This is a genomic window from Pseudomonas serboccidentalis, assembly GCF_028830055.1.
Taxonomy (GTDB): domain Bacteria; phylum Pseudomonadota; class Gammaproteobacteria; order Pseudomonadales; family Pseudomonadaceae; genus Aquipseudomonas; species Aquipseudomonas serboccidentalis.
The window spans coordinates 4,491,780-4,549,450 of sequence record NZ_CP101655.1; the positions used below are offsets into that span (position 1 = coordinate 4,491,780).

At 60.5% G+C, this 57,671-nt stretch carries 42 protein-coding genes and 2 pseudogenes (1 of these 44 only partly in view); 22 read left to right on the top strand and 22 right to left on the bottom strand.

The features are described from left to right. The first annotated feature begins 165 nt into the window (after positions 1 to 165). The 3 genes from NN484_RS20475 to NN484_RS20485 all read left to right on the top strand — a co-directional run bounded on the left by NN484_RS20475 (position 166) and on the right by NN484_RS20485 (position 6,281). A complete protein-coding gene (locus tag NN484_RS20475; RefSeq protein ID WP_215500952.1) occupies positions 166 to 816 on the top strand; it encodes a GNAT family N-acetyltransferase in 651 nt (216 codons plus the stop codon). Between the two features lie 66 nt (positions 817 to 882). After that, the gene (locus NN484_RS20480; RefSeq protein WP_274657740.1) at positions 883 to 2,610 is read left to right on the top strand and encodes an autotransporter assembly complex protein TamA; all 1,728 of its coding nucleotides are present in this window, start codon (positions 883 to 885) and stop codon (positions 2,608 to 2,610) included. Further along, positions 2,607 to 6,281, top strand: coding sequence for a translocation/assembly module TamB domain-containing protein (locus tag NN484_RS20485; protein ID WP_215500950.1), 3,675 nt, complete (start codon positions 2,607 to 2,609; stop codon positions 6,279 to 6,281). Before NN484_RS20480 ends, NN484_RS20485 begins: the two co-directional genes overlap by 4 nt. Positions 6,282 to 6,472: 191 nt before the next feature. Here the strand turns inward: NN484_RS20485 and NN484_RS20490 are convergent, their stop codons facing one another. From NN484_RS20490 to NN484_RS20525, 8 genes are all read right to left on the bottom strand, one after another. Next, a complete protein-coding gene (locus NN484_RS20490) occupies positions 6,473 to 8,971 on the bottom strand; it encodes a fimbria/pilus outer membrane usher protein (protein WP_215500949.1) in 2,499 nt (832 codons plus the stop codon). An 85-nt stretch (positions 8,972 to 9,056) separates the two neighbouring features. Continuing rightward, positions 9,057 to 9,806: a fimbrial biogenesis chaperone gene (locus NN484_RS20495; RefSeq protein WP_127652065.1), complete on the bottom strand. Its 750-nt coding sequence runs from the start codon at positions 9,804 to 9,806 to the stop codon at positions 9,057 to 9,059. Between the two features lie 72 nt (positions 9,807 to 9,878). Next, a complete protein-coding gene (locus NN484_RS20500; protein WP_099756666.1) occupies positions 9,879 to 10,475 on the bottom strand; it encodes a fimbrial protein in 597 nt (198 codons plus the stop codon). 110 nt (positions 10,476 to 10,585) lie between these two features. Then, on the bottom strand, positions 10,586 to 11,233 hold the full coding sequence (locus NN484_RS20505) for a response regulator (protein WP_127652064.1): 648 nt from the start codon (positions 11,231 to 11,233) through the stop codon (positions 10,586 to 10,588). Positions 11,234 to 11,255: 22 nt separating this feature from the next. Further along, positions 11,256 to 14,417, bottom strand: a complete 3,162-nt coding sequence (locus NN484_RS20510; RefSeq protein ID WP_274657741.1) for a hybrid sensor histidine kinase/response regulator — start codon at positions 14,415 to 14,417, stop codon at positions 11,256 to 11,258. A gap of 84 nt (positions 14,418 to 14,501) precedes the next feature. Continuing rightward, entirely contained in the window at positions 14,502 to 15,689 is a 1,188-nt protein-coding gene (gene pvrR / locus NN484_RS20515) for a response regulator cyclic di-GMP phosphodiesterase PvrR (RefSeq protein ID WP_127652062.1), read from the bottom strand. Then, the gene (locus tag NN484_RS20520; RefSeq protein ID WP_274657742.1) at positions 15,676 to 18,489 is read right to left on the bottom strand and encodes an ATP-binding protein; all 2,814 of its coding nucleotides are present in this window, start codon (positions 18,487 to 18,489) and stop codon (positions 15,676 to 15,678) included. Before NN484_RS20520 ends, pvrR begins: the two co-directional genes overlap by 14 nt. Before the next feature lie 94 nt (positions 18,490 to 18,583). After that, entirely contained in the window at positions 18,584 to 19,588 is a 1,005-nt protein-coding gene (locus tag NN484_RS20525) for a fimbrial protein (protein ID WP_215500945.1), read from the bottom strand. A 317-nt stretch (positions 19,589 to 19,905) separates the two neighbouring features. On the opposite strand from NN484_RS20525, the gene NN484_RS20530 reads away from it, so the two are divergent. The 4 genes from NN484_RS20530 to NN484_RS20545 all read left to right on the top strand — a co-directional run bounded on the left by NN484_RS20530 (position 19,906) and on the right by NN484_RS20545 (position 24,757). Then, a complete protein-coding gene (locus tag NN484_RS20530) occupies positions 19,906 to 20,388 on the top strand; it encodes a MarR family winged helix-turn-helix transcriptional regulator (RefSeq protein WP_127651056.1) in 483 nt (160 codons plus the stop codon). Next, positions 20,378 to 21,847, top strand: a complete 1,470-nt coding sequence (locus tag NN484_RS20535) for an efflux transporter outer membrane subunit (RefSeq protein WP_127651055.1) — start codon at positions 20,378 to 20,380, stop codon at positions 21,845 to 21,847. Before NN484_RS20530 ends, NN484_RS20535 begins: the two co-directional genes overlap by 11 nt. Positions 21,848 to 21,861: 14 nt before the next feature. Further along, a complete protein-coding gene (locus NN484_RS20540) occupies positions 21,862 to 23,064 on the top strand; it encodes an HlyD/EmrA/EmrK family protein (RefSeq protein ID WP_215500943.1) in 1,203 nt (400 codons plus the stop codon). A 163-nt stretch (positions 23,065 to 23,227) separates the two neighbouring features. After that, a complete protein-coding gene (locus NN484_RS20545) occupies positions 23,228 to 24,757 on the top strand; it encodes a DHA2 family efflux MFS transporter permease subunit (protein ID WP_127651053.1) in 1,530 nt (509 codons plus the stop codon). Positions 24,758 to 24,946: 189 nt separating this feature from the next. On the opposite strand, the gene lpxH is transcribed toward NN484_RS20545, so the two are convergent. Further along, entirely contained in the window at positions 24,947 to 25,699 is a 753-nt protein-coding gene (lpxH, locus tag NN484_RS20550) for a UDP-2,3-diacylglucosamine diphosphatase (protein WP_215500942.1), read from the bottom strand. Beyond that, positions 25,696 to 26,202, bottom strand: a complete 507-nt coding sequence (locus NN484_RS20555) for a peptidylprolyl isomerase (protein ID WP_127651051.1) — start codon at positions 26,200 to 26,202, stop codon at positions 25,696 to 25,698. Before NN484_RS20555 ends, lpxH begins: the two co-directional genes overlap by 4 nt. A gap of 250 nt (positions 26,203 to 26,452) precedes the next feature. On the opposite strand from NN484_RS20555, the gene NN484_RS20560 reads away from it, so the two are divergent. Both NN484_RS20560 and cysS read left to right on the top strand, forming a co-directional pair. After that, entirely contained in the window at positions 26,453 to 28,150 is a 1,698-nt protein-coding gene (locus tag NN484_RS20560; protein ID WP_274657744.1) for a glutamine--tRNA ligase/YqeY domain fusion protein, read from the top strand. A gap of 22 nt (positions 28,151 to 28,172) precedes the next feature. Beyond that, positions 28,173 to 29,555 carry a cysteine--tRNA ligase gene (gene cysS / locus NN484_RS20565; protein ID WP_047291685.1) on the top strand — a complete coding sequence of 461 codons (1,383 nt, stop codon included), beginning with the start codon at positions 28,173 to 28,175 and terminating at the stop codon, positions 29,553 to 29,555. A gap of 203 nt (positions 29,556 to 29,758) precedes the next feature. On the opposite strand, the gene NN484_RS20570 is transcribed toward cysS, so the two are convergent. Further along, the gene (locus tag NN484_RS20570; RefSeq protein ID WP_274657745.1) at positions 29,759 to 31,606 is read right to left on the bottom strand and encodes a sigma-54-dependent Fis family transcriptional regulator; all 1,848 of its coding nucleotides are present in this window, start codon (positions 31,604 to 31,606) and stop codon (positions 29,759 to 29,761) included. Positions 31,607 to 31,944: 338 nt separating this feature from the next. Here NN484_RS20570 and NN484_RS20575 point away from each other — a divergent pair, with 338 nt between their 5' ends. From NN484_RS20575 to NN484_RS20600, 6 genes are read left to right on the top strand one after another with little or no spacing between them, the layout of a single operon-like run. Continuing rightward, positions 31,945 to 33,039 carry an ABC transporter ATP-binding protein gene (locus NN484_RS20575; protein ID WP_127651048.1) on the top strand — a complete coding sequence of 365 codons (1,095 nt, stop codon included), beginning with the start codon at positions 31,945 to 31,947 and terminating at the stop codon, positions 33,037 to 33,039. Next, positions 33,039 to 34,154, top strand: a complete 1,116-nt coding sequence (locus tag NN484_RS20580; protein ID WP_127651047.1) for an ABC transporter ATP-binding protein — start codon at positions 33,039 to 33,041, stop codon at positions 34,152 to 34,154. The genes NN484_RS20575 and NN484_RS20580 overlap by 1 nt, the downstream gene beginning before the upstream one ends. Next, positions 34,151 to 35,017 carry a carbohydrate ABC transporter permease gene (locus NN484_RS20585; RefSeq protein WP_102357787.1) on the top strand — a complete coding sequence of 289 codons (867 nt, stop codon included), beginning with the start codon at positions 34,151 to 34,153 and terminating at the stop codon, positions 35,015 to 35,017. The genes NN484_RS20580 and NN484_RS20585 overlap by 4 nt, the downstream gene beginning before the upstream one ends. Before the next feature lie 10 nt (positions 35,018 to 35,027). Beyond that, entirely contained in the window at positions 35,028 to 35,828 is an 801-nt protein-coding gene (locus NN484_RS20590; protein ID WP_127651046.1) for a carbohydrate ABC transporter permease, read from the top strand. Positions 35,829 to 35,838: 10 nt separating this feature from the next. Next, entirely contained in the window at positions 35,839 to 36,111 is a 273-nt protein-coding gene (locus NN484_RS20595) for a DUF2160 domain-containing protein (protein WP_027614647.1), read from the top strand. A 47-nt stretch (positions 36,112 to 36,158) separates the two neighbouring features. Next, positions 36,159 to 37,901 carry an ABC transporter substrate-binding protein gene (locus NN484_RS20600; RefSeq protein ID WP_127651045.1) on the top strand — a complete coding sequence of 581 codons (1,743 nt, stop codon included), beginning with the start codon at positions 36,159 to 36,161 and terminating at the stop codon, positions 37,899 to 37,901. A gap of 212 nt (positions 37,902 to 38,113) precedes the next feature. On the opposite strand, the gene NN484_RS20605 is transcribed toward NN484_RS20600, so the two are convergent. Together NN484_RS20605 and NN484_RS20610 are read right to left on the bottom strand one after the other, a co-directional pair. Then, on the bottom strand, positions 38,114 to 39,571 hold the full coding sequence (locus NN484_RS20605) for a heavy metal sensor histidine kinase (protein ID WP_274657746.1): 1,458 nt from the start codon (positions 39,569 to 39,571) through the stop codon (positions 38,114 to 38,116). Next, a complete protein-coding gene (locus NN484_RS20610; RefSeq protein WP_127651043.1) occupies positions 39,568 to 40,242 on the bottom strand; it encodes a heavy metal response regulator transcription factor in 675 nt (224 codons plus the stop codon). Before NN484_RS20610 ends, NN484_RS20605 begins: the two co-directional genes overlap by 4 nt. 410 nt (positions 40,243 to 40,652) lie before the next feature. Here NN484_RS20610 and NN484_RS20615 point away from each other — a divergent pair, with 410 nt between their 5' ends. The 6 genes and pseudogenes from NN484_RS20615 to NN484_RS20640 form a co-directional block, all read left to right on the top strand. Beyond that, positions 40,653 to 41,900 carry a TolC family protein gene (locus tag NN484_RS20615; RefSeq protein WP_274657747.1) on the top strand — a complete coding sequence of 416 codons (1,248 nt, stop codon included), beginning with the start codon at positions 40,653 to 40,655 and terminating at the stop codon, positions 41,898 to 41,900. A gap of 49 nt (positions 41,901 to 41,949) precedes the next feature. Then, positions 41,950 to 43,143 (top strand): efflux RND transporter periplasmic adaptor subunit, encoded by a 1,194-nt coding sequence (locus tag NN484_RS20620; RefSeq protein WP_274657748.1) that lies wholly within the window; start codon positions 41,950 to 41,952, stop codon positions 43,141 to 43,143. 15 nt (positions 43,144 to 43,158) lie between these two features. Then, entirely contained in the window at positions 43,159 to 46,314 is a 3,156-nt protein-coding gene (locus NN484_RS20625) for a CusA/CzcA family heavy metal efflux RND transporter (RefSeq protein ID WP_274657749.1), read from the top strand. 198 nt (positions 46,315 to 46,512) lie between these two features. Continuing rightward, entirely contained in the window at positions 46,513 to 46,713 is a 201-nt protein-coding gene (locus NN484_RS20630; RefSeq protein WP_127651039.1) for a co-regulatory protein PtrA N-terminal domain-containing protein, read from the top strand. A gap of 66 nt (positions 46,714 to 46,779) precedes the next feature. Further along, on the top strand, positions 46,780 to 47,112 hold the full coding sequence (locus tag NN484_RS20635) for a DUF2790 domain-containing protein (protein WP_274657750.1): 333 nt from the start codon (positions 46,780 to 46,782) through the stop codon (positions 47,110 to 47,112). 481 nt (positions 47,113 to 47,593) lie between these two features. Beyond that, a pseudogene (locus NN484_RS20640) lies at positions 47,594 to 47,854 on the top strand (DUF6124 family protein); the annotation flags it as partial. A 119-nt stretch (positions 47,855 to 47,973) separates the two neighbouring features. Here the strand turns inward: NN484_RS20640 and NN484_RS20645 are convergent. Beyond that, positions 47,974 to 49,299 carry an OprD family porin gene (locus NN484_RS20645; RefSeq protein WP_274657751.1) on the bottom strand — a complete coding sequence of 442 codons (1,326 nt, stop codon included), beginning with the start codon at positions 49,297 to 49,299 and terminating at the stop codon, positions 47,974 to 47,976. Between the two features lie 213 nt (positions 49,300 to 49,512). Continuing rightward, positions 49,513 to 49,617, bottom strand: a pseudogene (locus NN484_RS20650) (transcriptional regulator); the annotation flags it as partial. 325 nt (positions 49,618 to 49,942) lie between these two features. Here NN484_RS20650 and NN484_RS20655 point away from each other — a divergent pair. Further along, positions 49,943 to 50,407, top strand: coding sequence for a GNAT family N-acetyltransferase (locus NN484_RS20655; protein ID WP_127651036.1), 465 nt, complete (start codon positions 49,943 to 49,945; stop codon positions 50,405 to 50,407). A gap of 193 nt (positions 50,408 to 50,600) precedes the next feature. Here NN484_RS20655 and nuoN read toward each other — a convergent pair whose 3' ends face one another. The 7 genes in view from nuoN to nuoH are tightly spaced (at most 39 nt apart) and all read right to left on the bottom strand, a layout consistent with a single transcriptional unit that may run on beyond the window. After that, positions 50,601 to 52,064, bottom strand: coding sequence for an NADH-quinone oxidoreductase subunit NuoN (gene nuoN / locus NN484_RS20660; RefSeq protein WP_127651035.1), 1,464 nt, complete (start codon positions 52,062 to 52,064; stop codon positions 50,601 to 50,603). A 7-nt stretch (positions 52,065 to 52,071) separates the two neighbouring features. Further along, positions 52,072 to 53,604: an NADH-quinone oxidoreductase subunit M gene (gene nuoM, locus NN484_RS20665; RefSeq protein ID WP_274657752.1), complete on the bottom strand. Its 1,533-nt coding sequence runs from the start codon at positions 53,602 to 53,604 to the stop codon at positions 52,072 to 52,074. Positions 53,605 to 53,643: 39 nt separating this feature from the next. After that, positions 53,644 to 55,497, bottom strand: a complete 1,854-nt coding sequence (gene nuoL / locus NN484_RS20670; protein WP_127651034.1) for an NADH-quinone oxidoreductase subunit L — start codon at positions 55,495 to 55,497, stop codon at positions 53,644 to 53,646. Continuing rightward, a complete protein-coding gene (gene nuoK / locus NN484_RS20675; RefSeq protein ID WP_003180046.1) occupies positions 55,494 to 55,802 on the bottom strand; it encodes an NADH-quinone oxidoreductase subunit NuoK in 309 nt (102 codons plus the stop codon). Before nuoK ends, nuoL begins: the two co-directional genes overlap by 4 nt. A 3-nt stretch (positions 55,803 to 55,805) precedes the next feature. Beyond that, a complete protein-coding gene (gene nuoJ / locus NN484_RS20680; RefSeq protein ID WP_003223793.1) occupies positions 55,806 to 56,306 on the bottom strand; it encodes an NADH-quinone oxidoreductase subunit J in 501 nt (166 codons plus the stop codon). Between the two features lie 9 nt (positions 56,307 to 56,315). Beyond that, positions 56,316 to 56,864 (bottom strand): NADH-quinone oxidoreductase subunit NuoI, encoded by a 549-nt coding sequence (nuoI, locus tag NN484_RS20685; RefSeq protein ID WP_003223795.1) that lies wholly within the window; start codon positions 56,862 to 56,864, stop codon positions 56,316 to 56,318. Between the two features lie 11 nt (positions 56,865 to 56,875). Continuing rightward, positions 56,876 to 57,671: the 3' portion of an NADH-quinone oxidoreductase subunit NuoH gene (nuoH, locus tag NN484_RS20690; RefSeq protein ID WP_007964859.1), read on the bottom strand. The gene runs 212 nt beyond the window's last position; only the last 796 of its 1,008 coding nucleotides appear in the window; its start codon lies off the right edge, out of view — the gene reads right to left on this strand; it ends in the stop codon at positions 56,876 to 56,878.

Here is a 57,671-nt window from a genome sequence, read left to right on the forward strand (position 1 = left end):
GGTGAGCGCATTCCAAATGTGTGAGCGAGCTTGCTCGCGAAGAGGCCGGCAAAATCGATGAAGCTCCAGCCTTGGTCTATACCTGTGGGGAACTGCGCCACCATCAAAAGGTTCGTACCAACAAGAGCGCCGCCCTTTGCACGCGCCCCGGGGAGCATCATCGTCATGCCTGAAACCCAGACTGCCATTGCCGACATCCACATGCTCGACCGCGGTTACTCGCGTGAAGCCCGATCACTGCTGTATCAGGCCTACCGGCACGAGCCGACCTTCGGTTACCTGTTCGAGGCCGAGCGGCCGGGCTATGAGCAGCGTGTGCGGGCCACCGTGCGCGAACTGGTCAAACAGCATTTTCTGCAGGATCTGCCGGCCATCGGCCTGTTGGTCAACGATCGGTTGATCGGCATCGCCCTGATCGCGCCGCCGCAGCGCCGGTTGGGCATCACCGAGAGTTGGGCGTGGCGCCTGCGCATGGTGCTCAGCACCGGTTTTCGCTGCACCCGGCGCTATCTGGAATATCACGATGCGGTGGCCGCGTGCGTGCCCAGCGATTCGGTGCACATGTTGCCGCTGTTGGGCGTTCATCCGCAGTTTCAGGGCAAACACTTCGGCGAGCAGTTGCTGACGGCGGTGCACAACTGGTGCGCGGTGGACGAAAGTTCGCAAGGCGTGGTGCTCGACACCGGTAATCCGCGCTACCTGGAATTCTATAAACGCCAAGGCTACGAAGAGATCGGTGAAGTGGCTGTCGGCCCGGTGCGCGAGCACGTGTTTTTCCACGCCAATCCGCAGGTGTTACAAACTGCAACGGCTTAGTCGTCGAACTTTTTCGGACATTTCCTGTTCTATCACGCTCCCAAGCCCGTGATAGCATCCGCGCCTATGAAGTTTCCAGGAAGATTTACCAGTGGCGTGCTCATGCTGTTAACCAGCTGTGCGGCGCTGGCGCAAAGTGAATTGGACGTGCGGATCAAACCGTCCAACGATGAACTGAAGGCCAATATAGAAGGCTATATCGGCAGCCTCGGCGATCGTGATGAAGAAGCCTTGCTGCGCTTCAGTCGCGGGGCCGAGGAGCAGGCGCGCAAAGCCGCGCAGGCCTTGGGTTATTACCAGCCGCAGATCGACAGTGATGTGAAGGGCGGCGAAAAGCCGCGCCTGGTACTGAACATCGATCCCGGCGAACCGATTCGTCTGCGCAACGTCACCATCCGCGTCGGCGGGCCTGCCGCCGCCCTCAAATCCTTTCGTGTGCCGAGCAGCGACATGCTCAAGTCCGGCGCCGTGCTCAATCATGGGCGTTATGAAGACGCCAAACGCCTGATCCAGAACCAGGCCTCGCGCTTCGGTTTTTTCAGCGGCCATTTCACCAGCCAGAAACTCATGGTCGATCCTCGCGCCGGGGTGGCCGATGTCGAACTGATCTACGAAAGCGGCCCGCGTTATGCGCTGGGCAACGTCAGTTTCGAGGGCGACACACCGTTCGACGAAGACCTGTTGCAGCGCATGGTGCCGTTCAAGGCGGGCGATCCGTACGACTCCGAGCTGATCGCCGAACTCAACCGCGACCTGCAATCGAGTGGCTATTTCGAAGGCGTACGCGTCGATGCCGCGCCGACGGCAGCCAAGAACGACGTGATTCCGGTGGACGTCAAACTCGACACGCGCAAGCCGCGCACCATGGGCCTGGGCCTCGGTTATTCCACCGACGTCGGCCCACGGATCAAGGCCAACTGGACCCGCCACTGGGTCAACCCGCAGGGCGACAGCTATGGCTGGGAGGCCGAATTGTCGGCGCCGCGGCAGAACGTCGGGCTGTTCTATGACATCCCGCTCGACCCGCCGCTGACCGACAAACTGCGTTGGGCTGGCGGCTATCAATATGAAGACATCGACGGCTCCGACACCCTGAGCAAGCTGCTGACGTTCGGCCCGGAATGGCACAGCAAGCTGCCCAGCGGCTGGCAGCGGGTCATCTCGTTGAAATGGCAGCGCGAGGAATACCAGCTCGGCGACGACTCGGGCCTCAGTACCTTGTTGATGCCCGGCATCAGCTATTCGTACCTCAAAAGCGACAATCGCATCGACCCGCACCACGGCTATCGCCTGACCTTTGAAAGCAAAGTGGCGAAGGAAGGCCTCGGCTCGGACAACAACCTGCTCTATGGCACGGCGTTGATCAAAGGCCTGACCACCGTATTCGACAACCACCGCTTCCTCGGGCGGGTGCAGGTCGGCGGCAGCGCCACCAACGGCTACAACTCGGTACCGCCATCGCTGCGCTTCTTTGCCGGTGGTGATCAGAGCGTGCGTGGTTACGACTACCAGAGCTTGTCCCCGGAGAACTCCAAGGGCGACCGCATCGGCGGGCGCTACATGGTGGCCGGCAGCGTCGAGTATCAATATTCGATTGCCGAGAAGTGGCGTATCGCGACCTTCGTCGACCAGGGCAACTCTTTCAACAAACTCGAACTGCCGAACCTCAAGACCGGGGTCGGTATCGGTGTGCGCTGGGTCTCGCCGGTGGGGCCGATCCGCCTCGACCTGGCCCACGCGCTGGACGACGATGGCGGCATCCGGCTGCACTTTTCCATGGGGCCTGAGCTGTGAAGCGTGGTTTGAAAATAGCGGCACTGACGCTGCTGGCGTTGCTGTTGTTGATTGTATTGAGCATCAGCGCGGTACTCGGAACGCAGGCGGGCAGTCGTTGGGCGCTGGGCCTGGTGCCCGGCCTGAGCGTGGAGAATTTCCAGGGTCGCCTCGGCGGGCAGTGGAGCGCCGATCATCTGCTGTGGCAGCAGGACAGCAGCCGGGTCGAGCTGAACAAGCCGATCTTCGCCTGGTCACCGCTGTGCCTGACCCGCATGACCCTGTGCATCGAACAGCTCAAGGCGGATCAGGTCATTCTGCAATTCCCGCCGAGTGAAGAAACCACCGACAGCGGCCCGATCAAACTGCCGGATCTGCAATTGCCGGTGGCCATCGAACTGGGTGACGTGCAGGTCGGCAGCCTGTTGTTCAATGGCAGCGAGCAGCTCAAGGGCCTGCAATTGGCGGCGCACTGGACTGCCCAGGGCCTGCAGATCGACAGCGTCAAACTGCAACGCGACGATCTGAGCCTGAACCTCTCCGGCCTGCTGCAACCGACCGGCAACTGGCCGCTGAACATTGCCGGCGACCTGACCCTGCCGTCGCCGGGCACCGGCCCCTGGACACTGGCGCTGAAGGTTGACGGCGATCTGCTGAAAACCCTCAACCTGCACGCCGACAGCCACGGTTACCTCGACGGCCAGTTGAGCGGCGAGCTACAACCGCTGGCGGAAAACCTGCCGGCCAAGGTGCGCATCACCTCGGAGGCCTTCAAACCGAGCGCCGATCTGCCGGACACGTTGCAACTCAATCAATTGGTGTTGACCGGCGAAGGCGATCTGAAAAACGGTTATCAGTTAAGCGGCAATGCCACGCTGCCCGCCGACAAAGGCCCGGTGGCGCTGCTGCTCAACGGCAAGGTGGACGCCAGCGGCGCGCAGATCGCCGGCCTCGACCTGACGGCCAACGACAAGCAGAGTCTCAAACTTACTGGCAGTGTCGACTGGAGCAAAGGCCTTACCGCGCAAGCCAACATCAACTGGCAGGATTTCCCGTGGCATCGGCTCTATAACGAAATCGACGAGCCGCAAGTCGCGTTGCGCACCTTCACCGGCGAAGTCTCCTACACCGACGGTCAGTACATCGGTAACTTTGCCGCCGCACTGGACGGTCCGGCGGGGGCGTTCAGCCTGAGCAGTCCGTTCAGCGGCAGCCTGAAACAGATCGCCTTGCCGCAACTGAAAATGGAAGCCGGGCAGGGCAAGGCCGAAGGTCATGTGAACGTGCAGTTCGCCGACGGCATCGCCTGGGACACCGCGCTGGAGCTGTCGGCGCTGAACCCGGCGTACTGGGTCGCGGAGTTGCCGGGCACCTTGGCCGGGCTGCTGAAAAGCCAGGGCGAGATGAAGAACGAGCGCCTGAGCCTCAGCGCCGACCTCGACCTCAAGGGCAAGTTGCGTGGTCAACCGGCGATCCTGCAAGCCAAGGCTGATGGTTCCGGCGAACAGTGGAACCTCAACGCCCTGCAAATCCGCTTAGGCGACAACAGCATCAACGGCAAGGGCAGCCTGCAACAGAAACTCACCGGGCAGATCGACATCAAGCTGGCGCGGCTGGCTCAACTCTGGCCGCAACTGCGCGGACAGGTCACTGGGCAGGTCAACGTCGCCGGTACGCTGAAGGCGCCGCAAGGCAAGCTCGATTTGCAAGGTTCGCAACTGGCGTTCCAGGACAATCGCCTGCAAAGCCTCAACCTCGATGCCAGCCTCGACAGTGCGCAGCGGGCGAAGATCGATCTGAAGGGCAGCGGGATTCAGGCCGGCGACACCAATCTCGGCGTGTTGACCGCCAGCGCCCAAGGCGACATCAAGAGCCAGAAACTCAACCTCGACCTGCTCGGGCCGAAACTGAAACTGGCCCTCGGCCTCGACGGTAAGCTGGACCAGGGTAATTGGCGCGGACGTCTGGCCAGTGGTGACATTCAGGCTGGTGGTCAGGACTGGAAACTGCAGAATCCGGCCAGGCTCGAACGCCTCGCCGACGGCAAAATCAACTTCGGCGCGCATTGCTGGATGTCCGGCAATGCCAGCCTGTGCGGCGAAGACCAGCGGCTGATGCCTGAGCCGAAACTGCGCTACCACCTCAAGCAGTTCCCGATCGAAAGCCTGGCGCAATGGCTGCCGAAAGACTTCGCCTGGCAAGGCAAGCTCAACGCCGATCTGCAATTGGACCTGCCGGCCAGCGGCCCGAACGGCGTGGTCAGCATCGACGCCAGCGGCGGCACCTTGCGCATGAAGGAAAAGGATCAGTGGCTGGACTTCCCGTACCAGACCCTGAAACTCACCAGCAAACTCACACCGAAGCGCATCGACACCGACCTCAACTTCGTGGGCGGCAAACTCGGTGAACTGATGGTGCAGGCGCAACTCAATCCGCTGCCGAAAAACAAACCGTTGAGCGGCTCGTTCCGCCTCAGCGGGCTGGATTTGTCGGTGGCGCGGCCGTTTGTGCCGATGGTCGAGAAACTCACCGGACACCTGAACGGCAGCGGCACGATTTCCGGCGGGCTGCTGGCGCCGCTGGTCAACGGCACGGTCAAGCTCAGCGACGGCGAAGTGTCCGGCGCCGAGTTGCCGATGGAACTCAAGGACTTGCAACTGCAAGCGGTGATTGCCGGCGAATCGATACGTCTGGACGGCGGCTGGAAAAGCGGCAAGACCGGCCAGGGCAGCCTCAACGGCAACGTCGCCTGGGGGCAGGCGCTGATGGTCGACGTGGCGCTCAAGGGCACGCAACTGCCGGTCACTGTCGAGCCGTACGCCAAACTCGAAGTGGCGCCGGACCTGAAGATCTCCATGGCCGGCGATGAGCTGAAGATTGCCGGCAAGGTGCAGGTGCCCAGAGGTGAAATCACCGTGCGTGAACTGCCGCCCTCGACGGTAAAAGTTTCCGACGACACGATCATCGTCGGCGCGCAGACCGAAGAGGGCAAACCACCGATGGCCATGAAGATGGACATCGACGTGGTGGTCGGCGAAGACAAACTCGCCTTCGCCGGTTTTGGTTTGACCGCCAACGTGCAAGGTCATGTGCACATCGGCGACAACATGGACACCCGTGGTGAGCTGTGGCTCAACGACGGCCGCTACAGTGCCTACGGCCAGCGTCTGACCGTGCGTCGTGCGCGTCTGTTGTTCGCCGGCCCTCTCGATCAGCCTTATCTGGACATCGAAGCGATTCGCAAGACTGACGACGTGATCGCCGGTATTCGCCTGAGCGGCAGTGCCGAGCAGCCGACCACGCAGATCTTCTCCGAGCCGGCCATGAGCCAGGAGCAGGCGTTGTCGTATCTGGTGCTGGGGCGTCCGCTGAGCACCAACGGCGAAGACAACAACATGCTTGCGCAAGCGGCGTTGGGTCTGGGCCTGATGGGCAGTTCCGGGGTCACCAGCAGCCTGGCCAAGGACCTGGGGATTCAGGACTTCCAGCTCGACACCCAAGGCAGCGGCAACACCACCAGCGTGGTCGCCAGCGGCAACATTTCCGAGAAGCTCAGTCTGCGCTATGGCGTCGGCGTGTTTGAACCGGCCAACACCATCGCGCTGCGTTACAAGCTGAGCAAGAAGGTTTATCTGGAAGCGGCCAGCGGTGTCGCCAGTTCGCTGGATATCTTCTACAAGCGCGATTTCTAGATCGCGCTTTCTCCTGAACCGAGTCGCTTCAATCGCGAGCAGGCGAAGGCCTACATTTGGAATGCGTTCCCCTTGTAGGCCTTCGCCTGCTCGCGATGGCGTTTTTTCAGCCGATATCAATGGTGCGGCTGATGGCCTGATCGCGAGCAGGCTCGCTCCTACACTGATCTGTGGTGGGCAAGGATTTTTTCTTACGGCAGATTAACGGTGGGCGGGCGGCACACCAGCGAGGCCCGCTCGTAGTTCAGCGCCTTGTCCCGCTCGGGCAGTGCATACGACGCCTCACACCGCTGGCCCTGCCAGTTGATGGTCAGGGTGCCGGCGTCGGCTTCCACCAGCGCCAGTGCCTTGCCGCCCGGATCGGAAATCGCCAGTTGCTTGCCGGCGCTGTCTTCGAGCGATGCGCCAAACGGGATCGGTTGATGCTGCGCGTCGAACAAGGCGAACTGCACGCGCCGTCCGGTCTTGCTGGCGTAACGTGCCAACACCACGGCACCGCGTCGTGGCACCACTTGCCGGGTGGCGTTCTCGATCTCGACATCGCCGCCCAGGTCACGGGTGTCGAGGTTGATCCAGTTCACCCGATAAGGCTGCGCGTTGGGCACCACGGCGAAGCCGTTACTGCCGGTTTTGGCCCCGGAGAAGCTGCCGATTTTCACCCCTTCCACGCCTTCGACCTGCGCCAGTGCGAACGTCTCGCCCACAGTTTGTCCCAGGTTGACGCCGCCGGCATGGCCGACGATCGAACCCGCCAGGTTAAGGTTCTGCGAGTTGTAGCCGCGTCCCTGACTGTAGCCGGCACTGATATCCATCACCGAGGTGCGGGTGTTGAGGTTGACCGACCCAGAGCTGCCGCCGGTGCTGCTGTTGCCGGCTTGTACCGAGTAATAGGTGTCGCTGTCTTCCGACAGATAGCCGTTGATGCCCATCTGCGTGGTATCGCTGGATTTCTGCGTGCTGGCCGAGACAAAGGCCCGCGGTGCACGGGGCTTGGAACCCAGCGGGAACGACACAGACAGGTTGACCAGCGTGTCGTTGTTCGCCGGCCCGTAATTGCCGACATCTTTGGAGTAGGTGGCGCCGATGTTGTAACTCACATCCCCCCAATAGTTGCTGTACCCGGCCGACAGGCTTTGCGAACCGCCGCGCCCCCAGTAACGCTGGTCGCTGGCGTTCACGTAGACGCTGCCATATTCCTGGTTGCGCCCCAGGCTCTGGTTGACGGTCAGGTCGGTGCGGGTTTTCGAGTTGCCGGTGCGTTGCTGGCCATCGCGGCTCAACTCCTCGACGTGCTCGGTGAGGGTGCGATAGCCCTCTGTCGAGTAACGGTAGGCGGCGAGGGTGAAGTTGGTGTCGGTGCCGGTGAACGTTTTCGCATACAGCGCGCGCAGGCTGTTACCGGTGACCGTTTCGCCGAAGGTGTTGCTCATCGAGTGGGTCAAGTCCAGGGAGATCGCACCGATGGCGGTATTGCGACCGGCTCCGACAGACAACGCCTTGAAATTGTCCGTCGCCTGCACACCGACGATCCCGGACAAGTTGCTGCTGATGCCATACGCCAGTGTGCTGCTGACAAACTGCGGGGTCTTCTGATCCTCGCTGTTGCTGTTGTACTGGCCGGCCGAGACGCTGTACTTCAACTGGCCCTGACGGACCATGATCGGCAGGCTGGAAAATGCTTGCACCGTCACCCGGCGTCGACCATCGGCTTCGATAATCGTCACTTCCAGGTCGCCATTGGAACCGCTGGGGTAGATGTCGCTGATCTCGAACGGCCCCGGCGGCACGTTGGCGGTGTAGAGGATGTAGTTGTTCTGGCGAATCTCCACGGTCGCGCTGGATTGCGCAATGCCGCGAATCACGGGTGCATAACCGCGCTCGCTGTCGGCACGCATGCCGTCGTCGGACGCCAGTTTCAGGCCACGATAGCGCACGCTGTCGAACAGGTCGGCGTCGGAGAAAATATCCCCGGCACTGAACTGGCCTTTGAGCGCGGTCACGTCATGTTGCAGATAGCTGCGGTTGCTCTTGAACGTGCTGGGCTGGCCGGTGCTGCTGTTGAAGTTCGATTCGTTACGCAAACGCCAGGCGCCGAGGTTGATGCCATTGCGCAAGCCAACGTTATTGCTCAGCGTGTTTACACCCTGAGTGCTGTTGCGGCTGCTGCTCAACTGATAGTTGATGAACGCGGCGGGCACGCCTGCGTCCCACAAGGCCGGGTCGACATAGCCACGCCGGCCACGCTCCATGGCGTTTTGCGGCACGCTGACCATCAGGCGCAGGCGCGGCACGTCGTAGCGCACGGTGGCGTGGTCGATCAACGCGGGCAGGTCGAGGCAGGCGTCGGGGTCATCGCCGACGAGTTTGCCAGCGGCTTGCAGTTTGCCGATGTCGACCCCCAATTGCTGCACCATCTCCAGGGTCAGGCAGGCCTGGACCTTGCCCGTGCCGGGGTGGCGACGGAAGTCGATATCGCGACGGCCGACCAGGGTCTCGTTGCCGTAGAGATCCACCCGGTAAATACCGGGCAGTACGCGACTGGTGGCGAGCAGTGATTGCAGGTCAACAGAGGAGGGGGCGCCTTGCAGAAACGATGTATTGAATTGTTCTTCGTCATCGGCCAGGCAGGTGCAACTGAACACCAGGGCCATTGAAAAAGGCGCCAATCCGTCGCGCTTGAGTAAAAACATGCAGGAACCCTATATCACCTCCGATACGAACTAACGGAGCGAAGAGAAATACAGTGAAAGTGCGGCTGTGACAGCGACACGTAAGTTATGGCGCTTCTTTATTCAAGCTGGCTCGAATATCGGCACTGTTGGAAAGTTGCGCGCTGTAACGGTCTTGTGCGCCATAGTCATTAATGCTGCTGAATAACAGGCGTGCGGTATTGGTGTGATGAAGTTGTTTGAGGCTGAACTCTTTTTGTTCGCCGGGGGCAATCATCATCGAATCAAAGGGATGTTCGCTGAGTGTGCCCGATTGCAGTGTTATGTCGGCAATCGACACGTGATACTGGCCCGGGTTGTTCACCAGCAGTACTTGTTTGCCGGCGCGTTCGGCCAGGCGCCAGGTCAGTTCGCTCGGTGCCAGGTAGGCATTGTTTTTCAGTCCCGAGGGGCGGAAGAACACCTTGATGCGCTGGCGCACGGCCAGTTGCAAAGTGTTGGCCGATTTCGCCGACTGGGGAATTTCCTGCACATTGAGCCAGACCACCGACTCGCGGTCGGTCGGCATGCCCGCGCCTTCGTAGATCACCCGCAAGATCTGCTGTTCGTCGCCGCTGACGCGCACCAGTGGCGGAGTGACGGCAAACGGTACCGCGGCAGTTTCACTGGAGTCGGTGTCGATCCACGACTGAATCAGTACATCTGCACCGCTGTTACGCACGGTGATCCCGGCTTCCTTGTGTTGGCCGTCGAAGACCAGACGGGTACTGCTCAAGGAAATGCCGGCCATGGCCTGATTGGCCACGAGCAGACCCAAAAGGCCCGCACAAAAGGACAATGAGTGACGATAAAACATGATGGTTACCGCGCAAGTGATTGAAAGCGCGGGGCCGTGTGGCCCCGCACCGGGCTCGAGTATTCGCGCGGGTTATTCGTATTGCAGCGTGAACGGCAGGGTGGCATCGCCGCGACCGGCAACGGCAGTTGCCACGTCGGCGGTGGTGACGTAGGCAGCCGAGAATTTCAGCGTGGTGTTGCTGTCTTGCAGGGTGTTTTCGATCTTCGCGGTGGACGGCGAGCTCAGGTCGATCAACGCGCCGTTGGAGTCGAGCAAGGCGATACCGATGTTCTTCGCAGCGCCCAGGCCGTCGATCAGCTTCAGCACTTTGGTCCCGGCAACGATGCCCGAGCCTGCGCCCTTGGTCGGTTCGAAAATCATCGCCACTTTTGTGCCGGCGTTGCAGTTGATCTTCATGTCGAAGTTTTCGGCGCTCAGGGTGCCGTTGCCTTTAGGTGCAGTGGCGGTGCCCATGTCCTTGATCGACACTTCGCCCATGTTGACCGAAATGGTTTTGTTGCTTCCGGCGCCTTCAACCGAGCAGGCATCGTTGTTGATGGTGCCGGTGAAGTTGATGGTGCCGCTACCAGCCTTGGTCGGGGTTGGGGCCGGTGGATCTTCTGCCAGAGCGTTGCCGGCAGCGGCAATGATCGAAAGGGCGAGAAGTGCGCGAGTCAGCTTTTTCATGTTGCTTTTCCATTGGTTGGGGTTAAAGCAACACAATAAAACCTGGGTTCCCGGTGGAACATCAGACGATTCCTAGATGCGGGGGATGTTACGTCGAAGTACAGAGTCGTTTATTTGAACAAGTTGCGTTCGATGCAATAAGCCAGTAACTCTTGATCGCTATTTACTTCAAGTTTGCGCATGGCTGAGATTTTCTGCGTACTGATGGTTTTGGCACTTCTGTTCAATCCCCTGGCAATTTCGTTAACGCCCTGGCCTTGAACGAACAGCCGCAGAATTTCATGTTCCTTGGGCGACAGTCGGGAAAAGCGTTCATCCAGATCGGCGCCATCGTTGAGCACCGACGTTGGCGCTGGTCCTTTGCTACGTACCCGATTGCCTTTGGCAATGGCTTTGAGCGCCACCTCTATTTCAACGTGCAGCTGGCTTTTCTGAATCACCGCCAGTACACCGAGTTCCTGCAGGCGGGTCAGGATCAGAGGATTGGAAATCATGGTCAGGACCAGCACCTTCACTTCAGGAAAATGCCGGGTCACGAACTCCACCAGCTTCAGGCCGTCACCGTAGGGCGAGTCACCGGGCATGTTGAAATCGGTGATCAACAGATCCACCGCCTGAGACTTCAGCAACTCGATCAAGCCATCGGGACACACTGCCTCGCCCACCACGTTGAAGCGTCGGTCACGCTCGACCAGTTCCCGTACTCCCAGAAGGACGATGGGATGATCATCGGCGATGACAACGTTGAAGGTTTCCATGGGTGCTTTATCCAGAGTGAAATTATTCGAGGGTGTCGAGCAGGTCAGTCAGACGCGCCAGTTGTTGGCGCACTTGCAGGGCCAGCGCCGGGGTGATCGCCATGCCGGTCAAGCGACATTCCAGCTCGACAAACGTGCTGGCCAGGGCCTCGACCCGCACGGCGCCGAGTGCCCCGGCCATGCTGTGCAGTTGCTGTGCGACGCTGCTGGCGTTGGCCGCGTCCAGCGCGGTCAGTGTGGTCTGAACGTCGCGGCGCAGGGTCGCGACAAACAGCTCGCGCATTTTGGGTGAGAGGGGCGGCGCGGCGTCTGCCACCGGCGCGATCGCTGTCTGGCAGTGGCTTTGCAGCTGCGTGCGCAGTGTTGCCAGGTTCAGCGGCTTGACCATCCATGCGTTCATGCCGACGGCGGCGCAACGTTCGCCTTCTTCGCGCAGGGCATTGGCGGTGACGCCGATGATCGGCAGCGTCGCATCCTGCTGGCGCAGTGCGGCGGCCAACTGGTAACCGTTCATGATCGGCATGTTGACGTCGGTCAGCAGCAGATCGAAGCGTCCGGGTGCCCATTGCACCAGCGCCTGTTCGCCATTGGCGGCGACCACTACCGAACAGCCCAGCGCCTCCAGTTGTTCCTTGATGATCGCCGCGTTGATCGTATTGTCCTCGGCCACCAGTACGCGCAGGTTCAGCGTTCGGCTGTTTTTCTGCTGCGAAGGCGCACGCGGGTGACTGGCGCCGTGTCGGGCCAGCGCAATTGCCCAGCCAATTGCACGTACATCGTCGGCATCAACCAGCCAGTCGCTGCCGCTCACCTGCGCCGGATTGGGGCCGCCCGCCATGGCGATGATTCGCGGGCCATCGAATACGCTGGCGTTGGCCAGCGGCGCAAGGTCCACCAGCAGCGCCGAGGAGGGCGGCAGCTCGTTCGTCACCAGGCGGCAATCAAGACCAAAGCGGTCAAGCCAGGCGCTCAGATGCTGCGCCAGTTCGGCCACCGGTGCCCGTACATAAACGGCGGCGCCGCCGGCCACGAACGATGGGCAATCGGCGAGGCTGCCAGGTGCGCAATCCAGGGTCAGTTGCAAGTTGAAGCGGCTGCCCAGTCCCGGCTCGCTGACCACGTTCAACTGACCCTGCATCAACTCACACAGCCACTTGCAAATGGCCAGACCCAACCCGGCACCGGCATGACTGTCGGCTTCGTTGACTTGATAGAACGGGTCGAACAACTGCTGTTGCTGCGCCTGGGAAATGCCCACGCCCGAATCGCTGACCTGCCACTGCACCTCGGCGCGCCCGCCAGTGTTTTGCAGCACATGAACGCGCATGACCACTCGGCCATTGTCAGTGAACTTGATTGCGTTGCTCAGCAAGTTATTGAGGATCTGGCGAATGCGCTGCGCATCACCGAGCAATTGATCCGGTAGCGCCGCATCGATGCAGGCATACAGTTGCAAACCTTTGCCACGGGCAAACGCGCCGAAGCTGCGCACGACGTCTTCGGTCAGCTCCAGCGGACAAAACGGCTGAAGCTCGAGATTCATTTGCCCGGCCTCGATCTTCGACACATCCAGCACGTCGCTGATCAGCTTGAACAGACTGGCCGACGAGCGCTGGATGGTGTCCAGATAAGCCTGTTGACGCGGGTTCAGCGTGGTCAGACCGAGCAGTTCCAGAGTGCCGAGCACGCCATACAGCGGCGTGCGGATTTCATGGCTCATCGTCGCCAGAAACCGGCTCTTGGCCCGATTGGCCGAATCAGCGGCCTGGCGCGCGACCTCAAGCGCCGCCGCGTCTTCGACATGGCGGGTCACATCATGCAGTGCACACAGCCAGGCGTCCTGGCCCTGATAACGGGTGGCGACGAAGGCGACATGCAAATGCCGACCGTCAATCTCCAGTTCGGCATGGCCTTGGCCGGTCGCTGCCTGCCGGTCGAGCAGGTTGATCAGTTCGCGGGTGTCGTGCCATTGCTGGGCGCGCTGGTTCTCCAGCAACACCTGATGATTGCGGCGACTGATCACGCACAGGCCGGTGGGCGCGGTGTCGATGACCGCGCGGCTGAACGCTTCGCTTTCGGCGATGCTCGCGTGGGCACTTTGCGCGGGAAGAATGACGCGCTGGGTGTACCAGCGATTGAGTGCCCGGCCACTGCCGAGCAGGGCGAGCACGAGAACCAAAAGGCACAGCAATGGCCACAGCGCGTAATCGAGAAAGCTCTGCACACTGATAACGTAAATCGCCGTCCACGGACGTTCGTCGGGGCTGGTCAGCTTGAACACCAGGCCATCTGCGGTCAGATTCGTGCCTTCATTGAGCACTTGATCGGGCTTCAGCGCACCGATCAACACCGTACCGTCGGGCGTGAGCAGGGTGAAGTCGTCGTAAATCGACCACGCCATCAAACGCTCGATGTTGTTGACCTGGGACAGTTTCAGCAGCGCGCCGACCACCGCCCAGGAGTTGGCGCCTTCGATGGCCTGCGTCGGTTTGCTCAGATTGATCCGCACGTAGGCCAGCAGAGTCGGGGTAACGTTGTCCTCCTCGGCGAACGCGTAGGGCACCCAGTGAACCTGCGCTGAAGTCTGCGTGCGCCGTTGCATGTTCATCCGGGTCATTAGCTCGACGAAGGTGCTTATCTGCGTCGGCCCTGCACCACGCAAACGGCCGGCGGCGGGCACGGCGATATCGAAATTGTCCGGCCCGTTGAGCAGGATCACCTGCGGCGACTGGTAATGCGAGGCTGCCCAGAAGGCGCTGTAATAAGCTGCCAGATAGCTGCCGAGGGCAAACACCTTGGGGTGTTGGCTGGGGGCGATTCGCTCCGGATCGATCTTTACGCTGAACGGCAGCGAAAACGGCAGCCCACGGCCTTCGTAAATGTTCGGCCCTTCTTCGGGCAAAAGCTTTTGGACAACAGGTGGCGTCACAGCCTCGGAAAGGTACACACCCTTGGCGCTGGCCCTTGAGATAGCGTCGAGAAAGGCTTCCTGCTCGTGAATGTTTTCCATCAGTCGGGCGAAGTGGAACTGCAGGGTATCGCGCTGTTCTTCCACCATACGCTGCACGCCCAGATAACTGATGCCCAGCAACAACAGGGCCAGCGCACCGAGCACCAGCAAGCTCTTGTTCAGGCGTAGCGAACTGCTGGCGAGTCTTTCCAGAAATGCGTTGGGCTGCGGCATTACAGCGCCTGATCAGTCAAAGTGGAAAAGTGTCTGGACACAAAGACCTCGGTAGCAAACGGCGTCGTCAACAGCGTCTGGGGTTCACCATGCATTGGCCGGTCCATCATGGGTCAGCAACTGCTGGAACTGCTCCGCAGACACGGCGTGGGAGATCAGGAAACCCTGAACCTGAGTGCAGTCGATCTTACGCAACAGAGCAAGTTCTTGCGCGGTTTCCACGCCTTCGGCGACCACCGTCAGGCCCAGTTGCCGACCCAGGGTGACAATGCTGGTCAGCGCCTGGGCCAGCTCGGCGTTACTGTTGCAACCCTGCACCAGCGCGCGGTCGATTTTAAGCTCGGTGAAAGGCGCCGACACCAGATTCATGTAAGAACTGTAGCCTTTGCCGAAATCATCCTGAGACAAACCGAAACCCTTGATCCGCAAGCGGCAGGCGCCGGCGTAGAAATTACTGATGTCATCGGGCACCGAGCATTCCATCAGCTCGAAACAGATCCGCGCCGGCAGGCCTTCATGTTGCAGCACAAAAGCGAGGATGCGGTCGGGCAGGTCATGGCTGTTAAGCAGGTGCGTGGGCAGATTGATCGACACCGGAATGTCATAGCCCTGCTGGCGCCATACGGTTTGCGCGGCAATCGCCTGTTCCAGCATTCGCCAGAGCAGCCGTTCTTCGAGGTCATAAGCAATCAGCGCCGGTAGAAATGCCCCTGGCAACAGCGTGCCATGTTCGGGATGCATCCAGCGCACCAATGTTTCGGCGGCGACGATGCGGCCATTGTCCAGTGCCTTTTTGGGTTGGAACCAGGCCTGTAATTCACCCTTGTCCAAGGCATGCAGAATACTTTGCCGATCAATGCCGGGCTGCGTCGCGACCGGGCCGGCCTGGCGCAGCGTCTGTAACTGCTCGATCAGACAACGCAGGGCAGCGCTGTTGACCGGTTTGGAAATCAGCCCGATGACTTTGACCTGCAGGTTGCTCGCCACCAGGCTCGCGCCCATCAACATGCGCCGCGAGGCAGCGCTCATGATCGCCAGTGCCGGGCGCGAGGGCTGCGCGGCCAGGCCCTGGATGAACTGCACGCCGTCCATGCCCGGCATCAGCAGATCGGTGAGGACCAGATCGAACTCGCGGTTTTTCAGACGCCGCAAGGCTTCTTCGCCGTCCCGGGCAAACTCCAGATCGAACACGCCCAGCTCGTTGAACAGGTTCTGCAAGTACAGGTGCTGGAACGGATGATCTTCGACGATCAGCAGGCTAGAGGACTTCATGGGTGACTCGTTCGTAGGGAGCCAGGACGATCGACAAGGCTCTTAGCGTAAAAGGTTTGACTAGGCAGTGGTTCATGCCGGCCTCCAGGCACAGGGCCTCTTCACCGCGCAGGGCGTTGGCGGTGGCGCCGATGATCGGCGTGGTGCAGCCCAGGCGACGCAAGGCTTTGGCCAATTCATAACCGTTGAGTCGTGGCATGTTGACGTCGCTGAGCACGACATCGAAGGTGTCGTCCTGCCACAGTGACAAGGCCTCTTCGCCATCGCTGGCCAACGCTACCGTGCAGCCCAGCTCTTGCAACTGGTCGCGCAGGATCAACTGGTTGATTGCATTGTCTTCGGCCACGAGGATGTGCAGGTGCAGCGGCGCCAGCGCCTGGCTTTCTGCCTGTTGCGAATGCTCAATGGTCTGGCCGCCCTGAGCCTGACGCACGGCTCGGCGGATCGCGGCCAGATCACTCAGATTCGCCACCCAACCTTTACCCGTGCATTGCGGTTCACAGGCAGCATCGCCGCTGGCCAGTACCCGCGGCCCTGACCATTGCAGTTCGCCGCGCGGCTCCATCGGTGCCGGGTACAGTTCCAGCAACACGCCAGCGTCGGCAGATTCGTGGTTGTCCGGCGCGCCGAGGTGCGGTCGGGCGCCCCAACGGCGCAGCCAGCCAGCGAGGCTTTCGGCCAGTTCGCGTACCGGCGACACCACGTAAACGGTTTCACCCGCCAGATTCGGCGCTGCTGCGGGCAATCCGCTGCCCGCGCGCTGCTCCAGTGGCAAGGTCAGGGAAAAACTACTGCCCAGCCCCGGTTCGCTGACCATGTGTAGCGTGCCGTTCATCAAATTTGTCAGCCGCTGGCAGATCGGCAGGCCCAACCCGGTGCCCGCGACCGCATGGCTATTGCCCTGAGTCTGATAGAACGGATCGAAGATAAATGCCTGATCAGCATGGGCAATGCCGCGCCCGGTGTCCGACACCTGCCATTGCACGCACACGCGTTCGCCTTCACGGGACAGCGCTCTGACCCGCAACACCACGCGTCCGGAGTCGGTGAATTTGACCGCGTTGCTCAACAGGTTATTGAGAATCTGCCGCACCCGGCTGACATCGCCCACCAGGCTGTCGGGCAGTTGCGGATCAAAGCATGCGTACAGCTGCAAACCTTTGCTCTGCGCCGCCGCCGCGTATCCCTGCACCACCTCCTGCGCCAGCGCAACGATGGAAAAATCGCTCAGCTCCAGCGCCAGTTGCCCGGCCTCGATTTTCGACACATCAAGCACATCGCAGATCAATTGCAGCAGGGTCGCGGACGAGCCTTCGATCGCGCGCAAATAGCTTTTCTGCTGGTTGTCGAGCCGGGTGCGGGCGAGCAGTTCGAGGGTGCCGAGCACGCCATACAGCGGCGTGCGAATTTCGTGGCTCATGGTCGCGAGAAACAGGGTTTTCGCTTCGTTGGCGGCATCGGCCGACTGGCGCGCCTGCTCCAGCGCCGCTTCGATTTGCCGGCGCGCGCTGATATCGCTGAAGGCGCAAAGCAATACGTCTTCACCTTTGTAGCGGGTCGGCGCGCAGCTCAGGTACAGGTGCCGGCCATCAGCGGTGTCGAAATAGTCGGTCAGGCAGGGCGCATTGTCGTCAAACGCAGCGCGAATCCAGCCGGGACCCAGTTGCTGGCTGCACGTGCCCAGCCATTGTTGGGCAAGGGTATTTTCCAGTACCACCTGGCCATCGCTGCGGCGCAACACGCAGAGTGCCACGGGTGCGGTCTGGATCACGTCGCGGCTGAACAGCTCGCTTTCCACCAGCGCCTGAATCCGGTGCAGTGTGGGCGTGATGAAGCGATGTTCCAGGCGCCGGGTCAGCAGACACACCAGGTTGATGCTCGCCAGACAGAACACCAGTGCGCCAAGCATCTGCGGCCACAAGGCCCAAAGCACCGCCAGCAAGTCGATGGAGTAGGTGAGTTGCCAGTCCGACGACTTCAGTTGTTTGCGCAACACCAGTTGCTCGGGCAGCCAGCCGTTGCCGACGAATCCGAAGAAATCCTGCTGGCGCAGCAGTGGCAGATGCTGCCCCGCTGGCGGCTTGTGGCTGTTGCTGAAGAGCGGCATCCCTTGCGAGTTGAACATGGTGAACTCGCCGGCGCTGTGGTCACTCAAGGCGTTGGAGACTTCACGGTCGTCCATTTCCAGACCGAGCCAGCCGGAATCGGGGTCGCGATCATCCAGGCGAATGAAGATGTACAGCTGCGAGTGCCCTGGCAAGTTGTGGGTCAGCCAGATTTCTTTGAGGGCGCTGGTGTTGTCGCGTTTGAAGGTTTCCAGGCGATCAAGCATCGCACGCGGAAAATCGCCAGCCATGGGCGTCGAGTTGTACAGGCGCCACACCTGCGCCTCGGTGCCGCTGCTGACGTAGAGCAGATTCAATTTGCGCGCTTGCAGATAGTCACGCATGCGCTGGGTCAGCCAGATGCTCCATTGCTTGCCGGGGGTTTGTCCCAGCAGCAGCCGGATTTCTTCCTCGGACAGCGGCGCGCTCAGAGCGGTCTGGCGAGTCGCCGACAAACTCAGGCTTTCCAGCAGCGCCTCGCGGGTGGTGAAAAAGGTGTGCGCCTCGGCGATGGCGCTGCTCATGTAACTGCGCCGCTGAGAAATTTCGTTGTTGAAGGTGAACAGCAGAAAGCTGTACACGCCGCCGAGGATGCCCACCAGCAGCACCCACGCAAAAATGCGCAACAAACGTCGCGCAGCGTGGGGCGTGGACAAGACCGGGCTAATCTGGTGGAGGTAGTTCTTCAATCGCATCCCGGCACAGTAGGGGCGGCCGGGCATGATGAAAATCAGACGATTCTTAAAGAGGGCTGCGCGAACAATTGGCTATAGCAACCCATCAATGGATTCAAAGGTAACTCATGACAAATGCAATCGTTGCGTTAGCTGTTCCGGCGCGCATACCCTTGTCAAACCCACCATTGCCACCGGTTTCAGCGACGCGAAAGTAACGAGCGCTCAGGGGGATCTTCAAGTTGCCTCCCGCAGAGGAATAGTCCGCGAATACATAGCTTTGATGTAAGACTAAGGGGTTTCCATCGCTATTGAGTACTTGCAAAGCCACACCCTGAGCAGTCGAATCTGCACTCAGCTTTACGATACCCCTCGTGGAATTTTGCGAGGGAGAAGTTAGGGTAGGCTTGAGTGTATAAGTTACTTTTTTTATGCCTGGCGGACAGTTGTTAAGGCTGATGTCAAATTTGACCGGCTCAGAATATGCGCCGTTATGGGCAAAGCTACTCATGTCATGCGACCCCATGTCTACTTTGATGTCCGGCGTTTCACAGGATTGAGGCACAATCGTTGTGCCATTGGTCGCCATTGCGAGTGGTGACACTCCATCTGCATGGAAAATCCCAAGTGTTCCTGCCGGGATTTTCTGTACATCGATTACATCCGCTATTTTGAATAGCCGTAGCACGTGTCTTGTGGTGTCCCATCCGTATCCGCCCGCCTCTCGGCGAATACCCGGATAAATGGGTAGGGTTACATTGTCTTTGTAGGACCACTGCCAGGCGAGCCCGGTGTTTCCGATTGCGTAAACAAGGTCACCCGATTTAGACACACCGACGTTGTTCTGAATACCATATGAAAACTCGTTAGTACATTTATACGAGCTGGGCGTAGGTCCCATTGTGAGCGGAGGGCTTTCATATATTACGGTGCCGTTAGGTGTATCACGAGGAATCGAAAGTGTAGCGGGTACTTGCATAGTGATAGTTGTTTGATGATGCCCCGGGTAGAACGAGCAATTAGCCGCGCCCGCGTAGCAGGGCGCGAAAAGTAACGACAGACATAGCGTGGGAATCAATTTCGTTAGCTGGAGCGGGCGCTGGAGTTTGAAACGTTTCATGAAGAGGGCTTTACGTATCGGCCAGTGAGCGGCGTACGTTAGCCAAGACATTCAAGCCCGCACATCAGGCGATTCTTAGAAAGCAGTCCTCCCTTGCACCGTGTTGCCGCCTTCGCGAGCAGGCTCGCTCCTACATGTGGAATGGGTTCCCCCTGTAGGAGTGAGCCTGCTCGCGATGGCCTTCTTCTATGCGCCACAAAAACCCAGCCCACTGGTCAACTAATTACCAAGCCCCCTAACTATTACGTTGACATTCGCTGCCTAGGCAGTAACATCTCGACATACATTCACTGCCTAGGCAGTTATTAGGTGAGCAAATGAAGCATTTCACCCCGGACGAATTCAAACACTGTCATCTCGGCCTGTTGCTGGGTCGTGCCGCGCTGCTCAAGGACCGGATCATCGACACCCACATGGAACCCCACGGCATCACCGCCGCGCAGTTCAAGGTGTTGATCATCATGGCCCAGTTCGGCGTCGACACCCCGGCCGAACTGTGCCGGCACCTGTCGCTGGACAGCGGTTCGATGACGCGCATGCTCGATCGTCTGGAGCAGAAGGGCTTTCTGGCTCGCCAACGCAGCGAAGGCGATCGCCGTCAGGTGCAGCTCAAGCTCACCGAACAGGGCCAGCAACTGGCCGATCGCCTGCCGTACATCGGCGCCGATGCGATGAATGAACTGGCCGGCGCCGTCACTCCGGACGAGTTGAAGACCCTGGAATACATCCTCAAGAAAATCCTGCTGGCAGCCGGTGATCCGATCACTATCCAGCGGTTAGGTGAACACAATGAGCGGTAACACCTTGCGCAGCAGCCTGACCCTGGTGCTGTCGGCGATGATCCTCGCCGGCTGCGCCAACTACAGCGGCCTCGACACTCAAGGCAAAAGCCTTGATGCGAAAAGCCTCAATGTCAGCCAGTCCCTCAACGGCGTGACCCTGTCGCCGGCCGCATGGCCGAAGAGCGACTGGTGGACCAGCCTTGGCGATTCGCAACTCGACGGTCTGATCCGCGAAGCCCTGCACGACAGCCCGGACATGCAGATCGCCGAGGCCCGCGCGCATCAGGCCAGCGCCGCCGCGTATGCCGCCGATGCCGAACGCTATCCGACCCTCGACGCCAGCGCCGGTATCAGCCGTTCGCGCCTGGCCAAGGATCAGGACCCGCGAGGGCAGGGCGATGCCTACGCCACCGTGCGTAATGTCAGCGCCGGCTTCAATTACAACTTCGACCTGTGGGGCGGCCAGCGTGATGCCTGGGAAGCCGCACTCGGTCAGGCCCGCGCCGCTGAAGTCGACCGTCAGGCTGCGCAATTGACCCTCGCCGCCGACGTGGCCCGGGCCTACAGCGATCTGGGCCAGGCGCACATCGTTTACGACCTGGCCAACGACGACCTCAAGCGCACCAGACAGATGCTCGACCTGAGCCAGCGACGTTTGAGTGCCGGGATCGACAGCCAGTACCAGTTCCAGCAAACCCAAAGCCTTGAGGCCAGCTCCGAAGCCAGCCTGATCGATGCGGAAAAACGCTTGAACAGCGCCAAAATCGCCCTGGCCGTGCTGCTTGGCAAAGGCCCGGATCGCGGCAACGAAATCGCCCGGCCGAAAGTCCTGCAGGCCAGCGCCGTGGCGGTGCCGTCGGTGCTGCCGGCGGAACTGCTCGGTCGTCGCCCGGATCTGGTCGCTGCGCGCTGGCGCGTCGAAGCCGCAAGTAAAGACATCGACTCGGCGAAGACCCGCTTCTATCCCAACCTGAACCTTACGGCGTCCGCCGGTGCCGAATCCTTGTTGGGTGACGCGATGTTCGGGTCGGCCAGTCGTTTCTTCAACATCGCCCCGACCATTTCGGTGCCGATCTTCGACGGCGGGCGCCTGCGCGCCAACCTCGATGCGCGCGACGCCGATTACGACCTGGCCGTGGCGCAGTACAACAAAAGCCTGGTGAAAGCACTGGGTGATGTCAGCGACACGATCAACCAGCTGCGTGACATCGGCCGGCAGATCGGCGCGCAACAACACGCCACCGACATTGCTCAGGATTCTTACAACACCGTCGTCCAGCGTTACGGTTCCGGCATCGGCAACTACCTGGACGTGCTCAGCATCGAGCAGCAACTGCTGCAGGCCCAGCGTCAACTGGCCAACCTCAATGCCGAGCAGATCGACCTGTCGATTCAACTGATGCAAGCGCTGGGCGGCGGCTTCCAGGGTGAAACCCTGACCGCAGCCAACGCCACCCCAGCCACGCCGCACAACTAATTCAGGTATTTGTCATGGCCACTGCCGAAAACACTCAAGCTCAAGCCAACACCCCGGACACCGGCAATCCGCGCAAACGCAAAGTAATGCTGCTGGTGCTGACCGCTGTCGTCGTCCTCGCCTGTGCCGGCGTCTGGGCGTATCACGAATTCATCGGACGCTTTAACGAAAGCACCGACGACGCCTACGTCAACGGCAACGTCGTCGAAATCACGCCGCTGGTGACCGGCACCGTGGTCAGCATTGGCGCTGACGATGGTGATCTGGTCCACGAAGGCCAGGTGCTGATCAACTTCGACCCCAACGACGCCGAAGTCGGCCTGCAAAGCGCCCAGGCGAAACTGGCGCGCACCGTGCGTCAGGTGCGTGGTCTGTACAGCAACGTCGATGGCATGAAAGCCCAGGTCAACGCGCAACAGGCTGAAGTGCAGAAGGCGCAGGACAACTACAACCGCCGGAAAAACCTCGCCGCAGGCGGGGCGATTTCCCAGGAAGAACTGTCCCACGCCCGCGACGACCTGACCTCGGCGCAAAACGCCCTGGCCAACGCCAAACAGCAACTGAAAACCACCAGCGCACTGGTCGATGACACCGTGGTCTCGTCGCACCCGGACGTGATGCAGGCCGCCGCCGAATTGCGTCAGGCCTACCTGACCAACGCCCGCAGCACCTTGATCGCGCCGGTCACCGGTTATGTCGCCAAGCGCACCGTGCAACTCGGTCAACGGGTCCAGCCGGGCACCGCGCTGATGGCGGTGATTCCGCTGGATCAGCTGTGGATCGACGCCAACTTCAAGGAAACCCAGCTGCGTGACATGCGCATCGGCCAGCCGGTGGACATCGAGTCCGACATCTACGGCAGCAGCGTGAAGTACAGCGGCACCGTCGACAGCCTCGGCGCCGGTACCGGCAGCGCGTTTGCCCTGCTGCCGGCGCAGAACGCCACCGGTAACTGGATCAAGATCGTGCAGCGTGTGCCGGTGCGGATTCACGTCAACGCCGAAGAGCTGGCCAAGCATCCGCTGCGGGTCGGTCTGTCGACCAACGTCGAGGTCAACCTGCACGACCAGAGCGGTCCGGTGCTGGCCCAGCAGCCGCCGCAAAAGGCCTCGTTCAGCACCAATGTCTACGACCGCCAACTGGCCGAAGCCGACGCGATGATTGCGCAGCTGATCCACGACAACAGCGCTGTGGTCAGCAAAACCGCGCAACGCTGAGATCACACTCCTCAGGTGCGGGCCTTTGTGGCGAGGGAGCTTGCTCCCGCTGGGGCGCGCAGCGGCCCCAAAAGCTTGCGACTGCTTCGCAGCCGAGCGGGAGCAAGCTCCCTCGCCACAAAGACCCGCTCCATAGCGTCAACCTGGTTTCATAGGATTCACGATGAGCAATAACGCCTCTTTCACCCCGCCCAGCCTGTTGCTCAGCACCATCGGCCTGTCGCTGGCGACGTTCATGCAAGTGCTCGACACCACCATCGCCAACGTGGCCCTGCCGACGATTTCCGGCAACCTGGGGGTGAGTTCGGAGCAGGGCACCTGGGTGATCACCTCGTTTGCCGTGAGCAACGCCATTGCGTTGCCGCTGACCGGTTGGCTCAGCCGCCGTTTCGGCGAGGTGAAGCTGTTTCTCTGGGCCACCATCCTGTTTGTGCTGGCCTCGTTTCTCTGCGGTATCTCCACCTCGATGCCGGAACTGATCGGCTTCCGTGTGCTGCAAGGCCTGGTGGCCGGGCCGCTGTACCCGATGACGCAAACCCTGTTGATCGCGGTGTATCCGCCGGCGAAGCGCGGGATGGCGTTGGCGCTATTGGCGATGGTTACGGTGGTGGCGCCGATTGCCGGTCCCATTCTCGGTGGCTGGATTACTGACAGCTACAGCTGGCCGTGGATCTTTTTCATCAACGTGCCGATCGGCATCTTTGCGGTGATGGTGGTGCGCTCGCAACTGGCCAAGCGTCCGGTCGAGACCAGTCGGCAGCCGATGGACTACGTCGGGCTGATCTCGCTGATCATCGGGGTTGGCGCGTTGCAGGTGATCCTCGACAAGGGCAATGACCTGGACTGGTTCGAATCGAACTTCATCATCATCGGCGCGGCGATTTCGGTGATTGCGCTGGCGGTGTTCATTATCTGGGAAATGACCGACCAGCATCCGGTGGTCAATCTGCGCTTGTTCGCCCACCGCAACTTCCGCATCGGCACGCTGGTGTTGGTGCTGGGTTATGCCGGGTTCTTCGGCATCAACCTGATCCTGCCGCAGTGGCTGCAGACACAGATGGGCTACACCGCGACCTGGGCCGGTCTGGCCGTGGCGCCGATCGGCATTCTGCCGGTGTTGCTGTCGCCGTTTGTCGGCAAGTACGCGAACAAGTTCGACCTGCGTCTGCTGGCCGGGCTGGCGTTCCTGGCGATCGGCCTGAGCTGCTTCATGCGCGCCGGGTTCACCAACGAGGTGGACTTCCAGCACATCGCCCTGGTGCAGCTGTTCATGGGCATCGGCGTGGCGTTGTTCTTCATGCCGACCCTGAGCATCCTCATGTCGGATCTGCCGCCAAGCCAGATTGCCGACGGCGCCGGTCTTGCGACTTTCCTGCGGACCCTGGGCGGCAGCTTCGCGGCGTCACTGACCACGTGGATCTGGATCCGCCGCGCCGATCAGCACCATGCGTACATGAGCGAAAGCATCAGCACCTATGAGCCGGCGACCCGCGAGGCGCTGAATCAACTGGGCGGGGCGGGTAATCCGGCGTATGCGCAGCTGGATCACGTGCTGACCAGCCAGGCATACATGCTCTCCACCGTGGATTACTTCACGCTGCTGGGCTGGGGCTTCATGGGGCTGATTCTGATTGTCTGGCTGGCGAAGCCGCCGTTTGCTGCCAAGGCAGGGCCTGCGGCCAGCGGTCACTGATCTGCAATGCGATCAAACTGTAGGAGTGAGCCTGCTCGCGATAGCGATATCACATTCAACATCTGTGTTGACTGATACACCGCTATCGCGAGCAGGCTCACTCCTACAGGGTTTTGTGTCTTAGCTCCTACATTGGAATGCGTTTCCCTGTAGGAGCTGCCGAAGGCTGCGATCTTTTGATCTTGGCTTTTAGATTGCGGGGGCGGGCAGGGCCGGAGGCGGGGCGAAGTCGAACGGCGCCAAGGCAAACCCGTTCTCATCCACCTGCAACGCCCATCCCTGACGATCCCAATCCCCCAGCACAATCCGCTTCGCCGCCTGCTCGCCGAGCTGCAGCTTGTGGATCGCCGGACGATGGGTGTGGCCGTGAATCAGGGTTTTCACCCCGTATTGCTGCATGATTCGCGGAATTTCTTCCGGGGTGACATCGACAATGTCGTTGGCCTTCATGCGCGTCTGCTCCCGGCTTTCGCTGCGCAGCTTGCGCGCCAGTTTATGGCGGGTGCTCAGGGGCAGATGGCGCAGGATGAACAGGGTGATCGGGTTGCGCAGGTAGCGACGCAGCTTCATGTAGGCTTCGTCGCGGGTGCACAGGCTGTCGCCGTGCATCAGCAACACCGGCTCACCGTAAAACTGCACGACGCTCGGGTCCTTCAACAGCGTGCAGCCGGCTTCTTTGCAGAAAGCCTTGCCGAGCAGGAAGTCGCGATTGCCGTGCATCAGAAAGATCGCCGTGCCGCTGTCGCTCAATGCGCGCAGGGCCTGGCAGATGGAACGCTGGAAGGGCGTCATGGCATCGTCGCCAATCCACGCCTCGAAAAAGTCGCCCAGAATGTACAGCGCACTCGCCGAGCGGGCGCGTCCGGCGAGCAAATCCAGAAACGCCCGGGTAATGTCCGGGCGCTCCTCTTCCAGATGCAAGTCTGAAATCAGCAATATCACGCTTCGATGATCTCGGCTTTCTCGATGATCACGTCGTCGCTTGGTACGTCCTGGTGGCCAGCTTTGGAGCCGGTCGCGACTTTCTTGATGCTGTCGACAACGTCGGTGCCTGCGGTGACTTTACCGAACACGGCGTAGCCCCAGCCTTGTACGTTCTTGCCGCTGTGGTTCAGGAAGCTGTTGTCGGCGACGTTGATGAAGAACTGCGCCGACGCCGAATGCGGCTCCATGGTACGGGCCATGGCGATGGTGTACTTGTCGTTGGAAAGACCGTTGTCGGCTTCGTTCTGGATGCTTGGACGCTTGTCTTTCTTTTCCTTCATGCCTGGCTCGAAACCGCCGCCCTGGATCATGAAGTTACCGATTACACGGTGGAAAACGGTGTTTTCGTAGTGACCGGCTTTGACGTACTCGATGAAGTTGGCCACGGTGATCGGGGCCTTTTCAGCGTTCAGTTCGATGACGATGTCGCCATGGTTGGTGGTCAGTTTGACTTGAGTCATGGTCATTACTCTTTATAAGGAATCCGTGGTTCTGGGACATTCAGCCCCACAACCGGTTCAGCCTGCTTCGGCCAAGGAGCGCAGTTTAGCGTGACAGGCGCGAATTTCGAGGCTGTTTTTCAAATCCCGGCGATTAAATGCGCTCCTTTATAGGCCGTGCTCTGTCAGCCCCTTGACAGCATCGGCTATGATAGCGGCTTTGTTTTGTCTGGCCCCCTTTGCGGCCGCGCACATGTAAGTCAAGGATCCTATGAGCAAGCCCACTGTCGACCCTACCTCGAATGCCAAGTCCGGCCCTGCCGTGCCGGTCAATTTCCTGCGGCCGATCATCCAGGCAGACCTGGACTCGGGCAAGCACACCCAGATCGTCACCCGTTTCCCGCCTGAGCCCAACGGCTACCTGCATATCGGCCACGCCAAGTCGATCTGCGTGAACTTCGGCCTGGCCCAGGAGTTCGGCGGCGTCACGCACCTGCGTTTCGACGACACCAACCCGGCCAAGGAAGACCAGGAATACATCGACGCGATCGAAGCTGACGTCAAATGGCTGGGCTTCGAGTGGTCCGGCGAAGTGCGCTATGCCTCGCAGTATTTCGACCAGTTGCACGACTGGGCGGTGGAGCTGATCAAGGCCGGCAAGGCTTACGTCGACGACCTGACCCCTGAGCAGGCCAAGGAATACCGCGGCAGCCTGACCGAGCCGGGCAAGAACAGCCCGTTCCGCGACCGTTCGGTTGAAGAGAACCTCGACTGGTTCGCCCGCATGCGTGCCGGCGAGTTCCCGGATGGCGCCCGTGTGCTGCGCGCGAAGATCGACATGGCCTCGCCGAACATGAACCTGCGCGACCCGATCATGTACCGCATCCGCCACGCCCATCACCACCAGACGGGCGACAAGTGGTGCATCTACCCGAACTACGACTTCACCCACGGTCAGTCGGACGCCATCGAAGGCATCACCCACTCGATCTGCACCCTGGAGTTCGAAAGCCATCGTCCGCTGTACGAGTGGTTCCTGGAAAACCTGCCGGTGCCGGCCAACCCGCGCCAGTACGAGTTCAGCCGCCTGAACCTGAACTACACCATCACCAGCAAGCGCAAGCTCAAGCAACTGGTCGATGAAAAGCACGTCAATGGCTGGGACGATCCGCGCATGTCCACGCTGTCGGGCTTCCGCCGCCGTGGCTACACGCCGAAATCGATCCGCAACTTCTGCGAAATGGTCGGCACCAACCGTTCCGACGGCGTGGTCGACTTCGGTATGCTCGAATTCAGCATCCGTGACGATCTGGACCACAGCGCCCCGCGCGCCATGTGCGTGCTGCGTCCGCTGAAAGTCGTGATCACCAACTACCCGGAAGGCCAGGTCGAGAACCTCGAACTGCCGCGCCACCCGAAAGAAGACATGGGCGTGCGTGCGCTGCCGTTCGCCCGGGAAATCTACATCGACCGTGAAGATTTCATGGAAGAGCCGCCGAAGGGTTACAAACGTCTGGAAGCGGGCGGCGAAGTGCGTCTGCGCGGCAGCTACGTGATCCGTGCCGACGAAGCGATCAAGGATGCCGACGGCAACATCGTCGAGCTGCGTTGCTCGTACGACCCGGACACCCTGGGCAAGAACCCTGAAGGCCGCAAGGTCAAAGGCGTGATCCACTGGGTGCCGGCCGCTGCCAGCGTCGAGTGCGAAGTGCGTCTGTATGATCGCCTGTTCCGCTCTCCGAACCCGGAGAAGGCCGAAGACAGCGCGAGTTTCCTGGACAACATCAACCCTGACTCACTGCAAGTGCTGACCGGTTGTCGTGCTGAACCCTCGCTGGGCAATGCACAGCCGGAAGACCGTTTCCAGTTCGAGCGCGAAGGCTACTTCGTTGCGGATATGAAGGACTCGAAACCAGGTCAGCCGGTATTCAACCGTACCGTGACCCTGCGTGATTCGTGGGGCCAGTGATTCAGCGTCAAGGAAATATAAAGTGCTGACGATCTACAACACGCTCACCAAGAGCAAAGAAGTCTTCAAACCGCTGGATGGCAACAAGGTGCGCATGTACGTGTGCGGTATGACCGTGTACGACTACTGCCACCTCGGCCACGGCCGCAGCATGGTCGCGTTCGACCTGGTGACCCGCTGGTTACGGTTCAGCGGTTACGACCTGACCTACGTGCGCAACATCACCGACATCGACGACAAGATCATCAACCGGGCCCGCGAGAACGGTGAGTCGTTCGAAGCGTTGACCGAGCGCATGATCGCCGCGATGCACGAAGACGAAGCGCGCCTGAACATCAAGAAGCCGGACATGGAACCGCGCGCCACGGATCACATTCCGGGCATGCACGCGATGATCCAGACCCTGATCGACAAAGGCTTCGCTTACGCCCCGGGCAACGGTGACGTGTACTACCGCGTTGCCAAATTCATGGGCTACGGCAAGCTGTCGCGCAAGAAGATCGAAGACCTGCGCATCGGTGCGCGCATCGAAGTCGACGAGTCGAAGGAAGACCCGCTGGACTTCGTCCTGTGGAAAGCCGCCAAGCCGGGCGAGCCGAGCTGGGAATCGCCGTGGGGCGCCGGGCGTCCGGGCTGGCACATCGAGTGTTCGGTGATGTCCACCTGCTGCCTCGGTGAGACCTTCGACATTCATGGCGGCGGCAGCGACCTTGAGTTCCCGCACCACGAAAACGAAATCGCCCAGAGCGAAGCGGCCACCGGCAAGACCTACGCCAACGCGTGGATGCATTGCGGCATGATCCGCATCAATGGCGAGAAGATGTCCAAGTCCTTGAACAACTTCTTCACCATTCGCGACGTGCTCGACAAGTACCACCCGGAAGTCGTGCGTTACCTGCTGGTGTCGAGCCACTACCGCAGCGCGATCAACTACTCGGAAGACAACCTCAAGGACGCCAAGGGCGCACTCGAGCGGTTCTACCACGCGTTGAAAGGTCTGCCGAGCGTCGCTCCGGCCGGCGGCGAAGCGTTCGTCGAGCGTTTCACCACGGTGATGAACGACGACTTCGGCACGCCGGAAGCCTGCGCGGTGCTGTTCGAGATGGTCCGTGAGATCAATCGTCTGCGCGAGAGCGATCTCGATGCAGCGGCCGGTTTAGCGGCGCGTCTGAAAGAGCTGGCGAGCGTGCTGGGCGTGTTGCAGCTGGAGGCCGATGACTTCCTGCAGGCGGGCGCCGAAGGGCGTGTCGATGCGGCTGAAGTGGATGCGCTGATCGCTGCGCGCCTGGCGGCACGGGCCGGCAAGGACTGGGCCGAATCCGACCGCATCCGCGACCAGCTCACCGCCATGGGCGTGGTGCTGGAAGACGGCAAGGGCGGCACGACCTGGCGTCTGGCTGACTGATTGCTGTGTTTGGCTGTAAAACAAAACCCGCCTTGTGCGGGTTTTTGTTTTTGGGGTGGGCTGTGGTTTGTGTGGTGACGGGACTGGCGCCTTCGCGAGCAAGCCCGCTCCCACAATTGATCTCTGGTGGGTTTGAGTTATAGGTACGACGCCAATCCTGTGGGAGCGGGCTTGCTCGTGAAGAGGCCAGACCGGCCGGCTTGTCATTCGGCTTGGCGCAACCGCTTGTACAGGGTGTTGCGGCTCACACCCAGCCGCCGCGCCAAATGCGAAATATTCCCCCCAGCCGCCTTCAACTCCCGGTTCAAGGCTTCAATATCATTCAGATCAACCCCCAGTGGCGGCGCGCTCTCGACTGGCTCCATTTCCAGATCGACAAAAAAATCATCCGGCAAATGCTCCGATCGCACTGGCTGTTCCTCGGCCATCGCCAGCGCCACCTGCATCACGCTGCTGACCTGGCGCAGATTGCCCGGCCACGGATGGCGCTCGAACAGTTCCAGCACCTCACGGCTCAACCCAGCCCATTGCGTCGGCTCGCGATGCTGCTCCCACAGGCGTTTGAACAACGCCTCTTTATCACTGCGTTCCCTCAGCGGTGGCAGCTCAAGGGTCAGGCCGCCGATGCGGTAATACAAATCCTCGCGAAACCGCCCCAATTGCACCTGTTCGCGCAGCGAACGGTTGGTCGCCGAGATAATTCGCAGATCCACCGGGAACAGCTCACTGCTGCCCACCGGTTGTACGCAGCGCTCCTGTAGCACTCGCAACAGTCGCGCCTGAGTCGGCAATGGCATATCGCCGATTTCGTCGAGGAACAGCGTGCCTTTGTCGGCCTTGCGGATCAGGCCGATGCTGCCTTTCTGGTTGGCGCCAGTGAACGCGCCTTTCTCGTAGCCGAACAGTTCCGACTCCACCAGTTCGGCGGGGATCGCCGCACAGTTGACGGCGATGAATGCCTGTTTGCTGCGCGAGCTGGCCTGGTGCAGGGCTTTGACGAATACCTCTTTGCCGACTCCGGTTTCACCGTGGATCAGTAGCGGAATGTCCTTTTCCAGCAGGCGTTCGGCCTGGCGCACGGCTTTTTCCACGCGGCTGTCACCGAAGTGCAGGGTGTTGAGGCTGATCGCGTTCGACGCTTTAACAGGTGGTTCCGCGCTTTTCGGCTCGGTAAACACTCGTGCCTGAACCGGTGCCTGTTTCGGTCGCTTCAATAAACACTGAAAGCGGTTTCGCCCCGAGGTCTGCAAGGCAAACGGCAAGCCATCCGGCTGATTGATCAACTCCAGCAACGACACCTTGAACAGACTTTCGACGCTGACCCGCGACAGGCGCACGCCGAGCAGATTGTCCGCCCGCCGATTGGCCGACAGCACCTGACCGCTCTCATCGAAAATCAACAGACCCGCCCACTGACTGTCGAGGTTGTTCAACCCGGTGTTGAAGGTCAGTTGAAAGTGCTGGCCGTGGAACAGGTTGAGGATCAGCCGGTTCTCTACAGTCTGGCTCATCATCTTGACCATGCCCAGGGTGTGCGAGGGCGGCAGGTAGCTGTCGCTGGACACGTCGAGCACCGCGATGACTTTGCGCTCGGCGTCGAAAATCGGCGCGGCGGAACCGGTCATGAAACGGTTGGCCTTGAGAAAGTGCTCGTCATGTTCGATGTGCACCGCTTGCTCGCAGGCCAGCGCGGTGCCAATCGCATTGGTGCCGCTGGAGCGCTCCATCCAGCTCGCGCCGGCGCGAAAGCCCCGTGCCAGGTTCGGCTCGATAAAGCGCTGGGTGCCCCACGATGTCAGCACCTGGCCCTGATGGTCGGCAAGCATGATCAGGCAATTGGAATTACTCAGGATGTTCTCGTAGTACGGCAGCACTTCCTGATGGGTGGTCTGCACCAGCGAATGGTGACTGTCGAGCAACTGCTCGATGCCGGCGGCGGGCAGTTGATCGAAGGCCGGGGCGCTTTGATGGTTGAGACCGAAGGCGCGGCAACGTTGCCAGGAGGTCTGGACGATCGCGTCGTGGGACAGCGGCGGGGCAGGTGCGGCCATGGCAGGTCAGCCTCTGATGCAGCGTTTTTATTATTGTTATGGATGACACAAACACCGTGTAGGAGCTGCCGAAGGCTGCGATCTTTTGATCTTTTTTAATAACAAAAGTCAAAAGATCGCAGCCTTCGGCAGCTCCTACAGGGAGCGTGAGCAGTCTGTAGAGTGTTGTTCACTATTGTTCATTGTCAATCGTCCAACTGTTCAAATGTGTTCAGCAATGAACGCCCGTTCCCCGCGTTTTCGGCACTTTTCACGACAAATCAACCACTTGCCATTTCTGGCACGAATGTCGCTCTGCTGCACAGGTCGCTTGACTCCAATAATAAAAAGGCCGAGCCATGTCACTCACCCTGGAGCACGTCAGCCGTACCGTCGAAGGCCAGACCTGGATCGACGATGCCTGCCTTAAATTCGAACCCGGATCCTTCAATGTTCTGCTCGGTCGCACGCTGTCCGGCAAGACCAGCCTCATGCGTCTGATGGCCGGTCTGGACAAGCCCGACAGCGGTCGCATCCTGATGAACGGCGTTGACGTCACCCAGCGCCCGGTGCGCCTGCGCAACGTGTCGATGGTCTATCAGCAGTTCATCAATTACCCGACCATGACCGTGTTCGAGAACATCGCCTCGCCGTTGCGCCAGGCCGGTGTCACCAAGGAACTCATCCACAGCAAGGTCGAGGAAACCGCGCGCATGCTGCGCATCGAGAAGTTTCTGCAGCGCTATCCGCTGGAGCTTTCCGGCGGTCAGCAGCAGCGCACGGCGATGGCCCGGGCGCTGGTCAAGGATGCCGAACTGATCCTGTTCGACGAGCCGCTGGTCAACCTCGACTACAAGCTGCGCGAAGAGCTGCGCCAGGAAATGCGCGAGTTGTTCAAACTGCGCCACACCATCGCGATCTACGCCACCACTGAGCCCAACGAAGCGTTGGCACTGGGCGGCACCACGACGATTCTGCACGAGGGCCGGGTGATCCAGAGCGGCCCTTCGACGGCGGTCTACCACCAGCCGCAAACGGTGCTGGCGGCGGAGTTGTTCTCCGAACCGCCGATCAACCTGATGCCCGGGCGCATTGCCGGCAACGAAGTCAGCTTCGCCAATTTCGTGCACTTCCCATTGAACGTCGATCTGCGCCCGGTGGGTGAGGGCGAGTTCCGTTTTGGCGTGCGCCCCAGCCATATCTCGCTGGTGCCGAGCAACGATGACGATCTGGAACTGGCGGTCACCGTCGAAGTGGCGGAGATCAGCGGTTCGGAAACCTTTCTGCACGTGCGCAACGAGCATTTCCTGCTGGTGCTGCACCTGCCCGGGGTTCACGAGTACGACGTCGATGCGCCGATCCGCATCTACATCCCGACCCATAAACTGTTCGTGTTCGATGCGCAGGGCCGTCTGGTGCAGGCACCGGGCCAACGTGTCGCGAGGGTTGCCTGATGGCCGAAATCCGTTTGCAGCACCTCGCCCACAGCTACAGCAAGCAGCCGAGCGGGCCTGATGATTACGCGATCCGCGAGATGGACCACATCTGGGAGCAGGGTGGCGCCTACGCCTTGCTCGGCCCATCGGGGTGTGGAAAATCCACCCTGCTAAACATCATTTCCGGCCTGCTCAGCCCCTCGCAAGGGCACGTGTTGTTCGACGGCAAAGCGGTCAATGACCTGACGCCGGAGAAGCGCAACATCGCCCAGGTGTTCCAGTTCCCGGTGGTCTACGACACCATGACCGTGTTCGACAACCTCGCATTCCCCCTGAGAAACCAGGGCATGGCCGAGGCGAAAGTACACAGCAAGGTGCAGGAAATCGCCGAAGTCCTCGACCTGCAAAACCTGCTGAGCAAGAAGGCGCGCAACCTCACCGCCGACGAAAAACAAAAAGTCTCCATGGGCCGTGGCCTGGTGCGTGACGACGTCTCGGCGATCCTCTTCGACGAACCGCTGACGGTGATCGACCCGCACTTGAAGTGGAAACTGCGGCGCAAGCTCAAGCAGATCCACGAGCAGTTCAACATCACCATGGTCTACGTCACCCACGATCAACTGGAGGCTTCGACCTTCGCCGACAAGATCGCGGTGATGTACGGCGGGCAGATCGTGCAGTTCGGTACGCCCCGGGAATTGTTCGAGCGGCCGAGTCACACCTTTGTCGGCTACTTCATCGGCAGCCCCGGGATGAACCTGATCGACGTGCAGCCGCAACCGGGCGGGGTCGGTTTCGCCTCGACACATTTGCCACTTTCCGACGCCTTGCAGCGGCATATCGAACACGGTCAGTGGAAAAATCTGAAGGTCGGCATCCGTCCCGAGTTCATTCATGTGTGGGACGAGCCGTTTGACGAGGCGCTGCAGGCGCGGGTCGTACACGTCGAAGACCTCGGCACCTACAAGATCCTCACCCTCGACCTCGACGGCGCGCCACTGAAGGTGCGCCTGGCCGAAGACAAACCGGTGCCGCAGGGCACGGCGTACATCAGTTTTCCGGCGCAGTGGCTGATGGTCTATGCCGACGAATTCCTGCTGGAAGACACCGACCCTACCGAGGTGCAGCCATGAACAAGGTGCAGAACAACAAGGCCTGGTGGCTGGTGTTACCGGTGTTTCTGCTGGTGGCATTCAGCGCGGTGATCCCGATGATGACCGTGGTCAACTACTCGGTGCAGGACATCTTCGACCAGTCCAGCCGCTACTTCGTCGGTGCCGACTGGTACAAGCAGGTGCTGCTCGATCCGCGTCTGCATGACTCGCTGCTACGCCAGTTCATCTACTCGGCGTGCGTGCTGCTGATCGAAATCCCTCTGGGCATCGGCATCGCCCTGACCATGCCGACCAAGGGCCGCTGGTCGTCAGTGGTGTTGATCATTCTGGCGATTCCGTTGCTGATTCCGTGGAACGTGGTCGGCACCATCTGGCAGATCTTCGGCCGCGCCGACATCGGCCTGCTCGGCTCGAGCCTGAATGCGCTGGGTATCAGCTACAACTACGCGGCCAACACCATGGACGCCTGGGTCACGGTGCTGGTGATGGACGTCTGGCACTGGACCTCGCTGGTGGCGTTGCTGTGTTTCTCCGGGCTGCGGGCGATTCCCGACGTGTATTACCAGGCGGCGCGGATTGACCGCGCGTCGGCGTGGGCAGTGTTCCGCCACATCCAGTTGCCGAAGCTGAAAAGCGTGCTGCTGATCGCGGTGATGCTGCGCTTCATGGACAGTTTCATGATCTACACCGAGCCGTTCGTGCTCACCGGCGGCGGGCCGGGCAATGCCACGACCTTCCTCAGTCAGACGTTGACGCAGATGGCCGTCGGCCAATTCGATCTGGGGCCGGCAGCGGCGTTTTCGCTGGTGTACTTCCTGATCATCCTGCTGGTTTCGTGGCTGTTCTACACCGCCATGACCCATTCCGACGCCAATCGCTGAGGGCCCGGCCATGAGCAAAAGAAAGCTTATTCCGCTGCTGGTCTACATCCTGTTCGTGCTGGTGCCGATCTACTGGCTGCTGAACATGTCGTTCAAGAGCAACACCGAGATCCTCGGCGGCCTGACGCTGTTCCCCCAGGATTTCACCTGGCACAACTACAAGGTGATCTTCACCGATCCGAGCTGGTACAGCGGCTACATCAACTCGCTGTACTACGTCAGCCTGAACACAGTGATCTCGCTGAGCGTGGCGTTGCCGGCGGCGTACGCGTTTTCGCGGTATCGCTTCCTTGGCGACAAGCACTTGTTCTTCTGGTTGCTGACCAACCGCATGGCGCCGCCGGCGGTGTTTCTGTTGCCGTTCTTCCAGTTGTATTCGTCGATCGGGCTGTTCGACACGCACATTGCCGTGGCGTTGGCGCACTGCCTGTTCAACGTGCCACTGGCGGTGTGGATTCTTGAAGGTTTCATGTCCGGTGTACCGAAGGAAATCGACGAAACCGCTTACATCGACGGCTACAGCTTCCCCAAGTTCTTCGTGAAGATCTTCATCCCGCTGATCGGCTCCGGCATCGGCGTCACGGCGTTTTTCTGCTTCATGTTTTCCTGGGTCGAACTGCTGCTGGCGCGCACGCTGACCTCGGTGAATGCCAAGCCGATTGCCGCGGTGATGACGCGCACGGTTTCCGCTTCGGGCATCGACTGGGGCGTGCTGGCGGCGGCGGGGGTATTGACCATCCTGCCGGGGATGCTGGTGATCTGGTTTGTTCGCAACCACGTGGCCAAGGGCTTTGCCCTGGGTCGGGTCTGAGGAACGCATGATGGAATGGATGAGCTGGACCACCCCCACGGCGGGGTTCTTTATCGCCATCGGCCTGCTGCTGGTGGGCATGACCACCTGGGAATTGCGCTCGCCGAGCATCCTGCGGCGAGGTTTTCTGCCGATTGCCACCACCCGTGGCGATCGCTTGTTCATCGGTCTTCTCGGCAGCGCCTACCTGCATCTGCTGGTAATCGGCGTCACCGACTGGAGCATCTGGGTAGCGTCCGCGCTGTCTCTGGTGTGGCTGTTGGTTGTGATGCGCTGGGGCTAGTCGAGTCGCTCGGCAATCGTGCTCCGTCACTCAAACTGGAGGTCTCTATGTTCGACAAAAACAATAAGCTGCGACATAGCATTTCATTGGCAGCCATGCTGGCACTCAGTGGTTTGAGCGCATCTGCCTGGGCCGATGCCTACGAAGACGCCGCGAAAAAATGGATCGGCAGCGAATTCAAACCGTCGACCCTGACGGCGGATCAGCAGCTCGAAGAACTGAAGTGGTTCATCAAGGCCGCCGAGCCGTTTCGCGGCATGGAAATCAAAGTGGTTTCCGAGACCCTGACCACCCACGAATACGAGTCCAAGGTGCTGGCCAAGGCCTTCACCGAAATCACCGGGATCAAGCTCACCCACGACCTGCTGCAAGAAGGCGACGTGGTGGAAAAAATGCAGACGGTGATGCAGTCCGACAAGAACATCTACGACGGTTGGGTCAACGACTCGGACCTGATCGGCACGCACTTTCGCTATGGCAAGACCGAGTCGATCACCGACCTGATGGCCAACGAAGGCAAGAACTTCACCTCGCCGACCCTCGACATCAAGGACTTCATCGGCATCTCGTTCACCACCGCGCCGGACGGCAAGATCTATCAACTGCCCGACCAGCAGTTCGCCAACCTGTACTGGTTCCGCGCCGACTGGTTCGAACGCGCCGACCTGAAAGCCAAGTTCAAGGAAAAGTACGGCTACGAACTCGGTGTGCCGGTGAACTGGTCGGCCTATGAAGACATCGCCAAATTCTTCAGCGAAGACGTCAAGGAAATCGACGGCAAGCGCGTCTACGGGCACATGGACTACGGCAAGAAAGACCCGTCGCTGGGCTGGCGTTTCACCGATGCCTGGTTCTCCATGGCCGGTGGTGGCGACAAGGGCCTGCCCAACGGCTTGCCGGTGGACGAGTGGGGGATTCGCGTCGAGGACTGCCATCCGGTGGGTTCCAGCGTGACCCGCGGCGGCGACACCAACGGCCCGGCGGCGGTGTTCGCCACGCAGAAATACGTCGACTGGCTCAAGGCCTACGCGCCACCGGAAGCGGCGGGCATGACCTTCTCCGAGTCCGGCCCGGTGCCGTCCCAGGGCAACATTGCCCAGCAGATCTTCTGGTACACCGCGTTCACCGCCGACATGACCAAACCGGGCCTGCCGGTGGTCAACGCCGACGGTACGCCGAAATGGCGCATGGCGCCGTCGCCGCGCGGGCCGTATTGGGAAGAGGGCATGAAGCTCGGGTATCAGGACGTGGGTTCGTGGACGTTCATGAAATCCACGCCTGAGAAGCAGAAACTCGCGGCGTGGCTGTACGCGCAGTTCGTCACCTCGAAAACCGTGTCGCTGAAGAAAACCATCGTCGGCCTGACGCCGATTCGCGAGTCGGACATCAACTCGCAGGCGATGACCGATCTGGCGCCGAAGCTCGGCGGCCTGGTCGAGTTCTACCGCAGCCCGGCCCGCGTGCAATGGACCCCGACCGGGACCAACGTGCCGGACTATCCGCGTCTGGCGCAACTGTGGTGGAGCCACATCGCCGAAGCGGCCAGCGGCGAGAAGACCCCGCAACAGGCGCTGGACGGCCTGGCCAAGGATCAGGACGCGATCATGACGCGTCTGGAACGCTCCAAGGCGCAGGCGGTTTGTGCACCGAAGATGAACCCGGAACGCGATGCCCAGTACTGGTTCGACCAACCCGGCGCACCGAAACCGAAACTGGCCAACGAGAAGCCGAAGGGCGAGACCGTGAACTACAACCAACTGCTGAAATCGTGGGCGGATGCGCGCAAGTAACAGCTGAAATGTGAAAGGCGAACGGCACCGAAAGGTGCCGTTTTCTTTTGTGCTTGATCGACCGCCATCGCGAGCAGGCTCACTCCTACAAGTTTCTGTGGTGTTCACAAAACTCAAAAACACCCCGATCCCTGTAGGAGCTGCCGCAGGCTGCGATCTTTTGATCCTGATCTTCAAAGGCCAAGGCAAAAGATCGCAGCCTGCGGCAGCTCCTACAGGACATCGGTCAATGCCAGCTTCATGCTTGAATTGCCTGCAAGCGATGGGGCCATTGGTGTCAGCGCAGGAAAACCGAGGCGGAACACGGTCATGGCACCCGGCAAGCTCTTCACCTCCGCGACCCCCTGATGCAGGCTCATGATCGAACGCACGATCGCCAGCCCCAACCCGGTGCTGCCCTGCGAGCGCGCGCGGGCGCTGTCGACGCGGTAGAAGCGGTCGAACAGATGCGGCAGATGCTGCGCTTCGATTCCGGCCCCGGGATTGCTCACCAGCAGCGAGCTCTGCGTCGCCCCTTGCTCGATCAGCAGCGTCACGGTTTTCCCGTTCGGGCAGTGGCGCAAGGCATTGGACAAGAGATTGGAAATCGCCCGCTGAATCATCAACCGATCCCCCAACACCGATGCGCTGCCGATGACATTCAAATGAATCTGCTTGTCCTGCGCCGACAGCGAAAACATCTCCGCCACTTTCGCCGCTTCCTCCTCCAGCGCCACCGACTCGAACGGAGCCAGCGCCGACGGATGACTGACCTGCGCCAGAAACAACATGTCCGAGACAATCCGCGCCACGCGTTCCAGCTCCTCGGTGCACGACACCAACACGTCCTTGTATTCCTCGGTCGTGCGCTCGCGGGACAAGGTCACCTGCGCCTTGCCCATCAGGTTGTTGATCGGTGTACGCAGCTCATGCGCCAGGTCATCGGAGAACTGCGACAACTGCTGCACTCCGGCATCCAGCCGATGCAGCATGAAGTTGATGCCCTGCGCCAGTTCGCTCAGCTCCTGCGGCATGTTCACCACCGACAGCCGATGGTCCAGATCCTGGGTCGAGACCATCGCCGCCACTTTGCGAAACTCGCGCATCGGCGCCAGTCCGCGCTGCACCGCGCCCCACGCTGTGAGGCCGATGAACACCAGCAACAGCGGCAAGGCGATCAATGTCGAGCGCAGATAAGCACTGAGCAGGGCCTGATCATGCGCGTTGTCCATCGACAGCAGCACCGGCACGCTGCTGCCATCCTTGAGGCGAATCAGCTTCGACGCCGTGAGGAACTTCGCGCCTTCGGCATCGCTGCTGTCGCTGTAGGTCAACTGATCGGTGGTCACCTGCACGGCCCGCCATTCCGCGCGCGGATCCTTCAACCCGGAGCCGGATTTGAGCAGCGGCGAACGCAGGTTCAAGCGGTCATAAATCGTCAGCGTCAGGTTGTCATGGCCCATGACCTGATCGAGCAGAATGTGCGGCTTGCCGCTGACTTCATTGGCATCGACATACAGCGACAGGCTGTGCTCGACCTGCGCCATCTTCTTTTGCAGGCTGTCGCGCGACAGCGCATTCAGCTCATGGGTCAGGGCGAAATACGCGAGGATCGCCAGAAACACCACCAACAGCGCGCCGAGAATGCTCACCGTCAGACCGAGGCGCATCGACAGGCTGGCCGGCTTCATTCCCGCGCCTCCAGCACGTAGCCGACACCGCGCAGGGTGTGGATCAACTTGTTGTCGAACGGGTCGTCGATTTTCGCCCGCAAACGGCGGATCGACACTTCGACCACGTTGGTGTCGCAGTCGAAATTCATGTCCCACACCAGCGAGATGATCTGCGTGCGGGTCAGCACCTCGCCGGACTGGCGCATCAGCAGGTGCAGCAGGGCGAATTCCTTGGTGGTCAGGTCGATACGCTGCGCGCCACGAAACGCCCGATGGCGGCCCGGATCGAGCTCCAGATCGGCCACCTTCAGCACCTGCGGCACCGGGATGTTTTCGCTGCGACGCATCAAGGTGCGCACCCGCGCCAGCAGTTCGGGAAACTCGAACGGCTTGACCAGATAATCATCGGCGCCCAGATCCAGACCACGGATCTTGTCCGCCAGCCGTCCGCGCGCGGTGAGCATCATCACTCGCGTTGAGTGGGTGCGGCGCAGTTGTTCCAGTACGCCCCAGCCGTCCAGTTCCGGCAGGTTCACGTCGAGAATGATCAGGTCATACACCTGTTGTTGCGCCAGATGTAATCCATCGGCGCCATTGACGGCGTGGTCCACGATATAACCACTTTCGGTCAAACCCTGATGCAAGTATTCGGCAGCTTTAAGCTCGTCCTCGACGACAAGGATTCGCATGATCTTTCACCACTTTTATTTAATGGAGATTTAATTAAGGTGGCCGGGGAAAGTTGTTGTTTTTGTAGGGGCTTCCGGACGGTTCAATAACTCGATGATGGGCACGGTAAAGGCTGAAGTGGCTACAGGGTCAACCAGCGAAGCCTTTAAATCGGCCATCTGCGACAGCCTGTCGCAACAGGGAAGGCAGATTTTCATGAGTTCGATTTCGGCAAGTGCTGTTCGGCAGATAACTAGTGCGTATTTGTTTCGATGTATTGCGACAAAACCCTTTGCACTTCGCATCCTAGAGCAAAACAACTTCCGCCAACCGTGGATAACGGATTTGTAATGTTCCAGTCACCTTGTCGATAAGTTCAAAACCCTACCGTGGCGGCATCAAAGATTCTTGAATAAAGGAAGTCTTCCAATTGCCCGGTTTAATCGAACTGACGGCGCGATCACGCCTGAATAAAACCGCCAGCGGCCTCTTGTTGTTGGCGTGCAGCAGCCTTGCCAGTGCCTCGACCCTGACCCTGGATCAGGCGCTGCAAAGCGCCTTCGCCGGCAACCCGGACCTGGCCGCTGCGCAGTGGGAAATCGGCATTGCCGAGGGGGATCGCCAACAGGCTGGGCTGATCCCCAACCCCGAAGTGTCGTGGGAGGCCGAAGACACTCGACGCAATTCGCGCACCACCACGGTGATGCTCAGCCAGCCGATTGAACTGGGCGGCAAACGCGGTGCGCGGATCGACGTCGCCAGCCGTGCGCAGGACGCCGCCGGCATCGAGCTTGCGCGCAAGCGCAATGCCTTGCGCGCCGATGTCATTCAAGCATTCAACAGCGCGCAAACCGCGCAGCAACGTTTGCAGCTGTCGCGCCAGTCGCTGCAACTGGCCGAGCACGGTTTGCGCGTAGCCCAGGGCCGTATCGAGGCGGGCAAATCGTCGCCGGTCGAGGGCACGCGGGCGCAAGTGCAGCTCTCGGAAGTGCGCCTGGAGCTGAGCCGCGCCGAACGCGATCAGGCCAACGCGTATCAGCAGTTGGCGCAGGTCATGGGCGCACCGTTGCCCACGTCGACCAACGTGCAAGCCGCCACGCAAAACCTCGCCACGGTGCCGCCGCCGAGCCGTTTGCTCGAGCGTCTGAACCAGAGCGCTGAACTGCGTCTGGCCAAGCTGCAGATCGATCAGCGCGAAGCGTCGTTGGGCCTGGAAAAGTCTCAGCGCATTCCCGACCTGACCGTGAGCATCGGCAGCCAGTACAGCGAGACCGAGCGCGAGCGGGTCAACGTGGTCGGGCTGTCGATGCCGATTCCGCTGTTCAACCGCAATCAGGGCAACGTGTTGGCGGCGGCGCGGCGCAGCGATCAGGCGCGGGATTTGCGCAACGCCACCGAGCTGCGTTTGCGCACCGAAGTCCAGACCAGCCTTGAGCAATGGCAGACCGCCAATGGCGAAGTCAAAGCCTTCAATCAGACCATCCTGCCCGCCGCACAAAGTGCAGTCGACAGCGCCACCCGGGGTTTCGAAATGGGCAAGTTCGGCTTCCTCGACGTGCTCGACGCCCAGCGCACGCTGATCGCCGCGCGCAGCCAATACATCCAGGCCGTGAGCGAGGCGACCGACGCCCGCGTGCGCCTCGAACGGATCTTCGGCGACCTCAGCGTCCTCCCTTGAATTTAACTTTTCAGACAACTGCGCGAAGGCACGGCGCAGAGGAGTTTCCATGGATAAAAAACTGATGGTGGTCGCGGTGGCGACCTTGGTGCTGGGTATTGGCATCGGCGCGATGTGGCCGACCACGAGCACGCTCGAAGCGCACGCCGATGAGGCCTCCGAACACGCCGATCACGCGGAGGAGGGCGCTGCGGCCGACGGTGAACATGACGAAGAAGGGCACATTGAACTGAGCGCCGAGCAGATCGCGGCGGCGGGTATTCAACTGGCCGAGGCGCGAGCGCAGAGCATCAGTCTTGGCCTGTCGTTCCCCGGCGAAGTGCGCTTCGATGATGACCGCACCGCCCACGTCGTACCGCGAGTGCCGGGGGTGGTCGAGTCGGTGGCAGTCAACCTCGGGCAACCGGTGAAAAAGGGCCAGTTGCTGGCGGTGATCGCCAGTCAGCAGATCTCTGAGCAGCGCAGCGAACAGGCCGCCGCGCAACGGCGTCTGGCGTTGGCGCGCACCACCTACGAGCGCGAGAAAAAGCTGTGGCAGGACAAGATCTCCGCCGAGCAGGATTTCCTGCAGGCGAAGCAGGCGCTGGAGGAGGCGGAAATCGCCATGAACAACGCCCGGCAGAAAATCAGCGTGCTCAGCGGCAGCGTGGTCGCCACCGGCGGCAATCGCTACGAACTGCGCGCACCGTTCGACGGTGTGGTGGTGGAAAAACACCTGACGCCGGGGGAGGTGGTCGATGAAACCACGGCCGCTTTCACCCTTTCGGATTTGTCTCGCGTGTGGGTCACGTTCGGCGTCTCGCCCAAGGACCTGACCAAAGTGCAGGTGGGCAAACCGGTGACCGTCAGCGCACCTGAACTGAAAGCGCAAGTGACCGGCAGCGTGGCTTACGTCGGCAGCCTGCTCGGCGAACAAACGCGCACCGCGACCGTCCGCGTCACTTTGGAAAACCCGCAGGGCTCGTGGCGTCCGGGGCTGTTCGTCAGCGCGCTGGTTGCCACTGACAGCCGCCAGGTCAAGGTGGCCGTGCCGGAAACCGCGATCCAGACCGTCGAGGACAAACCCACGGTGTTCGTGCGCACCGACGACGGCTTCAAGGCGCAAGCGGTGGAGCTGGGCAGCCGCGCAGCCGGCCACGTGGAAGTCACCCAAGGGCTGGAAGCGGGCGTGCAAGTCGCCAGCGCCGGCAGCTTTGTCCTCAAGTCGGAGCTGGGCAAAGCCTCAGCCGAGCACAGTCATTAATCCTGGAAGGTCCTCATGTTCGAACGCCTGATCCAGTTTGCCATCGAGCAGCGCATCATCGTGCTGCTCGCCGTTCTGCTCATGGCCGGCCTCGGCATCGCCAGTTATCAGAAACTGCCGATCGACGCCGTGCCCGACATCACCAACGTCCAGGTGCAGATCAACACCGGCGCCGCCGGGTTCTCGCCGCTGGAAACCGAGCAGCGCATCACTTTCCCGATTGAAACTGCAATGGCCGGTTTGCCGGCGCTGGAACAGACCCGTTCGCTGTCGCGTTCGGGGCTGTCGCAGGTCACGGTGATCTTCAAGGACGGCACCGACCTGTTCTTCGCCCGGCAACTGGTCAACGAGCGTTTGCAGATCGCCAGGGAGCAATTGCCCGAAGGCGCGGAAGCGCTGATGGGGCCGATTTCCACCGGCCTCGGCGAGATCTTTTTGTGGACCGTGGAAGCCAGGGAGGGCGCGCTGAAGGACGACGGCACGCCCTACACGCCGACCGATTTGCGGGTGATTCAGGACTGGATCATCAAGCCGCAATTGCGCAACGTGCCGGGTGTCGCCGAGATCAACACCATCGGTGGTTTTGCCAAGGAATATCAGATCGCCCCCGACCCGAAACGCCTGGCCGCCTACAAACTCACGCTCACCGATCTGATCACCGCGCTGGAGCGCAACAACGCCAACGTCGGCGCCGGTTACATCGAGCGCAGCGGCGAGCAGTTGCTGATCCGCGCACCGGGGCAAGTGGCGAGCACTGAGGACATCGCCAACATCGTCATGGCCAACGTCGACGGCACGCCGATCCGGGTGAAGAACGTCGCCACGGTGGAAATCGGCCGCGAACTGCGTAGCGGTGCGGCCACCGAAAACGGCCGTGAAGTGGTGCTCGGCACGGTATTCATGCTGATCGGCGAAAACAGCCGTACCGTGTCGCAAGCAGTCGCGAGCAAGCTCGAACAGATCAATAAATCCTTGCCCCAAGGCGTGATCGCCGTGCCGGTGTACGACCGCACGCACCTGGTCGACAAGGCCATCGCCACGGTAAAAAAGAACCTGGTTGAAGGCGCGATTCTGGTGATCGCGATTCTGTTTCTGTTCCTCGGCAACATCCGCGCCGCGCTGATTACCGCGATGGTGATTCCGCTGTCGATGCTGTTCACCTTCACCGGCATGTTCAGCAACAAGGTCAGCGCCAACCTGATGAGCCTCGGCGCGCTGGACTTCGGCATCATCGTCGACGGTGCGGTGGTGATTGTCGAAAACACCCTGCGCCGATTGGCCCATGCGCAGCAACATCACGGGCGCTTGTTGACTCGTGCCGAGCGTTTCAGGGAAGTGTTCGCGGCGGCGAAAGAGGCGCGGCGACCGCTGATTTTTGGCCAGTTGATCATCATGGTGGTGTACCTGCCGATCTTCGCCCTGAGCGGCGTCGAAGGGAAAATGTTCCACCCGATGGCGTTCACCGTGGTCATCGCTTTGCTCGGGGCCATGTTGCTTTCCGTGACCTTCGTCCCGGCGGCCATCGCGCTGTTCGTCACCGGCAAGGTCAAGGAAGAAGAGGGTGCGGTGATGCGCGGCGCACGTCGCGTTTATGCACCGGCGCTGGCCTGGGTCATGGCGCATCGCACAGTGGCCGTGGGCGCTGCTTTGGGTGTGATTGTGCTCAGCGGCGTGCTCACCAGCCGCATGGGCAGCGAGTTTGTGCCGAGCCTCAGCGAAGGCGATTTTGCCCTGCAAGCCTTGCGCGTGCCGGGCACCAGCTTGACGCAATCGGTGGACATGCAGCAGCGCCTGGAGACATTGATTCTGGCGAAGGTGCCGGAAGTCGAACGCGTCTTTGCCCGCACCGGTACCGCGGAAATCGCTTCCGATCCGATGCCGCCGAACATCTCCGACAGCTACGTGATGCTCAAACCGAAAGATCAATGGCCGGACCCGGGCAAGTCCCGCGAAACCCTGATGGCCGAGCTGCAAGCCGCAGCTGCGACCTTGCCGGGCAGCAACTATGAACTGTCACAGCCGATCCAGTTGCGCTTCAACGAACTGATCTCCGGTGTTCGCAGCGATGTGGCGGTGAAGGTGTTCGGTGATGACATGGACGTGCTCAACGCCACGGCGGCGAAGATCGCGGCGGCGCTGCAGAAGGTCAATGGCGCCTCTGAAGTGAAGGTCGAGCAGACCACCGGTCTGCCGGTGCTGACCATCAATATTGACCGCGACAAAGCGGCGCGTTACGGGCTCAACGTCGGCGATGTGCAGGACACCATTGCGGTGGCGGTGGGCGGGCGTCAGGCCGGCACGCTGTATGAGGGCGACCGGCGTTTCGACATGGTGGTGCGTTTGTCCGATGCCATGCGCAAGGACATCGACGGCCTGTCGGCGCTGTTGATTCCGGTGCCCGCACCTTTGAATGGAGCGGCGAATCAGATCGGCTTCATCGCGCTGCAAGACGTCGCCAGCCTCGACTTGGTGCTCGGACCTAATCAGGTCAGCCGCGAGGACGGCAAGCGTCTGGTAATCGTCAGCGCCAACGTGCGCGGGCGTGATATCGGCTCGTTTGTCAGCGAGGCCGGCGAGGTAATCGAACGTGATGTGCAGATCCCGGCGGGTTACTGGACCCGTTGGGGCGGGCAGTTCGAGCAACTGCAATCGGCGGCCAAGCGCTTGCAGATCGTGGTGCCGGTGGCGCTGCTGCTGGTGTTCGGGTTGTTGTTCATGATGTTCAACAATTTGAAGGACGGCTTGCTGGTGTTTACCGGGATTCCGTTTGCGCTGACCGGTGGGGTAATGGCGCTATGGCTGCGGGATATTCCGTTGTCGATTTCGGCGGGTGTCGGGTTTATCGCGCTGTCTGGGGTGGCGGTGCTCAACGGGCTGGTGATGATCGCGTTCATTCGCAATTTGCGTGAGGAAGGGCGCTCGCTGATGGATGCGATCAACGTCGGCGCGCTGACGCGCTTGCGGCCGGTGTTGATGACCGCGTTGGTGGCGTCGCTGGGGTTTATTCCGATGGCCCTGGCGACAGGCACCGGGGCCGAAGTGCAGCGGCCACTGGCGACGGTGGTGATTGGCGGGATTCTGTCTTCGACGATCCTCACGTTGCTGATCTTGCCGGCGCTGTACCAGATCGCCCATCGCCGGGATGAGGACCCAATCTCGATTGAGCCGTGATCCCTTGTAGGAGTGAGCCTGCTCGCGATATCGGTCTATCAGCCAGATTTACATCGGCTGACCCACCGCTATCGCGAGCAGGCTCACTCCTACAGGTTTTGTATACGCACATTACGAATCTGTAATTCCCCCGCCACCGTCACGAAAGGTGCGCCTTGTTACCTTGATCCCGTCAGCTACTTAAACGAGGAATCAACGATGAAATTCGCCCAATTCAGTACCTTCGCAGCCGCCCTGATGCTGTCGTCCCTGGCCATGGCCGAAGGCGGCGGTGACCGCACCTTCGACCGCATGATGACTGCCAATGACCGCTCCATGGAGCTGTTCGTGGCCAAGGAACAGGCCCGCGACCCGGTCGTCGTCAATGACAAGAAAGACGACAAGACCAAAGACCTGTAAGCCCGTCGCACTGGAACAAGCCCGTTGTCGTGTGCCGATGCCGGGCTTTTTTACGGAGGAGTAAACATGCAGTTGAGCAAATGGATGACCTTCGCTGCCGTCATGGCGATGTCGGTGAACGCACTGGCTGAAGGCGGTGGCGATCGCACTTTCGAGCGTGCCTTCAGCGCCAACGCCAAAGCCATGGAGCAATACGCAGCCGAGCGCGGCAAAGCGGCGCCGATGGTCAAGGAATACGAATACGGAATGAAGCTGGACGTGGTGAAAATCGTCAGCGTGGTGAAGCCGCAGCCAAGTTGCTCGGTGGTCCCGACCGCCATGACTTACGAGGATTCGCAAGGGCAGCTCAATACCCTCAAGTACAGCGTGGCGGGTGTGTGCCGTAACAGCGGTGGCTAGCCCGCCTGAGTCGTCACGGTCGACACCCCCTGTAGGAGCTGCCGAAGGCTGCGATCTTTTGATCTTGATCTTTAAAGTCAAAGTCAAAAGATCGCAGCCTTCGGCAGCTCCTACAGGGGTATTTTTGCCAAATCACGATCTGTATTTAGATTCGGAATGTTTAAAGGTTGTGTGGGAAAAGCAGAACCTTCCCACAATGTTTTCAGGTTGTCCGTCGGACGTCCGCTCTCTAGCCTGTGTGGGTCGCTGCCAAATCAGCGATCGGGATTGGAACCCCGCGGCTTAACTGACGCAAAACGCACCGTTCATGACGTATGCTTGCACACTTTCATGTGTGCACTCCGTTATGGCGGCTGTGCGCGGGAGACTTCGAGTCTGTCGGGTTTTGCTCAGTTGCCCGGGTTCCAACCTGCGTACAGCTGCCACCCTTTCGCGTGGAACCGAAAGGGCCAGCTCCACCGTCAAGCTGAGTAAAAACATGATGAAAAAGCCAACCCCCAATCCCCCCGAAGAAACAACGTTTGTAGATCCCGACCCAACATCCCCCTACGCCGCCATCGACACCCACAAACTCCACGAAGCCGCCGAGCGCGCCCTCGACTACTACCTCAACCCCACACCTTCAATCATGGCCGCCCCGTACACCACCAACGCACTGTTCCTGGTCAATCCCGACGCCGACACCGAATCCCTGCTGGCCAACGCCTGCGAATCCCTGGCCTCGGCCACGGTGATGCTCGGCAGCTCCTACAGGATTGTGTTTCGGGACGGCAAAAAAAAGCGCCCCGAAGGGCGCCAAAAATTCACCTCTGACCAAAGGAGCAAGGAGCTTCTAAAGGTGAATGGTATTGCTCGTGAAACTCAGAGAATCGCCAGCGGGTATTCGACGATCACCCGCACTTCATCCAGGTCGGACTCGAACGCCGTGGCGCGGGTGGTGGCCTGGCGCAAGCGCAGCGACAGGTCTTTCATCGAACCGCTCTGCACCACGTATTTGACCTCCACATCACGCTCCCAGCGCTTCTGGTCGGTCAGCGGGTTGCCTTCGGCATTGCGGCGCATGTACACGGCGTTGGCATTGGAATAGTCGGCGTCGGTGCCGCGCGCGTAACGGGTCATGAACGACAAGCCCGGTACGCCATAAGCGGTCATGTCGAGGTCGTAGCGCACCATCCACGAACGTTCTTTCGGCGAGTTGAAGTCGCTGTACTGGATCGAGTTGTCGAGGAAGATCGAGTCGGACTGGCGCAGGTAGTCGAAGTCATCGTTGCCGTTGTTGCGCTGGTGGGAGAGGGCGACGGAGTGCGCGCCGAGTTTCACCCCGACGCGGCCGCTCCAGATGTTGTTGACGAACTGGCCGAGCAGCTGTTTGCCTTCGTCGACCGCCTTGTAATAGTTCAAGCCACCGAACAGCGACAGGTCGTCCGACAGTGGATAGGTCCATGCGGTACCGGCGTAGTACTGATTCCAGGCATCCTTCAGGCGACTGGAGTACAGGCTGAAACTGAGGTTCTTGTTCAACGCATAATCGCCGCCGCCGTAAGCGATCCATGGCGAATTGACCGGGCCTGCGTAGAAGGTCACGAAGTTCTCGCGCATGTCGCTGGACACTGGTTGGCTCATCGCATGCAGGCGTCCGCCCTGAATCGACAGACCTTCGATGCTGGTGTTGGTCGCCGTCACGCCGCGAAAGCTTTCCGGCAGCAAACGCGAGTCGCCGGCCGCCACCATCGGGTTGGCCGGGAACACATCACCGACCTTGACCACCGTATCGAATGCCCGCACTTTCGCGGCGCCGCCGACCTTGGTGTATTCGTCCCGCGCCTGGCCGTCACGGTTGACCGGCAACACATCGAACGAACTGCGCCCACCGTTGCGCCCGTCACCGGTGTCGAGTTTCAGACCAATCATCGCAAATGCATCGACACCGACCCCAAAGGTGCCTTGGGTGAAGCCGGATTCGAACTTGCTGATGACCGCATGCGCCCAGGCTTCGGAATAGCCGTTGCCGGTAGGGCTGGACTGGCCGTTGCGGTGATCGCGATTGAAGTAGAAGTTGCGGTTGAGCACCGTCAGGCTGCTGCCTTCGACAAAACCCTCGGGCTTGTCTTCTGCAAACACCATGGACGGCCCGGAGCCGACCACCACTGCTAAAGCGGCCATCGACATTTTCGTATGGTTAACCATCAAACACTCCTTGGGTTCGGCAGAACGGGAACGTGCGTCGGCGTGGTTTTATTGTTCGACGGGCAAGGGCCCGCCGGCATTGGTCGCCGGGTGACATCGTTGCAAGCTGCGGATAACGCCAAGGTGATGAGGGAATTACAATTTCGTCATGTGCGTTTGGTTTGAGCTCAATCGGTGTGTGGGATTGTTTGTTTCCTCGCTTTTATCGGAATCCTTTACCAGATGAAGCTTGGTGGTCCGTAGTTTGACTTTGCCTTCGCGCTCATCTGCCAAGGATTTCAAGCCGTCCAGTAGTTCGGAAAAAATGTCTCGTTTCATTGTTCCTCCGTGCCTCGATTGATCTTTTCGGCAATTACTGAGGATAGAGAAGTGCCTCAATTCTGGCTGTATGACGAACCTGACCTTCTTGCAAGAGCTTTCGATAGAGCAACAAAGAGACTTCGCGATTGACGTGTCGGAACAATCCACAGCACTATCCGACCATGACTGCCCAACACCGAATGAACATGATGTGCTCCTCTATGACCGCTTCCGGCGGGCCATAAGGTCATACGTGTTTGTCATTTGACGTGTACCCAAAGCCCCGCCAGAAATGGACGGGGCTTTTTCATTGCCCGTCCGTACATGGCTCATGGAGAGAGAAATGTTCGAAATCAGAAGAGCGACCCCGGACGAAGCCCAGATTGCCTTCGATATCCGGCGACTAGCGATTCGGCACCAATGCATCGGTGCCTACAGCCAGCAGCAAATGCTCGATTGGACCAAAGGAGCGGCCGAAGACGGCTACGACACGCTCATGGCAAAGCACTTCTATCTGGTCTGCATTGAGGGTGAACCCGTGGCAACTGGAATGCTTGATCTGGAGCAGCGTGAAATCGGCGCGATCTTCATTCACCCGGATTTCATGCAGCGTGGGCTGGGCAAGCGTGTTCTGTTCTTTCTCGAAGATTTAGCGCGGGATCTGGGGCTGGCCGAGGTGTGTCTGGACGCAACGTTGAATGCTGCCGACTTTTATCGGCGCTGTGGTTACGTCGGGGAGGGGAGTGCGATTTATCAATCGCCTTCGGGTCTGCAACTGGCCTGCGTGCCGATGGTGAAGACGCTGTGATGCCATTGTGGCGAGGGAGCTTGCTCCCGCTGGGGCGCGAAGCGACCCCGCTCTTTGTTTCAAACGAATGGGACTGCTACGCAGTCCAGCGGGAGCAAGCTCCCTCGCCACAGGTTATTTGTTGCTACATAAATCCCGTAAAACAAAAAACGGCACCCGAAGGTGCCGTTTCCGTTTGTAGCCAGCCGAGCAATCAGCCCGCTAGACCCGCCTGCTGAACCAGGGTCAGCAATGGCTGCGGGTAGACGCCGAGGAAGAACGCAACCACGGCGATGGCCAGCAGCATCACGCCGCCTGCCTTCTGTTCCCAGTGCAGCTGGGCGTCGTGGCGGCGCAGGTTCGGCTCGATCAGGTACAGAGTGACCATCACGCGCAGGTAGTAGAACACGCCGATGGCGCTGCCCAGTACCAGGGAACCGACCAGCCACCATTGGTGCGACTCGACACCGGTGGCGATGATGTAGAACTTGCCGATGAAGCCCGCAGTCAGCGGGATACCAGCGAGGGACAGCATCATCACGGTCAGTACGGCGGTCAGGTACGGACGGCGCCAGAACAGGCCGCGGTACTCGTACAGCGCGTCGGCGTCACGGCCCTTGTACGGCGAGGACATCAGGGTGATCACGCCGAAGGCGCCGAGGCTGGTGATCACGTAGGTGACCAGGTAGACGCCGATGGCTTCCACCGCCAGACCCTTGCTCGCCACCAGCGCGATCAGCAGGTAGCCGAAGTGCGCGATGGACGAGTAACCGAGCAGACGCTTGAGGTTGCTCTGGGTCAGGGCCAGCAGGTTACCGAACAGGATCGAGGCGATGGCGATCACGCTCAGTACGTCGCTCAGCACGCCGCTGCTGGCAGCAGGGGAGATCTGGAACAGACGCACCATCACCGCGAACACGGCAACCTTCGAAGCGGTAGCTAGGAACGCGGCCACCGGTGCCGGAGCACCTTCGTACACGTCCGGGGTCCACAGGTGGAACGGTACCAGCGACAGCTTGAACGCCAGACCGATCAGCATCATGCCCAGGCCCAGTTGCGCCAGCGAGCTTGGCAGACCGGTTGCAGCCAGTGCCTGACCGATACCCACGAAGCTCAGCGAACCGGAGTCTGCGTACAGCAGCGCCATACCGAACAACAGGAACGCGGAACCGGCGGCCGACAGCACCATGTACTTGATGCCGGCTTCCAGCGAACGCTTGTTGAAGAAGGCGTAAGCCACCAGACCGTAGACCGGCACCGACAGCAGTTCCAGACCGATGAACAAACCGGCCAGGTGCTGCGCGCTGACCAGAACCAGGCCACCGGCGGCGGCCATCAGGATCAGCAGGTACAGTTCTTCACGGTTGCCCGGGTAACCCGAACCGCCATCACCCAAATAGGCGTGGGCGAGGGTGACACAGGCGAGGGTGGCGACCAGGATCAGCGCCATGTACAGGCAGGCGAAGGTGTCGATCTGCAGCAATGGGGTCACGGCCAGAGGCGCGACTTTCAGGGCTGGCAGGATCGACAGCAGGGCCAGGTTCAGACCGGCGACCGAGATCAGGAAGGTCTGCGAGTGGTTGCGGCGCCAGGCGATTGCCAGCATCACCACGATAATGGTGAGGCTGGTGATCAACAGTGGCGCAAGCGCAATAAAGTGTTGAATCGTGAATTCCATAGCGCTCTTACCGGGCCGAAGCGAGTTGAGTGAAGGCGGTGCCGAGCCACTGCTGCACGCCATGCATCGTGGCGGCGGAAGTGTCGAGGAACGGTTGCGGGTACACGCCGAGGTAAATCAGCAGCGCCGCAAGGCCCAGCACCATGATCAGTTCGCGACCGTCCATGCCATGCAGGATCGAATCCGATTTCGACGGACCGAAGTAGGCACGGTGGATCATGATCAGCGAGTAGACCGAACCGAACACCAGACCGGAGGTGGCAATCGCGGTGATCCATGGAGCGCTGGCGAACGTACCGATCAGGATCAGGAACTCGCCGACGAAGTTACCGGTACCCGGCAAGCCCAGCGACGCGGCGGCGAAGAACAGGCTGATTGCCGGCAGGTAAGCGATACGCGACCACAGACCGCCCATCTCACGCATGTCCCGAGTGTGCAGACGCTCGTACAACTGACCGCTGAGGATAAACAGTGCCGCCGCCGACAAACCGTGCGCCAGCATCTGGATCACTGCACCTTGCAGTGCCAGTTGGCTGCCGGAGTAGATGCCGATCAACACGAAGCCCATGTGGGACACGGAAGAGAAGGCGATCAGACGCTTGATGTCGGTTTGTGCGAACGCCAGGAACGCACCGTAGAAGATCCCGATCAGACCGAGGGTCATGGCGATCGGCGCGAACTCGGCCGAAGCGTTCGGGAACAGCGGCAGAGCGAAACGCAGCAGACCGTAGGCGGCGGTTTTCAGCAGGATACCGGCGAGGTCGACGGAACCGGCAGTCGGCGCCTGGGCGTGCGCATCCGGCAGCCAGGAGTGGAACGGTACGACAGGCAGCTTGACCGCGAAGGCGATGAAGAAGCCGAGCATCAGGATGTACTCGGTGGTCATCGACATCTTGGTCTTCAACAGATCGGCGTAGTTGAAGGTAATCACGCCAGTGTTGTTGAAGTTGACCAGCACCAGACCGAGGATCGCCACCAGCATGATCAGGCCGGAAGCCTGAGTGAAGATGAAGAACTTGGTCGCGGCGTAGATCCGGGTTTTCTTGCCGTCCGACGAACTGTGACCCCAGAGCGCGATGAGGAAGTACATCGGCACCAGCATCATTTCCCAGAAGAAGAAGAACATGAACAGGTCGAGGGCGAGGAACACGCCGACAACGCCGCCCAGGATCCACATCAGGTTCAGGTGGAAGAAGCCAACGTGACGCTGGATCTCTTTCCACGAGCAGAGTACCGAGAGGATACCCAGCAGGCCGGTCAGCAGGATCATCAACAGCGACAGACCGTCGAGGGCCAGGTGCACATTGATGCCGAAGCGCTGGATCCAGACGTGCTTGAACTCAAGCGCCCAGGTCGGATCGGCGCCAGGCGCCGGAGCAAATGAATAGTCACCGTGGGCCCACAGCCAGAGGCCGAGGGCGAGTTCCAGGGTCATGGTCAACAGCGCAATCCAGCGGGGGAGGGTAGCGCCGAAGCGCTCACCCATCCAGCACAGCAGGCCGCCGATGAAGGGGATCAGGATTAGCCAAGGCAGAATCATGACGGGCTCGTTTCCTTTCGCAAATTCGCAAGGTTCATATCAGACCGCTACCAGCACGATGGCGCCGATTACCAGCACGGCACCAGCAGCCATCGAGGCGGCATACCAACGCAGTTGACCGGTCTCGGTGCGGCTCAGGGCGGTGTGACCCCCCTTGGCCATACGCGGGATCAGACCGATGGTCTGGTCGAGCGGGTCTCTGCGCAGTACATGGCTGATCGCAAGGTACGGCTTGACGAACAGTTTGTCGTAGATCCAGTCGAAGCCCCAGGCAGCGAACCACCAGGCCGAAAGGAAACGGCCGATGCCGCTGTTGGCGATCGCGGTCACGAAGCGACGCTTGCCGAGGAACAGCACGGCCGCCAGCAGGATACCGGCCAGGGCGATAGCGCCCGAGGCGATTTCCAGACTGTGCTTGGCTTCGCCACCGGCATGCCCGACGCTTTCCGGCAGTACGCCGTGCAGCGGTGGAACGATCATGGCGCCGACGAAGGTCGACAGTACGATCAGCACCGACAGTGGCAGCCAGTGAGAGATGCCGTGACCGGCGTGGGCTTCGGTCTTGGCTTCACCGTGGAACGTGATGAAGATCAGGCGGAAGGTGTACAGCGAAGTCATGAACGCGCCGACCAGACCTGCGTAGAGCAGACCGTGGTTGCCGCTGGCGAACGCTTCCCAGAGGATTTCGTCCTTGGAGTAGAAGCCTGCGGTCACCAGTGGCAGGGCAGCCAGGGCGGCACCACCGACGATGAAGCTGGCGTAGGCCAGTGGCAGTTTCTTCCACAGACCGCCCATCTTGAAGATGTTCTGCTCGTGGTGGCAGGCAACGATCACCGCACCCGAAGCAAGGAACAGCAGGGCCTTGAAGAAGGCGTGGGTCATCAGGTGGAAAATCGCGCCATCCCATGCGCCAACGCCCAGCGCCAGGAACATGTAGCCAATCTGGCTCATGGTCGAGTAGGCGAGGATACGTTTGATGTCGGTTTGTACCAGCGCGGCGAAACCAGCCAGAACCAGGGTCACACCCCCGACGATGCCGACCAGGTGCAGGATGTCCGGCGCCAGGGTGAACAGACCGTGGGTACGGGCGATCAGGTAGACACCGGCGGTCACCATGGTCGCGGCGTGGATCAGTGCCGAAACCGGGGTCGGGCCAGCCATCGCATCCGCGAGCCAGGTTTGCAGCGGCAGTTGCGCCGATTTACCGACCGCACCACCCAGCAGCATCAGGGTCGCCAGGGTGATCCAGAAGTCGCCGACCTGGAATTTCTGCGGTGCCAGCACCAGCAGTTCCTGGATGTTCAACGTGCCCACTTGCTGGAACAGGATGAACAGGCCGATGGCCATGAACACGTCGCCGATCCGGGTCACGATGAAGGCCTTGAGTGCGGCGTTACCGTTGTTGCGGTTGCTGTAGTAGAAACCGATCAACAGGTACGAGCACAGGCCCACGCCTTCCCAGCCGAAGTACAGGAACAACAGGTTATCGCCGAGCACCAGGAACAGCATGCTGGCGATAAACAGGTTGGTGTACGAGAAGAAGCGCGAGTAACCCGCTTCGCCGCGCATGTACCAGGACGCGAACAGATGGATCAGGAAACCTACACCCACCACCACGCCGAGCATGGTGATCGACAGGCCGTCGACGTAGAGGGCGAAGTCAGGCTTGAAGCCTTCGACCGCCATCCACTTCCACAGCACCAGGGTGTAGTGACCGCCTTCGGGAGGTGCGACGTTGAATTGCCAGATGACGTAGGCGGCGACAATCGCCGACAAGCCAATGGAGCCCACGCCGACCAGCGCCGAGAGGTTTTCCGACCAGCGTCCACGGGAGAACGACAGCAGCAGGAAACCGATCAGAGGGAATACAAAAGTCAGAAAGATTAGGTTCATCCGCGCATCTCACTGGCAGCGTCGATATCGAGCGTGTGGAAGCGGCGATACAGTTGCAGCAGGATCGCCAGGCCAATACTGGCTTCGGCGGCTGCCAGGCTGATCACCAGGATGAACATGATCTGTCCATCCGGTTGCGCCCAGCGGGCGCCCGCAACGATGAAGGCCAGTGCAGAGGCGTTCATCATCACTTCCAGACTCATCAACACGAACAAAATGTTGCGGCGGACCATCAGGCCGACCAGACCAAGGCAGAACAGGATGCCGGCAACGGCCAGTCCATGCTCGAGAGGGATAGCAGGCATGTCTTACTCCTTCGCCTCGTTACGGCCCAAATGGAACGCCGTGACGGCTGCGGCGAGCAGCAGCATCGAGGCGAGTTCGACCACCAGCAGATACGGGCCGAACAGGCTGACGCCCACGGCTTTTGCATCGACGGTGGTGTGGCCGATGGCCTGACCGCTCTGGTGAGCGAACAGCACATACAGCAGTTCGGCCAGCAGCAGGGCGGCGAGAATCACCGGCCCCGCCCAGATACCGGGCTTGAGCCAGGTGCGTTCCTGCTGAACCGAGGCGGGCCCCAGGTTCAGCATCATCACCACGAACACGAACAGCACCATGATGGCGCCGGCGTAGGCGATCACTTCCAGCACGCCGGCGAACGGTGCGCCGAGTGCGAAGAAGGTCATGGCCACGGCGATCAACGAGATGATCAGGTAGAGCAGGGCGTGCACAGGGTTGGTGTTGGTGACCACACGTAGCGTGGACACAACCGCGATACCCGATGCGAAATAGAAAGCGAATTCCATCGTTCTTCCTTAAGGCAGCAAGCTCTTCACGTTGATCGGTTCGGCTTCGTTCTGCGCAGAGCCTTTCGGCTTGCCAGCGATTGCCATACCTGCAACACGATAGAAGTTGTAATCAGGGTTTTTGCCGGGGCCGGAGATCAACAGATCTTCTTTCTCGTACACCAGGTCCTGACGTTTGAACTCGGCCATCTCGAAATCCGGGGTCAGCTGGATTGCGGTGGTCGGACAGGCTTCCTCGCAGAGACCGCAGAAAATGCAGCGCGAGAAGTTGATACGGAAGAAGTCCGGGTACCAGCGACCGTCTTCGGTTTCAGCTTTCTGCAGCGAGATGCAACCTACCGGGCAAGCCACGGCGCACAGGTTGCAGGCTACGCAACGCTCTTCGCCATCGGGGTCACGGGTCAGGACGATGCGACCACGGTAGCGTGGCGGCAGGTAGACCGGCTCTTCCGGGTATTGCAGGGTGTCGCGCTTGCGAAAGCCATGGCCGAAGACCATGACCAGGCTGCGCAACTGGGTACCGGTACCCTTAACGATGTCGCCAATATATTTGAACATGGGTCAAATCCTCACTGAACCGCAACCGCAGGTGTGTTCCACAACACAACCGCAGCGGTTATCAGCAAATTGATCAGGGTCAGTGGCAGGCAGAATTTCCAGCTGAAATCCATCACCTGGTCATAACGCGGACGCGGGATGGAAGCGCGCAGCAGGATGAACAGCATGATGAAGAACGCGGTCTTCAGTGCGAACCAGACGAAGGACAGTTGCGGCAGGATGCCGAACGGACCGTGCCAGCCACCGAAGAACAGGGTGACCAGCAGCGCCGAGATCAGGATGATGCCGATGTATTCACCGACGAAGAACATGCCCCATTTCATACCGGCGTATTCAATGTGGTAACCGTCGGCCAGTTCCTGTTCCGCTTCCGGCTGGTCGAACGGGTGACGGTGAGTCACGGCGACGCCAGCGATGAAGAAAGTACAGAAGCCGAAGAACTGCGGAATGATGAACCACAGGTTCTGCGCCTGGTACTCGACGATGTCGCGCATGTTGAACGAGCCGACCTGCACCACGATGCCCATCAGGGCCAGGCCCATGAACACTTCGTAGGACACGGTCTGCGCCGAGGCACGCAAGCTGCCGAGCAGGGCGAACTTGTTGTTACTCGACCAGCCGGCGAACAGCACCGCGTAGACCGACAGACCGGCCATGGCGAAGAAGAACAGCAGGCCGATGTTCAGATCCGCCACGCCCCAGGTCGGGGTGATCGGGATGATCGCAAACGCGATCAGCAGGGCCGACATGGCGACCACCGGTGCCAGGGTGAAGATCACCTTGTCGGCAAACGGTGGGGTCCAGTCT

What these genes read in the sequence shown, in the direction of transcription:
- NN484_RS20530 (WP_127651056.1), top strand. Translation starts at nt 19,906, where the DNA reads ATGAAGCATTTCACCCCGGACGAATTCAAACACTGTCATCTCGGCCTG.
- NN484_RS20525 (WP_215500945.1), bottom strand. Translation starts at nt 19,588, where the DNA reads ATGAAACGTTTCAAACTCCAGCGCCCGCTCCAGCTAACGAAATTGATT.
- NN484_RS20595 (WP_027614647.1), top strand. Translation starts at nt 35,839, where the DNA reads ATGGAATGGATGAGCTGGACCACCCCCACGGCGGGGTTCTTTATCGCC.
- NN484_RS20655 (WP_127651036.1), top strand. Translation starts at nt 49,943, where the DNA reads ATGTTCGAAATCAGAAGAGCGACCCCGGACGAAGCCCAGATTGCCTTC.
- NN484_RS20555 (WP_127651051.1), bottom strand. Translation starts at nt 26,202, where the DNA reads ATGACTCAAGTCAAACTGACCACCAACCATGGCGACATCGTCATCGAA.
- nuoJ (WP_003223793.1), bottom strand. Translation starts at nt 56,306, where the DNA reads ATGGAATTCGCTTTCTATTTCGCATCGGGTATCGCGGTTGTGTCCACG.
- nuoK (WP_003180046.1), bottom strand. Translation starts at nt 55,802, where the DNA reads ATGCCTGCTATCCCTCTCGAGCATGGACTGGCCGTTGCCGGCATCCTG.
- NN484_RS20590 (WP_127651046.1), top strand. Translation starts at nt 35,028, where the DNA reads ATGAGCAAAAGAAAGCTTATTCCGCTGCTGGTCTACATCCTGTTCGTG.
- NN484_RS20605 (WP_274657746.1), bottom strand. Translation starts at nt 39,571, where the DNA reads ATGAAGCCGGCCAGCCTGTCGATGCGCCTCGGTCTGACGGTGAGCATT.
- NN484_RS20610 (WP_127651043.1), bottom strand. Translation starts at nt 40,242, where the DNA reads ATGCGAATCCTTGTCGTCGAGGACGAGCTTAAAGCTGCCGAATACTTG.
- NN484_RS20580 (WP_127651047.1), top strand. Translation starts at nt 33,039, where the DNA reads ATGGCCGAAATCCGTTTGCAGCACCTCGCCCACAGCTACAGCAAGCAG.
- nuoL (WP_127651034.1), bottom strand. Translation starts at nt 55,497, where the DNA reads ATGAACCTAATCTTTCTGACTTTTGTATTCCCTCTGATCGGTTTCCTG.
- NN484_RS20630 (WP_127651039.1), top strand. Translation starts at nt 46,513, where the DNA reads ATGAAATTCGCCCAATTCAGTACCTTCGCAGCCGCCCTGATGCTGTCG.
- NN484_RS20560 (WP_274657744.1), top strand. Translation starts at nt 26,453, where the DNA reads ATGAGCAAGCCCACTGTCGACCCTACCTCGAATGCCAAGTCCGGCCCT.
- NN484_RS20545 (WP_127651053.1), top strand. Translation starts at nt 23,228, where the DNA reads ATGAGCAATAACGCCTCTTTCACCCCGCCCAGCCTGTTGCTCAGCACC.
- NN484_RS20510 (WP_274657741.1), bottom strand. Translation starts at nt 14,417, where the DNA reads ATGCCGCAGCCCAACGCATTTCTGGAAAGACTCGCCAGCAGTTCGCTA.
- NN484_RS20635 (WP_274657750.1), top strand. Translation starts at nt 46,780, where the DNA reads ATGCAGTTGAGCAAATGGATGACCTTCGCTGCCGTCATGGCGATGTCG.
- NN484_RS20645 (WP_274657751.1), bottom strand. Translation starts at nt 49,299, where the DNA reads ATGGTTAACCATACGAAAATGTCGATGGCCGCTTTAGCAGTGGTGGTC.
- NN484_RS20540 (WP_215500943.1), top strand. Translation starts at nt 21,862, where the DNA reads ATGGCCACTGCCGAAAACACTCAAGCTCAAGCCAACACCCCGGACACC.
- NN484_RS20490 (WP_215500949.1), bottom strand. Translation starts at nt 8,971, where the DNA reads ATGTTTTTACTCAAGCGCGACGGATTGGCGCCTTTTTCAATGGCCCTG.
- nuoI (WP_003223795.1), bottom strand. Translation starts at nt 56,864, where the DNA reads ATGTTCAAATATATTGGCGACATCGTTAAGGGTACCGGTACCCAGTTG.
- NN484_RS20535 (WP_127651055.1), top strand. Translation starts at nt 20,378, where the DNA reads ATGAGCGGTAACACCTTGCGCAGCAGCCTGACCCTGGTGCTGTCGGCG.
- NN484_RS20500 (WP_099756666.1), bottom strand. Translation starts at nt 10,475, where the DNA reads ATGAAAAAGCTGACTCGCGCACTTCTCGCCCTTTCGATCATTGCCGCT.
- NN484_RS20575 (WP_127651048.1), top strand. Translation starts at nt 31,945, where the DNA reads ATGTCACTCACCCTGGAGCACGTCAGCCGTACCGTCGAAGGCCAGACC.
- nuoN (WP_127651035.1), bottom strand. Translation starts at nt 52,064, where the DNA reads ATGGAATTCACGATTCAACACTTTATTGCGCTTGCGCCACTGTTGATC.
- NN484_RS20475 (WP_215500952.1), top strand. Translation starts at nt 166, where the DNA reads ATGCCTGAAACCCAGACTGCCATTGCCGACATCCACATGCTCGACCGC.
- pvrR (WP_127652062.1), bottom strand. Translation starts at nt 15,689, where the DNA reads ATGAAGTCCTCTAGCCTGCTGATCGTCGAAGATCATCCGTTCCAGCAC.
- NN484_RS20480 (WP_274657740.1), top strand. Translation starts at nt 883, where the DNA reads ATGAAGTTTCCAGGAAGATTTACCAGTGGCGTGCTCATGCTGTTAACC.
- NN484_RS20585 (WP_102357787.1), top strand. Translation starts at nt 34,151, where the DNA reads ATGAACAAGGTGCAGAACAACAAGGCCTGGTGGCTGGTGTTACCGGTG.
- NN484_RS20570 (WP_274657745.1), bottom strand. Translation starts at nt 31,606, where the DNA reads ATGGCCGCACCTGCCCCGCCGCTGTCCCACGACGCGATCGTCCAGACC.
- NN484_RS20620 (WP_274657748.1), top strand. Translation starts at nt 41,950, where the DNA reads ATGGATAAAAAACTGATGGTGGTCGCGGTGGCGACCTTGGTGCTGGGT.
- NN484_RS20495 (WP_127652065.1), bottom strand. Translation starts at nt 9,806, where the DNA reads ATGTTTTATCGTCACTCATTGTCCTTTTGTGCGGGCCTTTTGGGTCTG.
- nuoM (WP_274657752.1), bottom strand. Translation starts at nt 53,604, where the DNA reads ATGATTCTGCCTTGGCTAATCCTGATCCCCTTCATCGGCGGCCTGCTG.
- NN484_RS20600 (WP_127651045.1), top strand. Translation starts at nt 36,159, where the DNA reads ATGTTCGACAAAAACAATAAGCTGCGACATAGCATTTCATTGGCAGCC.
- NN484_RS20520 (WP_274657742.1), bottom strand. Translation starts at nt 18,489, where the DNA reads ATGCGATTGAAGAACTACCTCCACCAGATTAGCCCGGTCTTGTCCACG.
- NN484_RS20505 (WP_127652064.1), bottom strand. Translation starts at nt 11,233, where the DNA reads ATGGAAACCTTCAACGTTGTCATCGCCGATGATCATCCCATCGTCCTT.
- NN484_RS20625 (WP_274657749.1), top strand. Translation starts at nt 43,159, where the DNA reads ATGTTCGAACGCCTGATCCAGTTTGCCATCGAGCAGCGCATCATCGTG.